This window comes from Bythopirellula polymerisocia, from assembly GCF_007860015.1.
GTDB lineage: Bacteria > Planctomycetota > Planctomycetia > Pirellulales > Lacipirellulaceae > Bythopirellula > Bythopirellula polymerisocia.
The window spans coordinates 1-57,671 of the sequence record NZ_SJPS01000013.1 but is presented as its reverse complement, the minus strand read 5'-3'; the positions used below and the strand labels follow the sequence as shown (position 1 = coordinate 57,671).

Below are 57,671 nucleotides of genomic sequence, written 5' to 3'. Positions count from 1 at the left end.
GGGCAAGAGAGCGATGCCAAAACAAGTGAAGCACTCGATCTGGCAAGTCTCGCCAAGTTCCCAGGCACCCTGGTGTATTACATGGGTGTGACAACGGCTCGTGATTGGTCGGCGGAGTTAATCTCCCACGGCAAGTCTGCAGAAACACCCGTGGCAATCGTGCGTCACTGCACATTCGCTGACCAGCAGGTATTAAAAACGACGCTTAGCGAACTCGGTGAATTCTTGAGTAGTCATAGACTTCGCCCCCCTGCGATCATCATCGTGGGGAATGTGGTGGCTTCCGCCACCAGTAGTCCTTGGTTCTCGGTGGCTCAGCAGCAATTGACTCGTCCACTTTTTGGAAAAACTGTGTTGATAACCAGACCAGAACATCAGTCCAACGACCTCGCCTCGAAATTCCATGAATTGGGAGCCATCTCACTTTGCCAGCCAGCGATCCACATAGCACCTCCCCAGGATTGGGAATCGATCGATAGAGCGATAGCTGAACTTGCATCCTTTAATTGGCTTGTGTTCTCCAGTGCCAACGGGGTGAAGTATTTTCTAGATCGCCTAATCGCATCTGGCCGTGACCTTCGGCAATTGGCTAGTTGTCAAATTGCAGCAATTGGCCCGGCCACAACTGCTGCCCTCCAGCAATATCATCTGCAGGCCGACTTGCAACCAGAAGAGTATCGAGCCGAAGCCCTTGCCGCGAAACTCGCTCCCTTATCGGCAGGCAAACATATTCTCCTCTTGAGGGCCAGCCGAGGTCGCGAAGTGCTGGCCGATACGCTCACCGCTGCTGGAACAAAGGTCTCTCAGGTGGTCGTTTACCAGAGTGAGGATGTCAAAGAACCATCCAGGCTCGTTTTGGAAAACCTGCGTGCCGGAAAGATCGACTGGATCACCGTCACCAGCTCGGCCATTGCTCGCTCGCTGGTACAGATGTTTGGCGAGGACCTGCGCAAGTCCCGACTCGCCGCTATTAGTCCCTTGACCGCTGAGGTACTAAGTGAAGCGGGGTTTCCCGCCACGGCAGTTGCCAGTGAGTACACAACTCAGGGATTGCTCGATGCAATTGTAAACCGTTTTCATTCTCCCTAGCCGGACCGCCATGCGGTCCGGGATCTTTGTGGCAGAATCCCGGCGGGCGTGGCCTACCGGTTAAACCTTGTCGATATTTCCACTTATTCAGCAGGTAGCCTTCCTTCTAATTAGCGAATGCCTGCGGCGTAACGTCAGACGTTTGCAGTAATGGGTACCAACGTCCGATGTATGCACCAGGGACACAGTGTTTCGCAAGGAGCGAAACCTCTGAGGCTAATTTATCACAGCAGGGAACGAGAGCATGCAACATGAAGGAAACCCCAAGGTACGGGCCACGATCTACTTGCCGCTCGACGTGTTGAACGAGGCACGCGATGCGGCAGTACATCTGGCCGGCTACCCGGCACGATTGACATTGACCCAACTGGCAGAAAACGCCCTACGGGCGGAGTTGCGGAGGCTCAAAGCTCTCTACAACGAAGGCCAGGATTTTCCCCGACGCGACGAAGAGCTTCGGGGTGGTCGACCGATCGCGGCCTGAGGAGGGGAACTAGCTATGAATGAACTGCCACTGGTTATGCTTAGTCCCAGACTACGGGAAGACGCGACGATTTCATCCTCTGCCAAGTTGACGGGCTACCTCAAACCAAACGAGGAAGCCACACAGCTACGCAAACGGTTACTCCAAATGATCCTCAACAATGAACAAAATCGTCGTACACCACCTCCAGCTTCCAATATTTGACTGACCCCTTTGATGATTAATTTGCTAAGCGAGTACTGGAGACACGGTGCCCGCTATCGAATTACGATAGCGGGCACCATCCTTTGTGCGCTTGTCGCAATCCCCTTGCAGGCGAGGGCCGATTTCTCGTCGGCCAACTTTGGGCGCATCTGGCAAGAAGAGATCGGGTCAAAAATACCCCAATCTCAGCAATCCATATCGAATCAAACACCGCTCGGCACACTCCCCTACCCTTCCACTATTCCAACGAACTCCGCTCAACCTCATCCCGCAGTAGTGCGAGTGGTTGTACCTGAGGGAGAAGCTACTTCCTTCGGCAGCGGAACGCTAGTCGATGTCCGCGAGAAGTTTGGGCTGGTGATTACTAACTGGCATGTGGTCAGAGATGCAAAGGGCCCCATCGAAGTAATATTTCCCAACGGCTTGACCTCCAAAGCCCGTGCGCTCAAGGTCGATCCCGATTGGGATTTGGCAGCCTTGGTGATCTGGCATCCCCAGGTTAAGCCAGTAAAGATCGCTGCCTCTGCACCGCAGCCTGGCGACCTTTTGACGATATGCGGGTACGGCCCCGGCATCTACCGTTCTGCCACCGGCCGCTGCACACAGTATTACTCCCCCCAAGCCAACATGCCCCAGCAGATGGTCGAACTCGATGTCGAAGCGAGGCAAGGGGACTCAGGTGGACCCATCTTTAATGATCGAGGTGAACTGGCAGGTGTCTTGTTCGGCGCCGGTCAGGGAACCACTCTTGGAAGTTTTGGCGGGCGTGTCGAGTCATTTCTGGCGACGTTGGCGCCAAATATTGGCGGGCAATCGGATGAAGCACTTGTGCAGGCTCGAACTCAAAACACGAATCCTGATTCCAAGGTAGCGACAACACAGACTACTGAATCAACCTTGGCATCTTCCGAAGACGACTGGCAATCAAGCAGTGCTCAGTTAGCTGAATTGCGCTCTGAGCAGCAACAGGATTCTCAGCAACTCACGCCACCGGAGTTTACCGAGTTGGATGAAGAGACACATGCTTGCCCAGATGTCACAGACCCAGACTTCCCTGCGAACGATCCCTACGTCGCAACCGAGCAGCCCTTGTTCGAGCAAGTAAAAACCGCTTTGGCAGCGATAGGAATCGTGGCTCTCGCCGTCATGGTCCTCAAGGCCGCGGGTTGAGTAGTCTAGCCGCTGACATACCTGTCAGCAACTCACTCCGTTGGATCACATTGCTTACTGAATCAGTAATCTACTGATATAGAAGCAATAGACTCCCAAGAGCAGTAGCCCTTCGGCCCGGATGATTTGACGACCAGACCAGAGAAGCGGGAACAAGAGGACTGTTATCCCTAGCATCCACCAAGCGTCGGTTGAGACCAACTGCGGATCGACCGGAAGCGGTGCGGCCAATGAACTGAAACCCAAGACGCCCAAAATATTAAAAAGATTCGAGCCGATGACATTTCCCACGGCTACGTCGCTTCTTCCACGGACACTAGAAATCACAGAAGCCACTACCTCAGGAAGACCTGTGCCGGCGGAGACGATGGTCAAACCGATAACCCGCTCGGACCAGCCCAAAAGACGGGCGAGTTGCACTGCTCCGTTGACTGTCACATTGGCGCCGATTCCCAAGAAGGCAACACCTGCTGTCAACAGAGCAAGGCAAATCCAAACGCGGGGCCGCTCAGCTACAGGGGTCAACTCGGTAACTTCCGCTTTTAATTTCGCTGCTTCTTCCGACGAAACTTGCCGTCTCACCAGGCGAACTAGATAGGCTGTGAAGCCGACATAGAAGGTAATGAATAACAAACCATCTAGGCGACTGATTTTGCCGTCATGTTCAAGGACGACTCCCAAAAACGTAACGAGCAAGAGAACGGGATACTCCAGCCGGATCGTATTGCCTATGATTGCAATCGGACGAAACAAGGCACACAGACCCAGGATGACTGTGATATTGAAAATGTTCGAGCCGATAACGTTCGCTACTGCAATCTCTGAGCTGCCTTGGTAAGAAGCCATCGCGCTGACAGCCAACTCAGGAACCGAAGTCCCCGCCGCGACGACCGTCAATCCTATAACAGCTGGTGTAAGCTTCAACAGAGTCGCCAATCCTACAGCCCCGCGCAGCATCGTTTCGCCTCCCAATACAAGGAGCAAGACACCCAGCAATATGAGTCCACAAGGTATAAGCATCTACTGGCGAGCCTACTTCTGCGGTCAGAGTTCGTTGCGTCGTTTAAGCTGGAGCATTCATGGGCACACTTTCACTAATCGCCCTGGTTCAGGTAGTGATCGAACCAGGAGAGCGTTTCTCCTACAATTTGGTCTCGAGTTGCGTCCGTTACAAGTCCATGACCTGCTTCGGGGAAGATGATCAATTTGTGCTTCACCCCCTTTTTCTGAAAGGCGTCGTCAATCCACTCGCCGTGTTTAGCGGGAACGAGTTTGTCCTTGCCTCCCATCATCACTAGAGAAGGTGCATCGTCCTCGGTGACGTTGACCAGAGGTGAATACCTTCCTGCTATGTCGAGAGGTAGGTTGAGGGCTGGGAATCCCCGATATGCCGGCAACGACTCAGGTGCATCCCACACGGCCACGCGTAAATCGGTCGGGGGCACGAGAGCAACAACTGCGGCAACACGACTGGAGACCCGGCCTAGCTCCTCCTTGGCCTCAGAGTCGCCATCGTCGCCTGTTGTGCCTAAAATCAGCGATAGGTGCCCTCCGGCACTCATTCCCATTACTCCTAATCGGTCCGCTTCGATGTCGAATCGAGCAGCGTTCAGACGGACAAATCGCACTGCCCGCTGCACATCCAAAACAGCTTCGGGAATGGTATACCGCGGACTGCTACCATGGCGGACTGCTATCATGGTATAACCTTCGTCGAGATAAGGTTGAAATAGGTGCCGCATCTGTTCAGGTGGGGACCATTTTGAATACCAGCCACCACTGACCATGAACAGGATTGCCGCTCGATTTGCTTCCACTTCAGGACGGAACACATCCATCGTCAAAGCCAGGCCATCCTTATGGCCATAGACTACATCTGCTTCGATCACCACAGGTGAAATCGACTGCGCGATTGCGGCGGTGCTGGAAAGAAGCATCGAGAGTGGTAATATCCAACAAGAAAGCTGTGTCTTGTTCATATTGAGAATCCAATGTTTAGAAGGCATGCATGCCAGAAAAATTCAGTTGCAGCGAGTGAATATGCACGACGATTAGTATCGAGAATAACAAGAAAGTACACCGCTTGGGAGAAGAACTCCAGGGTTAGTGGAGCATACCTTACAAGACGAGGTTGTCCTGTTTAATCCTGCCGCTGATCCACTACCACCCTATACACAGAAGAAATGGTGCAAATAAGATTGCTTTAATTAATTCTTATGGGTGCACACTGGGTAAAGAAAGACAAACTACTCTATCTGGGCCAGAAAAGGCCCGAGAAAAATTCCCCGATGGTTTGTAGGGGAAAACAGAAGCGACGCCGACGGGGCTCGAACCCGCAACCTCTGGATCGACAGTCCAGTGCTCTAACCAATTGAGCTACGGCGCCGTGGTTATTTGCCAGAATGCCTGTTCCTACCCAGTCTTGAGACGGTATAGAAAGCGTTTTCCGGCAATTCAGACTCGGAAATATAGCTGTTAAGGCACAAACTGACAAGGGGGCCAGGATCGTCTTCGGTGGGTGCTTATGAGCCGACTCCTAAAGCCGAATAGACACTATTTCCCTGGAAGTTGCCAGATTGCGCTATCCGCAGTTGCGTGGGACTGTCGCGCCTCTTCAATGCGATGGGCCAAGGCCAATGCGGCCAGGTCATCGGGGAATTCATTTCGGAGCTTGGCTGACAGGTCACCCGCCAAGGTAAGATTTTTTTGCTCCAATGCGCTAAGCACTTCGTGATATCGATCGCAATGGGCTTGCCAGTTTTCAGGAACATCTCGAACGAGTTCGAACAGTTCCAAGGGTTGCTCGATGTTGACAACCTTCACACAGGCCAACCTGCGAGTGATATGTGCATTCGATAATGCAGTCCGGGTTGAGCCAGTTATCAAGCAGTCAGTTCCCAGGTATTTGGTTGCTCCTTGGACTCGGCTGGCGATATTGACGGTGTCTCCCAACGGGCCGTATTTGAATTTCTGCTTTGAGCCCGTGTTTCCCACTCGAGCAATACCTGAGTTAATGCCGATGCCGAGACAGACTGGTGATGGGAGTTCCTTTTGCCAACGATTATTGATCTCCGGAAGTGAGGCGATCATTTTCATGGCTGCCTGGCACGCTAGATCAGCGTGATCCGATTGGGCAATAGGTGCTCCCCACATCGCCATGATTTCATCACCTAGGAAGTCGACCAAAACACCATCGCATTCAAGTACGCACTCTGAGAGTGTCCCCATGACATCTTGGATCCAGGCCATAGTCCGCGCTGGCCCCAGTTGCTCGCTGATTCGGCTGAATCCTCGGATGTCGGCAAAGAGTACCGTAATGTTCGCGTCGCGCCCATCGAGTAGTTGCGGATCTTCTTCCATCTGAGCAGCAAGCTGCGGGGTGAAAAACTGTTCGAATTGGACTCGCGCGGCCATCGCCGCCTTTTCTTCCTTCACTCTCGCAAGACCAGCGGCGATACCACTGGCCAGGACTTCTACGAGTTTGGCTTCGAAAGGACTAATCTCTGGTATTTCATTGACCGATCCACCGCCACGACGATCTCCATAGAGAACTCCCAAGACACGTCCATCTCCATCGAGGATCGGAGCAGCCACCAGTGCGAGAACATTCTGCAGGCTCTTAGCCGTGTCAGGCACATTAGCCGGCACATGACGAAAAGTGCGTCTTTCTTGGAGCACGCGCGCAAGCAGCGTCTGACTGGGGACCCAAGTGTCTTCGCTTTGTCCTTCAATGACCGAATGGAGGGCCGCCACATTCCAGCGATTCTGTGTGTCGCATTCGATCATTGCTGCTGCGTCGAGCCCGACGATCTTAACAAGGGCTTTGGCAGCGAGAACCGGGAAATCACGTGAGTTGGCCGCACTTTGAAAAACCCCCAATACAGTTTCCAGCCACCGCAGCAACAAGCGCTCGTCCATGGTGTCGATATTCAGCCGGCCTAGCCCACTCTCTACCGACTTTGGTCCGGGGGGCATCGTCGCTTCTGGCAGCGGTTGGAGATCCAGGTCTTCTTCGAGAGGCGGTTCTACCCGCACGGCGTACGAACTGAACTGGGCCAATAGTGGAGGCGAGGTGATCGTCTTCTCGCCAGGTGTTAGCATCTTCTCCCGCGACAATCTTACGGGTTGAGATCGGCTAAGGTTGGTCACCTCAATCTCATTCTCATTCAAGGCCACCAGAGCGAGATGCGAGCGAGAAATGTCGACATCGTCAAACGGTGCCAAAACGATGCGGGCATATCCCGTGCGATCGATTCGTCGACGCGGGGCCGGCTCCCCGGATCGCTGCCTGCCGATTTCTAATCGTGTATCCAAAGGAGTGGCGAAGACCCGTTGATGACGATGGTAGAACAAGACGGAGAGAGTTAGCTTCTCTGGGTTGGCCATCTCTTGATCGGGCGTAGGTCGCAATGATGATTCAGGCATACGCCGGCTTGGGCATAAAACTATGGGTCATTCCAGGAAGTGGCTGATTTCTCTGCCTCTCCTATGGTAATCCAAGTGGCTCTGCGATCCTACAGCACTGCTGAGCCAATCAGGGCATTCATCGGAAAATACGGTGATTGGGGGGCCTCTTTGGGTACGTCTACACTGGGCATCCTACTCATGAATAAGAAGTAATGGTGTAATGACTAAACGTGGTTAGTTGGTCGGTGGGTCCCAACCAGGATTCCGATCGCTGCAATGAGGAGTGAAACTGCGGCAGGTTCCGGAACCAACTTTGACCAAGTCACAGTCACACGCAAATGTTGGGTGTGTGGAGCAGTGGTATGTCCCATCGTCGTGAACGTGGATGGAATTGCAGTATCTGTGTCAACTGCCAATACCTCTGAGCCAGCAATGTAGTTGTTGCCCAATCCGACCCAGCTAGACAGCACATCGGCGCGTAAAGAGGAACTGCCGAATATCAGATCGACGGCACCGAGATTAAGACCCCCACCTGCAGGAAGGGGACGCGGGAACGCTGCTTCGACAGTCACATAGTTGCCATTCAGATTAAATGCCCCGTTGGAATCCGAATAGAACACGTCGTAAGGCTCTGCTGGAAACTGGGAAAAGTCTCTGTTCGCAGGCGAAAGTGCGTTACCCAACTTTATAGTCATTTGAGGGCTATTAAATGCAAAGGTGAAAGGAAGTATTGGACCACTGGCCTCCCAAAAACGGACAGCGGTTAGACCCGGCGTGCTGATAATTGCAGCGCGAGATAGTTCGGCAGAGGTAACTAGGCCGAAGAGCGAAACTGTCAGCGAAAGAATTATGCGTTTCGAGAGACAAGTTAAAGATCGTGTAGTAGTCATGTTATGGTTCCTAATAGTGTGTAAAAGCAAGCAGAATAAGGTAAGGTAGAAGCCCCTCACTGCACGATTCCAGCAGTGAGGGGTTAATGGTTGCCTAATAGACTTCCTGAAGAACTAACGACGGCGAGTCGCTAGTCCACACAGGCTCACGAGCATCAAGAGACAGGTGCTCGGCTCAGGGACTACGGTGTAGAGTTCAAAGGCCAGATCCTTTGAGAATCGGCCAATGCCACCAAAATTTGTACCTGCGATTGGTCCGGGACCATCCAAGCCGTCTGCATAGTGAGTGTCAATAAAATTATTTTGCAACACTAGAGTGGGCATGTTGGGCATCGTCGGATCATTGATCTCAATCTGCACGTTGGACTCCACCGCATCGTCCTGAAAGTGCCATACTTTGGTTGGGTAATTGGGATCAACGATTGGCTGCATGTCTTGCTCACCAGGAGCAACATTTGGCGAGGCAAGCAGGTTCTGGACTGTATAGTCGCGGTTGTGCCATCCCCACTGGGTGTTTGGCGCAGTGGCCAGGTTTGGCGCATCAATCAAGGCGACGATTTTCAACCAATAGATCGCGTCTTGTTTTTCAGGGAATGGCTTGGCCAATTCGGCATTGTACTTATAGGTGTCCTCGGGGAGTCCGAACGTGACCTGCTTTTCAGTATATGTCCCTGAACCGGGAGAAAGTGCGGCCGCGAGATCCACAATCTGACTCGATAGAACGTTGCCTGGACGACTGTACGGCAGCACGGTTCCATTCGGTCCTGGTTGGCCTGCTGGTACATCGTCCTCGAAGGCAATGAGAAACTTCTTTACAGGCTGATTGGGGTTTTGAAAGTTGTTCAGATATGAACCCCACCAGGAAATATGGACGACCGGCGAATTGAAGTTGTCCGCAAAGTCGTCAGCCATGGAGACACCCCTATAGAGCAAAGGACCTCCTGGATTGGGAGGTACAGGAGAATTCAACCAGGCCGTGCTGAGTTCATCGTGACCATTGTAAATATCGGGAGTTCCATCTGCTCTAACTCCGACTTGCGTGCCGATCATTGGGTTTTGTTGAAACTTCAGTAACTGGCCGGGTAATGGGTCGGCTTGAGCAACTGTGTTCAACAGGGCCGCCACTGTGCAAAGCGTAAGTAGAAATCCACATGAGTAAAGTGAACGTTGGAAATACATAAGATCTTCTCCAGAAATAGTTTGTTAATTAAAAATTACAATCGATCAACGGAATTAAGTTCTTCGTCGCACAAGCATGCCCCCCAATCCGATTGCTGCCAGGGCGCAAGTTCCTGGTTCGGGAATTAGGTCGTACTTTCCTGCGATTCGATCGACGCGGAGACCGGTCGGTCCGCCGGCGTTGGTCAAGCGGAATTCCAGCGAATTGAGTCCCGTTTGAAACCCAGCCGTAACCATGAAGGGCACGAGGCTGGTGAAACCAGCACTCACGTTCGGATTGAGCGTGCCATTTAGGTAAATGTCGTTGCTCCAGTCGTCTGTGCCCCACAAACCACCGAGCATGGCTGTGCTTAGATTTGCATTTGCCGGGAGATTGAAAGTCGTACGATAGATGTAATTCCCGGCAGGACCTTGGCTGTTAGCACGGGGGCCAATCCAGCGCGAATTGGCGTTGTTTGGTACCCAAGGAGGAAAGGGAAAAGCCGAGTCCGTGACAGTTACAGGCGTGAACACGGGGCTAGGTATAAGAACAGCGTTGTAGTGAATGTCTGACACACCGCCGGCACCCCAGGCATTGCCGCTGCCGTCGACACCCGTATTAAACAAACCGGTAATCGGCACCGCCGAGGCAGTGGTTGAGATTGCGAGTAGAAAAATCGCACAGAAGGTAGCTAAAAAATTTCGCATGAGACACTCCTCGAAGTTTGGTAAAGGTGGTTACGGACAGGGTAAAAAAAGATGGAACACTTGAAACAGCTAGTAGCTTCTTTTACAGGAATCTCGTCCTTCGTGACGCCATCTTCCTTGGCGTCTGGCTGAGCGGTGAGCAGATGCGTCACTGCCGACGGGCATCCTGCCATCGCGGTGGTGGCGGATTCTTTCGAAGTTGATCGCGTCATCAAAACTTGCGAAAAAGCTATTTTCAATTTCTTGGATTTCGAGCGTAGACATGTTCAGGTTTCCTTGGGTAAACGAGTTGTGAGCAGAAGTTGCATTAAGAAACGCGAGAGGCATTAACTCTGCGGGAAGGACCTGCCCGTACTTTGATCCGCGCTAGCGTCGTGCGGCAAATCTCAAACCAGGTATGGTCGGCAGGCTTACTTAGATAACCGGCAGCTCCAGCAGCGCGAGCCTTGCGTTCTTCGTCGGCTGAGTAGTGGTTACTAACAAGATAGAAGGGAACTGCCGGACGCACGGATTTAATCAGACGCAACAGTTCGATGCCTGACATATCAGCAAGTTGCATGTTCGAAAACCAGAGACTTACATGCTTGCCAGACGCGATTTGAAGGGCTTGATGGCCGTCGTCGGCATGATGCCAAACCAGTTCCGCCTCGAGTGCTTCAATTGAAAGTTTTCGATAGTCCTTGGATTCACTATCGACGACCAGAAGGTCAATATGGTTTACAGTGGGTGGAGACATCATTAGCACCTGCCTTTCGGGTAAAGATCTGCAAGTGTCCTTCACTCGCGATTACGTGGTGAGATAAAGCAAGTGTTGCGCCAAACGTTGGGGCGAATAAAGAAAACTCACTCTAAGGTGAGAGAAACTTGCAATTTGGACAGGAATGTTTTTGAGAGTTTATGATCGGCAGCGATTTGCGTTGGACTCCATCGTCCGGTATCAACACAATGTCGTCCGACACTGAAATAGTCCAAAAGTTGCAGAAGTGTCCGAAATCGGACGAAGGGCCTTTAATTCTCAGAAGCTATGAGTCCTAGAGCTGGCTTGAGAACGGAGATTATCTGTGGTGAATAATCGGTTCTTTGTCGTAGGCGGCTAACCAGAAAGTCCCAGTCTGACCATTTTCCGCAGGAGAGCCTGTCGAGAAATACTTAATAGGCGTGCAGCAGCACTCTTGTTGTGGTAGGTGTGCTCGAGAGTTAGCACAATATGTTGCCGCTCGAGATCGGCAAGGCTTGTCCAGGTTTGTTGGGCTGGTTGAGGGAAACCAGTAACTTCAGGGTAACGGAAGCGATCGACTAGGCTTGAACTCTTGAAATTTGAAGCATCAGGTGCTCCAAGTTCGACCCTTCCCCCTGCAGAATTCGATAGCACGGTCATGAAGACTTCTTCAGTGATCCACTCTCCATCGGTTTCTACGGCCGCCTGCTCGAGGACATTCTTTAACTCGCGGACATTCCCAGGCCAATTGTACGACTGCAATAATTGAAGGGCTGCTGGAGTAAGTTTCTGGCGAGGGTGCCCCTCAGCTGCTAATTCGTCGAGAAACTTGGGAACAAGCGTGGCAATGTCTTCGGTTCGTTCACAGAGTGGAGTGGTGCGTATCGTCACCACGCAAAGTCGATAGTAAAGGTCCTCTCGGAATTGACCAGCGAGCATTTCACGCTTCAAATCTCGATTTGTGGCTGCAAGGATTCGTACATTGACGGGTATTGCCTGATGGCTGCCCACAGGTACGACCGAGCGTTCTTGAATTACTCGCAGAAGTTTCGCTTGCAACGGAAGAGGAAGTTCACCGATCTCATCGAGAAAAATAGTACCTTTGTCCGCCGCTCGAAAACAGCCAAGAGATCCTTGATCTGCGCTGGTGAAAGCACCTTTAACATGCCCAAACAGTTGACTGGACATCAATTCGCCAGTCATCGACGCGCAGTCGACAGGAATAAACAAGTTCTTGGCGCGAGGGCTTGCCTCGTGGATTTGCCGAGCTACCAACTCTTTGCCGGTGCCACTGGCACCGGTGATAAGGACTGTTGAACTGTACGGTGCTATATGCGAGATAGCGGTGAGGAGATTTCGAGTGGCAAAAGACTCGCCAACGATCTCTGGGCCAGCGAAATGACGCAGATGTGTTAGAGAAGTCATTTCATTAGCCCCCCTGCCGTCTCGAAATTACCTCCAGCATATACTGTTGGAAGTTAGGGATATCGAATAGCGAGCAACAACTAGGCGTTGGGATTGTAATCAATCCAATATGCTAATTGCAATCTGATTTCCATGAATTCTCTGAGAATCCATGAATTAATTACGAAGCAATGTAAGGAAACAGGTAGGCCGAATACACTTATCCCATCCGCGATTGGTGTGCCCAGAGCCCCAGAGCAGGGTTGCTAATGTAGAAAACCGATTCACCCTCAATGGTCTGCATGCCATCGGTCATTTCACTGACCGGATAGCGGCTAGATTGTTCGGCCAGATCGCCAAATTCGTAGCCGACGCCCTCTATCTCCTCGCGGCTAAGTTCGCCTGGGCAATAGGTCACTTTGAACCGTCCCTCCGAAGAACCATGGATCAAATGGGCGGCGGCAGAAAGATTCTCACGCAAGTCCTCGTTTGCTTCAACAAACTTCAAAACCTCAGGAGTCGTCCGATACCCGTACTTGCGAATCAGCAAGTCAATCTGAGGATCCTCGCCAAAAGTGCGGACTGATGGTGCAAGTACTATAAGTTCCCCACCATCGGCAATCGCCATACGGGTGCGATAAATCGCCTTGTTACCCAGCCACGTACTGTGGAATTCGTCGGGGTCGAGATACACGACAACTTTCTTGAGTGGCTCTGCCACCATCTCGAAGTTTACCTCCAACGACAATTCACTTGCCCTTTCGAAGCATTCAACGTCGTCGCCGATATAGAGTCCGCGTACCACCAGTTGCCGCTGATCGTTGTAGCCCACCACTGTCAGCACATAGAGAAGCGGCAGGTGTTGGCAAAAGTGATCTTGAGCGTAGTTGAGGATCTTGCGTAGGGGATTATCCGCACGACCTAGGATGCGCTCGATGCCATAGACGGCACCGATGTAGTGACTCTCATTGATGCCACGCATTCCACCGGTGCCAACAAACAGGTTCTTGTTGTAGTTGGCCATGCCAATGACTTCATGGGGAACAACCTGTCCCAGCGAGAGTATCAGATCGTGATTTCCCTGACTAATAAGTTGGTTCAATTGGCAAGGCCATGGCTCAGAGTAGATTCCGTCGGTAGCCTCGGTCACGTATTCGGCGGGGACCGTGCCGATAGTCTCCACGTCGGTACGCCAATTGTGATAGCGAAATAATTCGTCAGGCACCCCGGGGAACATCTTTTCTTTTTGCCAGGCAGGCATCTCGAAATGCGTTCCCAAAGCGGGGAGTACATCGACCAGTGAGTCTCCATAGTATTCATGGGAAAGACAGGTTAGGAGCCCAGCCCGACTATTAAACCGAGTGAAATCCGGAGGGACGGCAATCACACGCTTCCGAGGGCCAAGGAGGTCATAGATCTCGAATAAAGCGGAGCGGATTTCCGCGTCTGAGAGTTCAGTCGTGGCTGAGCCAGTGCAGAAATACAGCATCGTTAGGCAGGTAGTGATTGGGTTGAATTCTAAGGAAATAATAGTGAGCGAAGGGCGTTGCTGTTATCATACTCGAATTCCTGCGGAGGGGGATGGTGACTCAAGATATTGCCTGTTGCCACATCCTTGCGGATAATAGCCACATGAGTGCGCCGCCCACCCCCCCCTCCACTCACCGTGAACCTCATTTGCTCAAGTTTGGGCTGAAGAAACTATTTCTGATCGTTACACTTGCGAGTCTATTCTGCGCACTGATGGTGTTGACCCACGGACCATGGCCGTTAGTGATCTTCTTTTTAGCACTGCTTACTTTGGCCCATGTGTTGGGCAACATGATCGGTACTCGCTTGCGCGACACCTCCCACGAGATAAGGCTCTGGAGGGCCACAGATCCGCGGCAATCCCCTGATAGCCCGCTCGCTACTCCCCAGCCGTACGAGCTTGCCAAGCTTTCACTCCCAGAAGAAACCAATCTCGCAGGCTTCGGGCGGATTGTGAGTGGCTTTCGCTGGTTTCTGCTGTCGGGCTTTTCAGTAGGAGCCTTGCTGGGTGGTACCCTCTTGGCAGTCACGATCGGCAACCGCATCGGTTGGGCCGGCTGGGTTGTGGGAACAGTCTCAAGCGCCGTCCTGGGAACCTGGGTAGCATTCTTGGGAGTGAGTTTTACCGCAATCGCCCGCGATGCCCTGCGACAGGCGCATGGCAAGAAATAAGAAAAAACGATAGCGATTTCTGTCGTGTTCTAACTTTCGTGGAAAGTAGATGTCGCTAGAATAAGGGATACGCCCCGGTAGCTCAGCTGGATAGAGCATGGGATTTCTAATCCCAGGGTCGCAGGTTCGAGTCCTGCTCGGGGTGCTTGAGTAGAAATGTAAAAAAGTCGGGCCGACAAGATTCGAACTTGCGACCTTTTGACCCCCAGACGCAATTGCCGACAAGATTTTTTTGGTGTTTTCTCCGGGATTTAAGCACTTTATCGCTTCATTGAATACAGTGCAAGGCGTCTCATTCAATTGCATTGTTTCTCGATGATTTCGGGTATATTCGAAATACGGGTTAGCGCAAACGGGTAGTATACCCGCTTGCGTTTCTGGTTGTCCACCATCTGTTCGGAGTGAATCCAGATACCAACGGCGGCGTCAGTATCCATCAGAACTCAAGGAATTCTCTCCTGATACAATCACCGCTCAATACACAACCTCAAACCATGCATCAAAAAACATCACAACCATGTTCGTCCTTTCCCTGCCATTAAGTTTTCCCGGGCCGTGGGTTAACTGGATTCCCATACCCCCGATTCTACTAGGCTGCGGGTTGTTTTGTGACGATAGTCGAACATTCGTTCCAGCTTGCGGCGAACGAACCATCCCCCTAACCAGTCGCCCAGCGGCCACAATGGGACCTGATATTCCACCTCATCCCGCAGCAAGGTTCCCTCTCCATCGTCGAGGATATGATGCCGATGATACCACCAAGCGAACGGCCCTGACTCTTGCCGATCAGCAAACAGGTGGGGTGGTTCGTACTCGGTGTGGATTGCTACCCAACTAACGGGAATTGGTCCGACGCTCCCTCGCAACACCACCCGACTGCCAACAAGGAGAGAGCCAGGACTCTCGCTCACCTGCATCTTTTCCCATGGCGGGATCAAACTCCGCAATGCTTCGGTGCTTTCGTGAAAGCGAAACACTTGCTCTGGGGAAGCATTGATCCGAGACTCCCAGCGAAAGTGACTCAGGCTCGCTGCATTGGGTCGCCGCTCGCTCTTGTGAGCCCGGGCTGCGTCCAACAGAATCAGGCCAAACGGAACCCACCACACGAGATCGTTGGTCAGGATGGTCAGTCCAAAGAGCGGGGGAAATATTCCACGCCATAAGGCCCCCAGGAATCCGATTGGACCAAAGATTTTCCCTAGCAACCCGACGAGCACTATTGGCCAGTGACGCCGTGGGTTCCCCGCGGCAATCAGATAGCCGATTCCATAGACCCCAACGATCATCCCCACGCACTGCCAAATCTCAGGATAATTGACTCGCTCGATGCTGGTAAGATCAAACAGCAAATGTGGAAAAGCAATCGTGAGCGCGCCCCACACGAGATTATAAAATCCCGCAGCACAGAGCCAGTAGCTTGCCCACACGGGGGCACCATCGTCGTTTATGCAAGTTGGCATGAAGATTTCCAAGGATCAGGCAAATTATGCTCTCTCGACGAAGGGAAGCTAGGTCATCGGGCTGAAGTTACCCCATTCTACTCAAGTTTGCATGGACGACGTCGCTGACTTGGAGAATGCGTTGCCAGATTGCCGAGTCATACTTTTCGAAATTTGGCCTGACTAGCTACGACACTGCAACTTGGCCTTCCACGACCTCCAGTTTGTGATGAAGAAACATCAATTTTAAGTTACCACTTTACTTGTTCTATTCAAACTAGAGAGCTCCTGGTTTGTGGGGCTCGTAAGACTGGAGAGGCAGCAGCGACAAACCAAAGGGCGCAGCCTCACCCCCAGGTTCACGCCTCTAACATTCACTGGGAGTGTTGACGGACTGGTAAGACCGACTAGGACACGAGCAAGCAGAGCAGAGCGGTCGCATAGCCGGCAAAGTTGCCGATGGCGTATCCTATCAGGGCCATCAGAATGCTGGCCGGAACCAGACTCTCTTGATGGTGCGTGGCCACGATCGATGCCGAAGCAGCACCCCCAATATTTGCCGCACTGGCGATCGCGGCCGTATGGACATCGACCCTCAGCAGCTTGGCCCCCAGCAGGCAGAAGGCTCCGTGGATGAAGATCCAGATCGTGGCCCCAACGAGAAACGGCAGAGTTTGACCTGCTGCATTGGCCAGATTTGTCTGGGCACCCATCCGCGCGACGAACAGATAGACCAGGGCCATTGCAAGTTCGTGGCTGCCAGGGATCTTGCTCAGCCGCGTGAACGACAGTCCAATTCCTAAAGCGGTGATGAGTAGAATTTTCCAGGCAGATGCACTCAAGTAAGGGTCGATAGTCGGCAGACGTTGGGCGACCAATTCCGCAATCCAGCTAGCGAATAACGCAACCGTCAGGAGCCCAAGGATGTCAGGGGTGGTGGGGGCAGTCGTATAGTTAGTCTCAGCTCGAGCGGCGGCAGTCATCTTGGCGACCCGATCCTCATCGACTCCGGTAAAGGCGGCAAAACGTTCGGCAAAGAGTTTCGATCCGAGCAGAATGGGGAGCCAGAACAGATAGATCACCGAGTCACCGATCACAGCGAGCCCGACATCGGTCCCGCTGGCATCGATCATTTGGCTGACAGCGGCCATATTGCCAGTGCCGCCGATCCAGCTTCCCGCGAGAGTGCCAAAGGCCTTCCAGGCGTCCGGTCCCAGCCAAGGTTTGACGGCTAAGAACCCGATCGGCGCCCCAACCATCACTCCGAGGGTGCCAAAGAGCATTACACCCACACCCCTGCCCAGCACGCGAATCGCCCCACGCACATTCACTTTGAGCAACAACAGCACCAACATCATCGGCAGCACAAGCAAGCCAATAATTTCGTAAACGGGGGACTTCGTCGGCAATATTCCTTGGGTGGCCAAAAGGACGGGGGTCAGATAGATAAAGATCAGCGGGGGCAGGTACTGAAACAGCCGGCTCTGCGTCGCCTTCTCCAACCAGAAGAAGAACGCACATACGCCAACCAGCATGGCCAGCACCCCCTCCGTGCTGGTGATTGAAAGCGAGATTTCCATCAAGCAGCCACCTAGGGTTTCAGGCCAATTGGTCACTTGTGGTAAACTTCTCGGGGAAGTTGCCGGGAGGGCTGGCAAAGATGAGAGGTTAAGCGGTCAGTCGATTGGCAAGTGCCGCCAAGACATGAACAGGCCGCTTTTGGGGGGGCTTACTTCCCAGGGAGTTTTTCCAATTCAAAATGCAGACCTTGCGTCGTCTCGTTGATTGTTTGCTCAAACGGAGTTGTCTTCTTGGACATATACTTTCGGGGAATCAAAGGCTCTCCGCTTTGATAGGACTTCAGTACCGTAAAGCACACCTTGTAGGTGCCGGGATAGACGCCATCATCCGGTTTCAGTGTTGTCATGCGGAAGGACCCGTCAGGTTGGATGTATCCATAGGCGCCTTTGCGTACCTCGCTATCGGAGGTCTTCGCGTAGGACGCCGGTTCGAAACGAATCATGGAGACTTCACCCTGTGGGATACCTCCATCATTAAAACCCACTGTTCCAGTGACTTGAACCCTGCCAGAATTGTCGCAACCCACTAGCAGCAAACAGGTAAGAAAACTCCCCACTGCCGCCCCACGGGAAAAAAGCATGGAAAATGCAGGCGGCCATTTTGTGATAGGAAGCATATACTTTTCTCAGGAAACGGGGTTATCAATTGGTGCCTTTCAATCGACATCTTCAGAATTTACTCCCGCATGGATCTGACTCCAAGATCCTAAAGCAATTTAGGATGGATCTATGCGAGGGTTTCGCAATGGCGATCATCTCACATCACCGACGACTTCTCCATCTATACTGGCGATCAGCTTGTCCCAAACCGTTCCCCAGTCCCCATAGGGCCCGCTGGTTTCGATTGTGTCGTTGATCCAGTGGACACTTCCATCGGCAAAGGCCATCAAAACACCTCCAAAATGCAGGCTTCGGGTGGTTGCCTGGGCACCGAATCCTCCGACCCAGCAGGGCATGCATTCAGTTTGCATGATTTCTGCATCGGCCGGACTGCAGCCCATGATGTCGTCTGCGTTTACATTGCACACGTTGGGCCCGTTGGCATCCCCCGTAGAGCCATACCAGACAATCAGGCTTGAACCTGCTCCTCCCAAGGCCCAGACACCGCGTCGGTCTGATTGACTAACTCCGGATCGGACTTCTCCCAGCATGATCGTATTGCTCGTTCCGTCGGTGATCTGGCCAAGCTTCGCAGAAACGTTGGGCCCAATCACTCCTCGTATCCTCGGGTTCTGCCATCCTAAGGACTCTTCGCCCCAGATTGCATTTTCACGATCCTTAGATCCAATGATTGGTCCATTCCCTACATTGGCCGCATAATTGCCCCGTGCCCAGTTGGTCCCCATGGGGCGTCTGGGAGTCGATGTATCGCTAAGAGTTTCACTACTAAACGGATCCGCCGGGCAGAGCATTGATGCGATCTGTGTCCCGCGTGCCAGTTTGTTTTGATCTGCTGAAATATATTCGGAGAAGTCAAAGGAATCGTAGAGTCCCTGTTGTTCCATCTGTGGCAGAATGGAGATCAGCCAGTTCTTGCCGATCTTATTCGTCTGCGACGGTTCTTCACCTTCTTCGAACTCCATCCCTATGGGGAGGATCTTGCGGTTTGATTCGTAATTCAGAACCGCCAAGGCCAACTGTCGAAGATTACTCTGGCACTGGGTCCGGCGAGCCGACTCGCGGGCGGCCTGTACTGCGGGGAGCAGCAAGGCAACTAGGACTCCGATGATCGCGATTACCACCAAGAGCTCTACAAGTGTGAAACCACCTGCTAGTTGTCGGATTTTCTTCTTGTCCGTGTACCCATTCATGAGTTTTAGTCCTATGCAAATGATTGGGCACGATTGCTGACGCCACATGGAAGTGGCAATCGCAGGAGCCGTCATATTTTCGGTAGCCGATTGACGACGTTGCGTGCATGTTGCATCTCCCACGCACTGCGAAGGCAATTCACGCCAACGACAATGCATACAACAACGCACGCTCTTCAGTGTCCACGGATTCTGGTGCGGGATGCTCGCTCAATCTGAATGAGGCAGAGCATAGTCATGAAGCACCGCGCATCCTAAGTATGTGGACTGATAATGTCAAGCCGTTGATAACTGTTAACTGTAGGGCCAGAGATATGAAATGTCCGCAAACTGGCGGAACGATGTATCCTGTATGCCCCAACAGCAGGCAGCTTCCTTCGTAACCGTAATCGTGTCGATCAGGTCATGAATCCCTTCAGGACAGGTTTGCCAAATCCCGGTGATGTTTGGCCTTGGCCGGGTCCCGGAGTAGATACAAACCGGCAAGGCGACTGTGTGTTTCTTCTAGCTCATAGCCCATGGAGAGACAGGTTTCAAAGGCGGCGATAGCTTCCTCGGCGTGACCGGCGTAGTGCAGCGCCGCGCCAAGGTGGAAGTGGGCTGCAGGAAAGTGATGGATCAATTCCACAGCACTTCTCGCATGTTTCACCGCAGTTTTGAGCTGATCAAGCTCAAGATACACTTGTGCCAGGCCGTCATGGGCTATCGGATTGGTCTTACTTGCAGCCAGGGAATTCTGAAATACTGACTCCGCTTCCTCCCAGGCACTTGCCTGCAAAAACAGGGCGCCAACCCGGTTCAGAAAGTGAAGATTTTCCGATGCTTGCTCCGCCAACTCACAGGCGATGCGTAGAGCCTCCCCGGTTTCGCCTTCCTGCAATGCAATTTTTGCCAACATAAACTGAACCTCGGGTAACTGCCGGGCTTCTTCCGGGATATGTGCCAGTGTGTCCTTGCATTCAGGCCAGCAATCGACACGCTGGTAGCACGACGCCAGTTGAATCGCATGGCTGGATTCTCCAGGGTAGTCGGTGACGAGAGAATTCCAATGCTCGATGGCTTGTGGTACGCGATTGCTGTCGGTGAGCGCTATCGCAAGATAAATCCGATTGTTCTTGGACACCCTGGTAGCGATCTGCTGCAAGTCACCACTCGGGGCATAATTATGTCCCATGTCACTCAGGAGTTGTAAAGCGTCGGCATTGTCACGAGGGTTAGAAGCAACATTTTCGATAGGCTGGCCAGCGCTACTCTGTTCCGATTCCCACGTTTTGATGCGTTTGGATGGAACCTGTTCTGCAAATATCTCGTGCCAGGGACGTCCATCCATGTCATTTCCAACGGCCATGCCAAGCATTGTCAGAATTGTCGGTGTTACATCCAAGACCGTCGCACCAGTAAGCTGGGTGCCACGAAGAATTCCCGGCCCTTTTGCACAAGCGATCCCAAAGCCGTACTGGGGTAGGTCGTGTGACTGTGAGGAAACAAAGCCCGATTGATGAATTCCCCGCGGCGAACCGTGGTCACTTACAAGCAGAACCGTTGTATCGGTGCCAGCAAATGACAAAAGTGCTTCTAACATCATATCAAGGAATTGGTAACAACCGACTAGTATGTTCCTGTCGATTGCATCCCCCGGCGGATCAGCATCCGAGTGCTTCTCGAAGAAGGGACCAAAGCACCTGGAAAAGTCTTCGATCGCAGAGTAATAGACTGCCTGAAAGTCCCAGTGTTGCTGGACGATTTGGTGGCAGGCGGCCGCATGTACCGAGGATGTGCGAGCCATTAGGCGAACGAGATCGTGAATTCGCTGGTCATTTTTCCATTCGATCTGTTCGAGTTGGGGAACGAACGGAAGAATCGCATCCATCTGAACGTCTGACGGGCGAACGCACAGCGGGCCAATCTCTTGCTCAAGCGAAGAAGGATGAAACGTCTGTGGAGCAAACGACAATTCTTCATTTGCGTCCCGTAGAGAATTGACAAAGCGATCTGAAACAACGGTGCCGCGAATCGGTTCGGCAGGGTGGCTGGAAGGCCAGCCCACAACTCGGGAGGTCATGCCAACCTGACACAGGATGTTCCAGACTGCTTTGCAGGAACGACTCGTACTTGAAGCCGGTCTGAGACCCGTGTGGTCTGCTGTGGGTTCCACGAGACCACAGATCCCGTGCTTATCCGCTCGCTTGCCTGTGGCGATAGAAGTCCAGAGCATCGGGGACAAGGCTGGCTGAATCGTTGCCAGATTCCCGCTGGCGCCGTCTGCGATCAGTTTGGCTAGCGCCGGCATCAATCCGCCATCAACCAGTGGGCGGAGCATCTGCCAGTCTGCCGCTTCCCATCCGACCAGCAAGACTTTATGCGCAATGCGTCTGCTCACAGAACCGGATTTCCAAGTATTGGGGATGCAATCATTGTCACATTCCCTTGTCTCGGGATTCGAGCGATCCTGGCTCTGGCATTCAAGTGCGTCGGCGTCGCTTCAGGGCAAGGGCCCCCCCGCCGGCCGCCAAGAGTGCCAAAGACGTCGGCTCGGGGACACTACTATTTGCCGCGGTAAGGAGTGGCCCCGTGTAGTTTCTTTGCCAAATGAGGAAGTCTCTGCCGTCACTGTCGCCGTCAAGGTCGCCATCGCTTCCCCCGTTGACACTGTAATCAGTCATCCACTTGCTGAGATCGTTGCCGTCCACATCGCCGTCGTCGTCGAAATCTCCCGGCACGAAAGAACCCACGTCACCTGCCAGGATGGCGGTGTCTGGATCCGTTTCGTAGGCCCAGTCAAAAATGGTGGCCGTCAGAGGAGGTATCGGGGCTCCTGACCCGGGATAATTCACAGGAGATGTTTGCATGCGAACCCACCCGTAGTGCGTCGAACCACCGATGTCCAGCCTGATGCCGGCAAACTGAGGATAGTTCTCTGTGTCGACGGCACCGAAATTCAAGTAATTTGCCGCTACAATCCCATATCCGGTCGAAGTGGTTACTGCTCCAGGACCGATCGAATCTCCCAATTCGAACGAGCGCACATAGTAATTGCTGCCTTTGTCCGTATTCGAAAGCTCTTCCGAATAGCCTACCCCCTGGAACCGAATTGCTGCGGGATCGTACCCGGCAATTTGATAACGGATCCTGAAGTCGTCGGTTCCATTGCTATCCATGTCAATGTAATAGTCACCTGATAGGTTTTGTTGTAAGTCAATCAAAGTGACGGCAATATCGGGATTGACATCTCGGTATATCACCAATGCCTGAGCGGTCTCTCCGTGGGCAAACGCACCCAGCCCTGCCGCAGTCGTGTAACAAGTCAGTCTTTTCGCGAATTGTTTCGTGCTGCTAGACTTCCGCTGACGCTTCGACGTTTTCTCTCTTGCTGATTTCATGTGTCTTCCCAATATCTAAATGGTTGTAACAATCGCAAAGGAAATCGCCGGTCAGGAGGCATGCTACCGGCTAAACATTACCTCTAAGTTCTTCTGATCCCAAATGGCGAAGGAGGATTTGTAGTAAAGGACTGCCGTCGTAGGTTTCATGTATGTATCTTAATGAAGTTTGAGCAATATACAACTCTTTTCCTTGGTTTGAGGCGTTACAGCTGCTAACAGTCCCCGGGTGTCCCGGAAGGAGCTGACAGATTCCCAAGCTCAAGCCGCCTCTGTCTTACCGGGGACGCTGTTGATACTAGTCACAGTTTTCCGCTTCCCATGTTGACCATCTCCATAAAAGGTTTGCCGCCATCCCAGGTCAAGTGAATTTCTAGGGAGTCAGTCGGCTCGGAGATTTCCACCTCCAGTCCAGAAGTGAGAAAACTCGCGTACTTCTTGGGGGCGCACCAGCGTACCGCAGTCTGGCTGAGAATCTCGTTCGAAACGATTTCAACGCGATGCTTTCCTGGAATAGCCCCATCCCCAACTTCAAAGCAGGTAAGTTTATAGTGTCCCTCTTCGTCTATCGTCCCCATCGAGGGCCGCGCCCCGTCGGGAACAAACTTGATATTGCCTCCCGCAAGAGGCTTGTCGTCAATCAACACCTGTCCGGAGACGACAACGCGTTGGGGTCGTCCGTCGCTGCAACCCACGACCGTCCAGCCGAGAAGTAGAGCCAGTGCGAGCGAGAGCTTGTGGTGGAATCGGTGTCTCTCGTGCCAAATTCCTATCTGTGTCTTCGGAGGTTGATCGGAGTTGCAGCTGCACATGGGATACCGCTATGAGTTACTGGTGAGGACTTCTTCCCCCGCGCGAGTCGAAAGAGCTCGATACAGCTCCAGGTCGATATTCTCGCTCATGAAATCGGTGTGTCCGTCGCCGAAGACGAAGTTCCCTCCGCCAGGATGATTGCTAATAAAAGCACCGTTGGCCAGCGGGGTATAGGTGGTCTTCATGGCCCTGGTCGTGCCAAGTCCCGGCGGAGTGTTCAGTGGGTTCTCCGTGTTCCGCAATGAGGAGACATGGCGAAGGCCCTGACTCCATATGTTGTAGGTGTCATACTCGCGGAGGTGCCCGTTGGTTGTCTCCCCTGCAATGAAAGTCTTGCTCAAGCCGTCGACAACTTCTCGAAGAGCAAAAGTCCGCTTGTACATGAAGAGTCCATTATTCTCGATCTTTGCCTGCGGGAGGATCCCATAAGCAGGTCCGTTGGAGCCCATGCAGAGTGCGTAACTTCCGGTTCCCAGCCCTTCGATGTCTTGGTATTCGACTCCTTCGATTTGGGGTTCCGCTAGGTCGCTGGGACACACGTAAACTGGGGGGCGAGTTCGGAGGAATTCGAGGCCAGCCAAATTTCTTTTCCAGTTTTCCGTACCGGAACCAACCATTAGAATGCCTTCACCCTGTAAATCGAATAACCGAGAGCCGGCCTGTAACTCGATATAGGGCAGGATCACAGCAAAGCCACTCAGTTCACTTTGGTTTGGTTCAGCAGACTCGGCAGGGCAATAGGGCTCCGGACGGTAACCGACATCGCAACCGAGTCGGCCGGGGGGGATATGACCATTAGTGGATTCATAAGTGAGGACTGCCAGGCCGATTTGCCTCAAGTTGTTGGTGCACTGGGAACGGCGAGCCGCTTCGCGAGCCGCTTGAATAGCGGGCAGAAGTAAGGCTACAAGAACCCCAATAATTGCTATCACGACCAAGAGTTCTACCAACGTAAACGCCCGCTCAGGAACGCGACCGAAAAGCTTCGTGTGCTGTGCTTTCATATGACGACCTTATTATCGATTGTTGGAAGTATATATCATCGATTTTGCAAATCCGGCATGCCCTAGTTTCCGCTCTGTTGGGGCCGCTTTCTGTGGGCAACTTCCTCGCGAGCCTTCTGCAGTACACTCTCGAGCGTAACTGGTAGTCCGTTGAGACGCTTGCTTTCATCGGCCGCCTCCATAAAAGCGAATATCTCGAGGGTTTCTTCCGCAGCAACCGGAGGTTGTTGGGTTTGGAAAAACGTCGCGATCTCTAGCACTAAAGGCTCGTACCCGTCGAATCCCACAAAATGCTCCACACGCTTGCTTCCGTAGAGTGTTGCCCCGTAGGCATGCGGTCCGGTGCGAGTACCGCGAAAGGTGCCGATTCGGCCGTCCTTCCAAACACCGACGACCAGTTCTGTCCCATCGCTTTGAACACGAATCACACTCTCGCAACCGGTTCCCATGATTGCAATGAGCGTCTCCACGCCGTGGACACCATACCAGAATAAGTCGGCGTGATGGGGCTCCAACTCGCACGGACTGTAAGCCGCGCACCCTAGTATGTCTCCCACGTTGCCCTTCGCACGTGCATTCAGCACGGCGGGGCCATAACGCAAGGCCGATGCGGAGAAACAAGGAGTACCGGATTCTTCCGCCACTTGCAGAATCTCCACCACATCGGCGAGGGACGCCGCGAGCGGCTTGTCGATGAAAACCGGTTTCTTGGATGCGAAGACCTTCCGAGCCTGGCCTAGATGTGGCCGGCCGTCAACGCTTTCGAGCAGCACAGCGTCAACGCGGTCCAGGAGCTCATCGATCGAGTCGACCACCTCGATTCCCATTCCCTTGAGTTGCTTAACGTAATTGTCCACATTGTCGCGACTCTCAGGAAGATCGTTGCTTCCCCCAGGATAAGCTACCGTCACGCGCACGCTCGCGAGCGGGCCGGATGCTTCGACGGCATTCAGAATCTTTGCAAACTCAGGCGCATGGGACGTGTCACACCCGATAATGCCCAATCGAATATTGTCAATGCCTTGGGCAAAACAAAGATTGGAGAATAGGGCTGTTGTGAACAAGGTCACCAGCCAGAGGACCAAGGGTACGAGTAAAAGCCCGTCTCTGCTTCTCCGGATTTGCAGAAGGGCTGAGGTGGAATTCATCAGTCACGTACTCCGGAGGTCAGGCTCGGGCCGTGCGGAAGAGCAGTCTGCCGCGAAGCACAAATTCACTTACCAGCAGCGCAAATGGTAGTAAGGTACAACACGGTTCTGGTACCACGAGCACTCCAGCAGCAAGATTCTGGCCGTACTGCTGTTGCCACACAACCAAATCGGAGATGTTGACGGAACCACTGCCATTGGCATCTCCCTGGCTGAGCGATCCTCCACTGGCAATTCCGACTCCTTGCTGCCAGATGAGAAAATCCCTACCGTCCACATCGCCATCCTCATCAAAATCCGCAGAGAAGACGGGGGCGGGAGCCTCATCGTAGTAATCAATCAAGGGCTGAAAATCGATTCCAGAGATCTGCGCTGCATAAGTCGACTCGATTTCCTCCGCCAGAGACATCATGGCGTCGAAATCCTCGAAAGTGTTGCCGGGACCGATCTCCGCAACATTAAGAGCTACTCGCACGTCGGCGTTGAAATTGGCGACCTCCCAGGCGACACCCGATTGGATACTCGCCAACGTGCTTCGTTCATAGGCCATCATGGAGATTCCATCCAAGGAGGTGGCAATGTCGTCGAACCATTGATTTCGCTCTCCTCGGGTCCAGTCAATGCTCGTTGTGCTATCGTACCAGACCGGGAGATCCGCATAGATCTTCACTTCCGGGTATCCACTGCTATCCAGAAGTGTCCGGACCGAAGCATACGTATCACGCAATAGATACAGTAGATTTCGTTTGTCGGTCGCTGTTCCATTCTTCCAGGCATTCGAACCATGAGGCTCGATGTCGAGATGCACTCCGTCAAACTTTTCGCGCGGATCCGTGCGCGTGTTGTTGAAGTTGATCAGCGACGTCTGAACGAGATTCGAGACACTCACCGGGCTGTAGGAAATGAGGCCGAACAGCACTTGAGAATCAATGCCCACGTCGTCCAGGTCGGCATTCCAACGAGCCATCGTGGCTGGATCGTTCGAGGGTACACTTCCAACGCTAGTGTAGATTCGATCAAAGCCCCATGCCCCAAAGTTAGCGATCAACTCGCTCTCTTTGGCAGGATTACCGAGCACATTGGCTGCACCGTACGGATGGGCAGGACTACTCCACATCCAGGCCGATCGCTGATTCTGCGCAGCTAGAGGAGTGCAGAGCCCCACAATGGATGAGAACCAAACCAATAAAACGCGGGCTTGAATTAAGCAAACGCAAAATTTATGCACGGACGGTCGACGGTCATCGAAAGTGATCTCGGTCGCCATGTAGTTTCACTCATCTTTTTTGAGAACTGGCTATGCTCATAAGCACCCAATCCAACAACTGGTTTTACTCGATACCGATTGTTATGGAGTAAATTCTCCAGGACTGCGCGCGGAATCAATTATAATGCAACTAGTAAGCGATGCTAACAAACTTTGTGATCAAAAGCAATTGATGAGTATGCCGAAACTCACATCTCCATAACAATCACTGCCTGCTTCGGTTGGTTTTTTCCAACAATTCGTGCAGAGTTTCATCCTGGGTTCTGCAATGCTGCCAAGTTGGCATGTTCGCGCGCCTTGACCGGGTCCCGCTCATTTTGGGCATAGAGTTCGGCTAGCCACTTGTGGGCGATCCGCATCCTCGGCGCCTGGGCCACGCTGGTTTCCAGAGCCTGGATCGCTTCTCTGGCCATACCGCATTCGGCCAGCGCAATACCCAGATTGCAATGAGCGCGGGGGAAATGATGCATCAGTCCGACCGCGCGGAGGGCGTAGTCTACCGCCTCGGTAAACTCCTGACGCTCGATGGCGACGCTCGCAAGCCCGTTCAGCGCAACCGGAGCTTCGTCATCGGCATCGAGTGCTTTTTGAAACTCGTGCTGGGCATCACTCCACTTAGAAAGCTGGAGGTATGCCTGCCCCAATGCGCAGGGTAGGGATTTCAAGTCCGGAGAGAGTTTTCGAGCACGTTCCAACCAGTCCAACGCCTCCTGCGGTTTTCGGAGATGCAGATTCAAGTGGGCGAGCATCATCAGCGGGCCCGTTTCTTCCGGCGTTTCCTTAACCAATTTGTTGAGAATCTCATCGCACTGCTGAAGTCGTCCTAATTGCATGTAGCAGCGGGCCAACTCCAACTGATACGCAACATGGTCTGCAGAATCGGTGGTGGAGTCGCTGATGAGTTCTTGCCACAGTGGAATAGCCTTTTCGATGCGTTGACTATCGGAAAGCGCTGATGCCAGATTCCTTTTCAAATCAATGGTGGTGTTCCGGATGGTTTCTTGGACGTCCCCGGTGGGGGCATCAATGTATCCCAAATACACGAGTTGCTGAATTGCTGCGGCTGCTGCCACAGGATCCTCCCGGCGATCTTCACTGTGCATGCCGCTTTCACCGTCCACCTCGTCCCAACTTGGAATGCGTGATGGACAGACTTCCTGGTCAAAGATTTCCAACCACGGGCGGCCGTCCATATCCTCACCTATGGACTGCCCGAGCAGCGTCAGTATCGTCGGCGTCACATCCAAGAGGCTAGCGCCATAAATGGTTTCATTTTGTTTGATTCCCGGCCCACAGGCGCACACCACGCCGTACGGTCGATGCCAACTAACGGGGTCTTTGAAGCCGTCGGTGTCTTGCCGACCGCTGCCGCTATGAAACCCGTGATCGCTGACGAGAATGACCGTTGTATCTTTTCCGGCGTAGGACAGCAAAGATTCCAGCATCATATCGTGGAATCGATAACAACCGATCATTACCTCTTTGTAAATCTCGGCGTCGCTTTCGGAGATGCCTTCCATGGCAGGGGGATGGTAAGGCATGAAATGGTGGCCAAACTGGTCTATGGCGTCGTAGTACACCGCCATGAAGTCCCAAGGTTCTTTGACCATCAGCGCACAGGATGCCGCGTGGATACTGGACGTACGGGCGAGAAGTGAAGCGAGTCTGCCCAGACGATTGTCCTTGGTCGTGTCGATTTCCGCAGCACGGGGAACGAATGGCAGTATGGCTTGGGCGTCAAGATCCTCTGGATTGACCTTCAAGTTGACTAGCGGCTTCAAAAGACGTTCAGGATGACAGACGCCTTGCGGAAGAGAACGGGAAGGCTCTCCCTTTACCGGTGAAACAAAGTAGTCGGTGACTACGGTCCCGCGGATCGGCTCCGCCGGGTGGCTCGCAAACCATCCTACGACATTGCTTGTCAACTGGTTCTGAGAAAGGATGTTCCAAATTGCCTTGGTATTACGACTGGTGCTAGTAACCGGACGGATTCCGCTGCCGTCCGGCATGGGCTCGGCGAACCCGCAGATTCCATGCTTATCGGCTCGCTTGCCGGTCGCAATAGAGTTCCACAACATGGGAGATAGGATGGGGCGAATGGTCGCCAGTTTACCACTAGTGCCTTCTGCGATCAGTCTGGCGAGGGTCGGCATATAGCCCTGGTCGAGGAGAGGGCGGATCATGACCCAGTCAGCTGCATCCCATCCAACAAGCAGCACCTTCTTCGCCAGTGGTTTCGTCATTCACCTTACTCAACTGACCTTTTATTAGCCTACCAACAAAAAAGTACGAGGCCAGGATGATACGTCCTGACCTCGTATATTGTTGTCTTCACAGACTCACCGTACCTATGCGATTCAGGCTGAGCGTCGACGCAGCGCCAAGGCTCCAGCGCCAGCAGCCAGTAACGCCAGCGAGGTGGGCTCGGGGATCGCCCCTGCTGCAATCGCGGTGTCCGGCGTAGTCTCATAGGCCCAATCGAAGATCGTACCCGTCAGGGTAGTTTCTCCGCCAACCTTTTCTGTCTTGATCCGAACCCAGCCATAGTGCGAACTGCCACCAATATCCAGAAGGATTCCCGCGTACTGGGGATCAGTTGGGTTTCCAAAATTCGTCGCGTTCGACGAGGCAATGCCAAATCCGTTTGAAGTGGTTACCGCGCCCGGTCCGATCGAATCTCCTGACTCAAACGAGCGCAAGTAGTAAGCACTGCCTTTACTCGTATTCGTGAGTTCATCAGAATCGCCATATCCCTGAAACCGAATACCGGCTGGCGCATAACCCGGCTGGAACCGAAATCTAAAGTCCGGGACCGTGTCTCCGTCCATATCGTAGTAGCCACCGGTGGGGTTAGTCGCATTCACCACAATGTCCGGGACATCGGCATAGACGACTGTTGCTTCGGCGGTTTCACCACAAGCAAACGCCCCGAGACCTGCCGCCGCCGAATAAGCAGTCAGCCTTTTGGTGACAGCCTGCATGCAGAGCTTGTTAGATACTTTGTTGTTCTTTTTCACGAGACGCTCCTTAAGGATTGAGAATAGGATTGTTGTCTAGCGCTCTTGATGATCCGGTAATCCACCGACCCTACAATGCCTTGGACATCCATCGAAGCCCAGCTGTAATGACCGTTTGCTGCACTTATGGTCTTAGATCATCTTAATGAAGAAAGTAAGGAATGCAACGAGATTCCGGTCTTTTTGACCAAGTTGCCCGATTCCGACGACCTCGAGGTGATCGTGCTCCCACCACCAATCGAGCTAAGACACTCACACTAAAGCAGTTAGATTATTAAACTACTCCTTTAACCCATGTCCTTTGTTTGGCAGATATTGGCAATAAAGGCCAATCGACATTGTGGTCGACAGCACGGGCATGCATGTTTATGGCGAAGGCGAATGGAAGACACGCACTTACGGCAAGCCGAAGCGTTGAAGCTGCCGCAAGTGATGCTTCTAACTTGAATGCCCCTGACATCCAACGATCTCTTCCTAGACCCTAAATACATTAGGGCTCTAGAAATCAAGGCGCTTATGCAGCGTGCTACCGCGGGACAGGAGTTCGCGCGAGGGGGCATGTGGGCATTATGCGGAAGGGTAAAGCGTTGGCACATCTGGTTTGCTGGCGTGGTGAGGTCATTCTGAGAGAGTTCTGTTTGCGTCCGTTTCTAGCAACCTCTGCAATTAGCGTTGACGTCTCTTGTGCGGGTTACAGCATCCGGGTTGCGTGCAGAAAACACGCCCAGATTAGGAACAAATGGCGTGATTGAAGCGGGGTTCGCTAGCCAGGGCTTGGTTGTTGTCGATTCGGTAGCGCAACTACGGAGGTTGCCACCACCTCCATCAGTTTGAGGAGAGGTTAAGCCGCAGCGGATGGTCCACCCGCTGGCCCGTACCGCCATTCGCTTTCTGAGCATCAGCCACTCGCCTATTCCAACAATCGCGCCCAACGTAGGCATGGCCAGCGGCGGGCAGAAGTGCCCGTATAAAATGATGAGGGCCCCCACATGTTTTCTACGACTTGATCTAGGAGCCAATCGCCAAATAACGTGCCGAGTACTGTCCAAACGACCGCCTCGCCGGCGATTACAACGGCAACGGCATTGTTGATGCCGCTGACTACACCGTGTGGCTTGCGGCACTTGGCGGCACCGAATTGCTGAACGATCCGACGCCTGGCACTGTTGATGACAGCGACTACGACTACTGGAAAGCGAACTTCGGTTCCTCGCTGGCAAGCTCGACAATCGAGCAATCAACCGTCCCTGAGCCTGGGACCGTCTCGCTGTTGCCGATGTCGGTAATTGCACTATCTATTCGCACTTTTTGCACTCTGCAACGACCGTTGTTATAATCTCAGGCGCCTTTAATAGTATTTCAATCGAGCTGTGATGTTTGCGTTGTCGAACTTTCGCCACGTGACAGCTTGGTTAGATGTGTGATGTGGGGGACAAATAATGTCTTGTTGTCGGTTTGCCTGCCTGCAGTTGTCATTTCTTCTGTTTCTATCGACTAATTGTGCGGTTGCACAAGTCTGGGATGCCAACGGCGCGTCGCCGCCGGACGGAGACTTTGGCGTGGCCAACAATTGGAATCCCAACCAAGTTCCAACGTCGGGCGACACCGCCACGTTCAACCTTGCCGAAACTTATCAAGTTGAGTTCACAGCGAATGATGGGAGGAGTGGCCAATTGAATGTCTTCGCTGGTGACGTGACTTTTGTCAGCGACAACGACACACCGTGGAGCTATACGATCACCGGCAGGAATCAAGACGTCGATGTATCGGACGCGAGTCTTACACTCGGCGCTTTCAAAGCACCACTCAATTTGCTCGTCTTTGATGATGTGAGAGTGGTGCAGAATGGCGTGTTGAACGTGGAGTTTGGCAGTCTCTTGGACGTGGCTGGCAATGTTGGGATCGGCGGAAATAGCGGCACGTTAAGCAAACTGACCGTCGACGGAGCTGGTACAAGTATTAACTTTGCGGAGAGAGTCAACCTGGGCGCTTCTGGCGCAACCGGTACTCTGACATTTCAGAATAGTACCACAGGCAATGTGATCGCTGGTGTATTGAACATTGCAAGTTCGCTCGCCAACAATGTTACTGGGAATGTGGAGATTCTCTCCGGTTCGGAATTGCAGACGTCAAGCATCGAAGTGGCGGCGCCCGTATTAATTGGAGGCTCGAACCTGATCGGTGATCTTCTAGTTGATGGTCCTGGATCGGCGCTAACGATGACTGGTGCCTCGACACTTAAGATTGGCAAAGCCGGCGCCAATCACTTGGCGACCGTCACCGTGTCCGATAGAGCCGAGTTCAATTCGGGCACAGGTGCGATCACGATCGGCGATATGAGCACGCTCGACATTCAGGGCGGCACGTTTAATGCCAATGGACCACTCTCGATGTCCGCCGGCAGCACGCTTACGTTCAACGGCGATCAACTCAACGCGGCCGCAGGGCTTGATAATTCTGCCGCTGGCACGCTCAATCACTTCGATGGCACACTGACAGTGACTGGCGGAATGTTTCTACCTAACGCGGGCGGTCCAACCGACAGTTATGTGATTGAGGGCCCCAGTGCCAGCGAGATGCCACACCTGGTTATCGGTGCCGGCGCGAGCGCTCCGATTGGCGACGATCTCATTATTGGTGACTTCTTGACCCAAGGTGAGCTGACCATTGAGGCCGGGGGAAGCGTAACCAATGTCACCGGTCTCCTCGGTGATAGCTCAGGCTCCTACGGTACAGCGATGGTGACCGGCAATGGTTCGACCTGGACAAATTCGAATGGCATAGTTGTTGGCAGTGGCGGCCAAGGCACCTTGAACGTAGAGGCGGGAGGAGACGTGATTTCCAACGGCTCCAGTCTTATCGGTAACTCCCCAAGCTCAATTGGCATGGCGACAGTGACTGGCGACGGCTCAACATGGAACACTTCGATTGATTTGCGTGTTGGCCATAATGGTCAAGGTACGCTCAACGTTGAAGAAGAGGGACAGGTTTCCAACGTTGCGGGAATAATCGGCAACCTGACAGGTTCCATCGGAATGGTGAATGTGACTGGCGATGGTTCGACATGGACCAATTCGGGAAACTTAACTGTTGGCAATATTGGCAACGGCACACTAAACGTAGAGGCGGGGGGGGGACGTTTCTAGCAACTTGAGCTTTATTGGCAGCGTAGCAGGTTCCGTCGGCATGGTGACGGTGAATGGCGACGGTTCGACCTGGACCAGCTCGGGCATTTTGTATGTGGGCCACGAAGGCGAAGGCACGCTGAATGTCGAGGCGGGTGGGCAAGTTACCAGCCACTTCGAGGGAATTGTGGGCAATCTATCTGACAGCGTCGGCACCGTAACCGTCTCAGGAACCGACGAGGCGGATAATCCTTCGACCTGGACCAATTCGAGTGACTTAATCGTCGGCAAGGCTGGTCAAGGGACCTTGAACGTGGAAGATGGCGGGCTGGTTTCCAACGTCTTTGGATTTATCGGTTTTGACCAGGATTCCATGGGCACCGTAACGGTGACTGGTGAAGGTTCGACTTGGACGACCTCGAATTTCATTTCGGTTGGCGTCGTGGGTCACGCTACGCTGAACATTGAAGCAGGGGGACAGGTCTCCAATGACACTGGGTCAATCGGAGGGGATCCCGGCTCCACGGGAATAGCGACAGTGACAGGGGAAGGTTCGACCTGGACCAACACAAGCAACTTGTATGTCGGAAATTCTGGCGAAGGCACGTTGAACATCGAAGCGGGGGGACAGGTTTCTAGTACTACAGGAGTCATAGGAAACTCTTCGACTGGATTGGGGGGCGTGACCGTCCGAGGTACCGATGGCTCTGGCACTCCATCCCGCTGGACGGTTGGCGGCGGCTTGACTGTTGGTAACGCTGGTTCGGGAGGTTTATTCGTTCGAGATGGAGCGGAAGTTCAGAGCGGCGAAACTCATGTCGGTGTGAGCGGGAATGGCAATGTTTTGATAAACGACGCGAATTGGACCATCGCTACGAACTTGTACGTTGGTGACTTTGGTGTGGGTAGTGTGAATGTTCAAAATGGTGGCCAACTCTCCAGCGAGTTTGGCTTCATTGCCGACGGAGCCAGTCCCATTTCTACAGTAACGGTCGCACAGGCAAATGAATCGGGAACTCCTGCCACGTTCACAACCTCTCAAGACCTCGTGGTCGGCGGCAACAATACGACTGCGGGAGGAAACGGCCGGCTGAACGTCGGACTAGGCGGAGTCGTTAACGTGGGCAACCGTTTACGCTTGTGGGATAGCGGCACCGTGAATCTCAACGGGGGCACGATCAATCTGGCGGAGCTTGATTCTGTGTTCGTCAATGTTTTCGGGACATTCAACTTCTCGCACGGAAAACTCAACTTCACAACCGATCAAACAATCGACACCGGTGGCACCCTCGAAACGGCGCTTGGCGGTTCGCTGACTATCGGCTTTGCCCAGCATTTGGGAGTCGAAGGCGTAGCCACTATCTTGAAACCAGTTGCGATCGACGGCGGTACCCTGTCGGTCGGCGAAGTGGTCAATCCCCAACTCATCGACCTGCAGCGAGGCACCCTCAACATTAACAACCAACCGGTGGCCATTGAGCCAGGCGGCCCGTTTGGCAATACGTTGAATCTGCAGGAAGAAACGACGATCAATGCTGCACTGGGGGTCACAAATCATGGCGTTGTCAAAGGGAACGGTACTCTTGGTGGCCCATTCACAAATGCTGCCGACGGTGAAGTTCAGGGATTGGCTGGTAACAACCTACAATTCACTGGCAGTGGCAACTCCAATAGCGGCCAACTCACACTCTCCGGAGGTCAGGTCCATTTCACGCAAGACTTCACCAACAATGCCACCGGTCTGGTCATCGGAAATGGCACACTCCGCGGCGATGGTGAGACCAGCAACGATGGCAACATGGCATTCAGCGCCACGGCAAATGTCATTGGCGATGTTGTGAACAACGCGTCCGGCACAATTATCTCAGCTGGTGGAGCTACCACGTTCTATGACGATGTGGTGAACAATGGCGAAATTCGTACTTACACCAACAGCTTTACCGTCTACTTTGGCTCGTACAGCGGCAGTGGCGATACCGGCTCTGGCACCGTCATTATGGAAGGCGACCTCAAACCGGGAAGTAGCCCTGGCATCATGTCGTTCGGCGGAGATTTGGAATTTGGCCCGGCAGCGACCTTGGAAATCGAACTTGGCGGCCTGCTTGCTGGGGATGACTTCGACCATATCACGGTTGCCGATGACATCACACTTAATGGACTCCTCGACGTTTCTATAATCAACGGCTTCACGCACTCTGCCGGTGACACGTTTGAGATCATCACTGCCGCGAGTGTGCTGGATACCTTCGACACTGTGAGTCTGCCGCCCCTGCCAGGGGACCTGCACTGGTTTGTTAACTACGGCGCCACGTCCGTCGAATTGGTGACAACATTTGCCGGCGACTTTGATTTCGATGGCGATGTCGATGGCCGCGACTTTTTAGTTTGGCAGCAAAGCCCAGCAGTCGGCAGCCTGACCGATTGGCAAAGCAACTACGGAGCTACGACTGGCACACTGGGCGCCACTTCGGCGGCAGTTCCTGAGCCGTCGTCACTCCTGCTCATGGCCCTCCTTCTGGTGACATTGTCTCTACGCAGAAAGGCTGCGTAGCAATTGGTTTGGCCTCGGGATCTGATACACCCGCGAGCTTCAAAAACGTCTAGGAGTTTCTTGGACTATTATTCGACCGATTGCACGCGGCGGCGTAGTGGCCCGCTCGAAGAAATGCCACCTTGCTATATTCCGAAAGTCGAGACACCGATCGCAATTCGAAATCATCCTAACTGGCGGCGGATGCATCAGTTTCAGTAAATTGGGCAGATTGCCAACTCGCACACTTGGCCATTTTCTCGATTAAAATGGGGTCATCTGTGCAGCTAGCGTAAGTTGCCTGACCTCATCACAGAGCGACAGGAGGTTCAGCAGGAGGCCAATTATGGCCATCGGCTGGTGGAACCTGGGACGGATGCAAGTGCCGACGGCCTGGAGCCGTCACCATGTCCATCAGCTTTGAATCCGTCGCCGCCAAGTATCTCACCTCCAAGAAGCTCTCCTCAGGCACCTGCAAGGAGTATCGGGGCACAGTCACCAAGTGGACCGCCTGGGGCAAAGGAGTCGACGTCGATGAGATTGGCAGGGTTCATCTCCGAGACTTCCTCGACTGGGTCCACGAGAAGGCCGCGGCAGACGGCGGATCGAACGCCGGACGCACGGCGAACAAGTCGCGCGAGAACATGAGGGCGATCCTGTCGTGGGCCTGGGAGCAGGATTTTCTGGAGAAGCTTCCGCGGTTTCCAATGCCGAAACCGCAGCGTGACGTCGCCGGAAGGCACTACCTCACGAAGGCGGACTTGAATGCGCTCTACTTCGCCACATACGAACTGGAACGCCCAAGAGGATGGAAGCAGTCGCTAACGGTCGGCCACTACTGGAGAGCGGCCTTGGTCGTGTTCTTCAACTACGGCGTCGACACCGGGACGGTCTTCCATACCGCCGCGTTCCATGAGCCCATCCTGTGGCGGCACATCTTCTGGCGACCCGAACCGCCGAACGGTCAAGGAAAAGAGTCTCGCTACGGCTGGCTGTACTACCGTCGGGTGAAGACGAAAAAGCAGTTCTATCGACCGATGAACCGGGTCGTGAAGGTGCACCTCAAGAGCCTCCAGTCCGAAGGAGTCGAACTGGACGAGCCGGTGTTCGATTGCGGCACTTCGCGCCCGAACGCGCAATTCCAACGGCTCTGCGCCTTGGCCGGGGTCAAGCCGAAGCAGGATGTGGAAACGGGCGAGGAGAAGCTTTGGGTTTTAAAAGATCTTCGAAAAACCTGCGCGACCTACTACGATGAGCACATGCCTGAGTCTTCCATCGAGATCCTCGGGCACTCGGTAGGCGGAGTAACCTACCGGCACTATGCCCACCGTGATCCGCTGGCGTTCAAAGCGATCATGTCGCTGCCCCAACCGACGGCGTTTACCGCGCTAGTGCATGGGTTCGATGGCGAGTGCCCGTGCTGCCGGCGGAGGTTCCACCAAGCTTAGAATCCAGCCAAAGCGACGCCTCCCGTACTAGCTGCGGAGGCGTTGCCGGCGGTTCCCTCGAAAGATCGGTGTTGAGATTGGCGGCTCGGCGAGGTTCTGCCATATTCTGGTAAGCGCTACGACTCGTGCCAGCTCCGAAAAAGATCCGCATTTGAGTCGGGAACTTCCCAAGAAATCCAAGACCCTCGGAGGTCACACCATGACTCTGCGTGTGGAAGATTCAAGTCAAGCCATTGATCGCGTTATTCAGCAGTTGGATGCGGGAACAAAGGGACTACCTGAGGAAGCCATCCTTCAGGCCAGGATGAACCGCGACGCCATCATCCCACGACTCATCGAAGCGATTCAGACTGCTGCAGAAAGGGCTGAGTCGGGCAATCTCCCAGAAGGAAATGCGCACTTTTTTGCCTTGTTTCTGTTGACCGAATTTCATGCCAAGGAAGCACTTCCGGCAATTATCGGAGCCCTGTCTCTGCCGGGCGAACTCCCCTTCGATCTCTTTGGTGATGCTGTCACGGAAAGCCTGCCTCGAGTCCTCGCGGATCTCGCTAGCGACGATCCGGAGGCAATCGCTGACCTGATTCGGAATCAGGCCGTGAACGAATATGTGCGGGGAGCAGCCGCCTGCACGTACCTGCATTTTGTTCGTGACGGCCGACTAACTCGCGATGAGGCTATCGACCGCCTGCGGCGCTACCTGCGCGAGGCAATCGACAACAAAGACGTCGAGATCATCTACGGCCTCGTCGATGCGCTGGCCGACTACTCGCCGCAAGAAGTATTTGACGATATTGAGAACGCCTTTGAACTCGGTCTCGTCGATGACGAAATTGTTGATCTCGAAGACGTAAGGCGGAGCATTTCTGAAGGTGAATCAGGATTTCTCAAAGCGCTCTCGTACTGTGGGCCGACCGGGATTCATGACACTGTAGAAGAGCTAAAAGGCTGGTCTGCTTTTTCGGATGAAGTCGCCTCTGAGTCAGAAACAGAGATTTTCGAAGACGAATGGCTTCGCGAACCGCCCCTCATTGCTCAGGAGCCGGAGCACACCACCTTCCACAATGATGGGAATCGGATTGGACGCAACGCTCCATGCCCTTGCGGGAGCGGTCGAAAGTACAAGAAGTGTTGCGGCCGACGTTAGCCGTCATTTCTCAAGGTTCTCGCGACCCTCTTCGTCGGAAATCCCTGCTTCGGCGTCGAGCTTGGCGAGACTGGCGGCAAACTCGCGTATGCCATTCCGAACCTCGTCACTAGCGTCGACGAGGTCTTCGTCCGTGAGAACACGGTCGCAATAGGCGCGACAAACCCCCAACCACGGGTGTGAGTCGGCATAGTGGCGATAGAGATCACGCGACGCTCCCTCGTGGAAGATGTGAATGCTATCGTTGACCTCGAACGGCGACAAAGAGCCGTTCTCCATTTCCTCAATCGCCGCGGCGATCTTAAGTAGCTCTTGCCGAAGCTCACGCTCCCACGCGATACCCGCCAGTTGCCGGACCTTTCTCTTATCCGCTTTCGTCAAGTCGCCGCTCACCCGCTAATCCTCACGCACATGTGCGATGCGTTCACCCCCGTACAATAAGATCATGATCTTCAAGTGTCCACTCTCTGCCAAGACATCTTGGGAATCAGAATCTGATTTTCTGCCTATGCTAGAGCGTGGACCGAGAAAATAATGTGGCAAGTCGAGATTTCCGTAAATGCTGGCGGTGCCCTCTCTGACCAGACATCTCAGCAACTTCGCGGCGGGCGCAACTCCAGTCGGATGGTCCACCCGACAGGAGTTCGGAGGATTCGGAACTTACAGCGGTCGAGACACCTCGGCAGTTAGTGTTGGTCGGTCCCAGGTGTTATGCTAGGGAATGGCAAAAACGAACGAGACTCCGTTGGGAAACGTGGCCGGCAGACCACCTAGAGCTGACGCAGCAACTAAAGTGTATGGCACTTATGATTTCCATCCAGATCTTTGCAATAATGGTCTTTGGCGTCCGAAGATTCGACGGTAAATCGACTTGCGTCAACTGGTGCCAATAGACCAACAGTTTCTCGGAATGAGACGCTTGGGTGGTTCGGCCCGGTCGGAAGAACTCTTAACGGTCCTTCTTCGCATTCTTCGTCGAGAAAAATCCAAGCATTTTGCCAGTGATTGACTGGCAAAACAGGCGTTGACATACTGTATTGAGCTCAAACCACTCATTTCGCCCGTTGCAGAGCCGTGGTGCCTTGCCGAACCGATTGGCTTGAATCGAGAAGCGTCAATGTCTTGTCGGACATGCTTCCAGGATCAGCTGCCAGTCCTCTTCGCGGACAGATTCTTCGAGTTGAACGGTGGGCTTGTTCCTGGCCGTCGTGGCGACGGATGTTCGGCGATTCGCAGGTATTTGTGTGAGCGACGTTACGCAAATCTTGTCGGCCATCGACCAGGGTGATCCCCAGGCTTCCGCACAGCTCCTGCCCCTAGTCTACGAAGAATTGCGTCGGCTGGCCGCTCAGAGAATGGCCCAGGAAAAGCCGGGGCAAACGCTGCAGGCCACATCGCTAGTGCATGAGGCCTACATTCGGCTAGTCAACCAAAATGAGTGCCAGCACTGGGAAAGTCGGGGACATTTCTTCGCCGCGGCAGCTGAAGCAATGCGCCGGATTCTGATTGACTCGGCCCGCTCAAAGGGCAGGCAAAAGCGCAACGGTGACCGCCTCCGATTCGACATCGATGCCCTTGAGGTAGCCGTCCAGGCTTCTCCGGACCAACTCCTGGCGATTGACGACGCCATGGAAAAACTCGAAAGAGAAGCCCCCGACGTTTTAGAATTGGTGAAGTTGCGCTATTTTGCGGGCCTGAATATCGAGCAGGCCGCTGCTTCTCTCGGGATTTCGCCTGCAACGGCTTACCGACACTGGAATTTCGCCCGCGCTTGGCTGCACACAGAACTCGTCGGGCAAGACAATTCCTAGTCTGCCGAAAATTCTCAACATTTTTTTCCGGCCGATGAGAAAACTCGCCGAAAAAGACGCATTGATTTATAGAGCCGATTAGTCGGCGGAGTACGCACTATGAACACCCAAACCAACTCTGCCCGTGCCATCTTTCTCGACGCGATCGAGCAGGACAACCGCACAGACTTCCTCAGGCAAGCATGTGAGGGAAATCCGGACTTGCGAGCGCAGGTTGAACGACTGCTCCGGTCTCACGATTTGCTCGGCACGTTTCACGATAATCCCCAGACGGGCGTGGCAACTGTCGAATCGCCAATCACAGAAAGGGCGGGCGACACAATAGGCCCCTACAAACTGCGCGAATTGCTCGCCGAAGGGGGGATGGGGAGCGTATTCGTGGCCGAACAAGAGCAGCCCGTACGTCGCAAGGTGGCGCTCAAGGTCATCAAGCCCGGCATGGACAGTCGCCAGGTGCTGGGGCGCTTCGAAGCCGAGCGGCAGGTCCTGGCCCTGATGGATCATCCCAACATTGCCAAGGTACTCGACGCTGGCACGACAGAGAACGGTCGTCCCTACTTTGTGATGGAACTGGTTCGCGGCGTCCCGATCACTGAGTTTTGCGACCAGCGGCAGCTCACCTCGCGGCAACGGCTTGAATTGTTCATCCCGGTCTGCCGCGCCATCCAACATGCCCATCAAAAGGGCATCATCCACCGCGACATCAAGCCTTCGAACATCCTGGTCACCTTGCACGACGACCAAGCCGTGCCGGTGGTGATTGACTTTGGCATCGCCAAGGCCATCAACCAGCAGCTGACACAGCACACCATCTACACGGCATTCAATCAACTCATCGGCTCCCCATTATACATGAGCCCTGAGCAGGCGGAGATGAATGCCCTTGATGTCGATACCCGTAGCGATATTTATTCCCTGGGGGTGCTCCTCTATGAACTCCTGACGGGCAGCACGCCGTTTGAGAGCGAAACCTTCCGCCGCGAGAGTTTTGACGAGATGCGGAGGATTATCCGGGAGGTCGATCCCCCTCGACCCAGCCAGCGAGTCAGCACACTCAGCGCCGAGAATGCCTCGACTGTGTCCGAGCAACGTGGAGTTGACCGGCGTCAACTCGACCGTGCTTTGCGGGGTGACCTCGACTGGATCGTGATGAAGGCCCTGGAGAAGGACCGCAACCGCCGCTACGAATCGGCGAGTTCGCTGGCCGCCGATGTGCAGCGGTATCTCGATGGTGAGCCGGTGAAGGCGCGACCGCCGCGGCTGTTCGTTGGGGTCCGTACGTGGTGTCGTCGACACCCCAGAACAATCTGGGCTGCCGCTTCTTTCTTGGTGGCTGCATCTGTCGTCGCAGCGATTAGCATATTGATGATCGCACAGGCTTATCGGCGAGAATTTGCCCAACGACAGATGGCGGAGGCTAGCGAACGCCATGCACAGGCCAATGCCCGCCGTGCTGAGGCAATCTCCAATTTCCTGGTGAAGATGCTTGAGAGTCCGCGTCCCACGCACGACGGCCGAACCGTCACCGTGATGGAAATACTCACGCGAGCTGAGCGAGACGTCAATCAACAATTGCGGGATGAGCCGGAGACCCAGGCTGCTCTGCTAGATGCAATCGGCAGATCGCGACTAGCCCTTGGATTGTTGCTCGACGCGATTGGACCGTTAACAAAAGCCTACGAACTTCGCACGGCAGAACTTGGCCCCTATCACCCGGAAGCCCTAGATAGCCTTGTGTTCCTCGCACGTGCGTACCGAAACGTCGATCAGACTAGCGCCATCCGACTATTGGAAAAGGGATTGGCACTTCAGCGAAGAGTGCTCGGAGTCATGGAGCCGAGAACTATTGGCACGATGGAAGCGCTTGCCGAAACTTACGCAACCATGGATCGCGGTGAGGAGGCTATCAAAATACTCGCTGAAGTCGCAAATGCGCGCCGAGATTTACTCGGCCCAGATCACCCGGATACGATTAAGTCACTGGCGAATCTCGCCATTGCCAAATGCGATTCCAGGATTTGGACGAATTATGGCGACGATGCTGACTTCTTTACTTATGCAAGGAGCGGCGGCTTCCCGAAAGAACTGCTTCCATCCTTGGAGCGTGCAGTGACTCTGAAGCGAGAGGAATTCGGCGACGGACATCCGGAAACACTCAACTTCAAAAGGCTATTGGCCTTAGCCTACTGTGGTACAGGGCGCTGCGCCGACGCGATCACGATTTTGCAGGACTGCTTGATCGAATACCAGGCGAGATACGGCAGAGATTACCCAGCGTCTGTGATGTACACGTGGTATCTCCGGAGTGCAATAAAAGCCAAAGTCCTTGCCGATCGCGATGCTGGCAAGCTCGCGGAAGCCGAGCAATTCGCTGCCGACAACATCGCCGAGAGCCTAAAAAATGGTCGCTATGTGGTCGTCATCAACCTCTTGGAATTTGTACCGGTCAGTCAAGTGGATGATGTGATCGCGTACGCGCTGGCCGACGATTACCGCCGGCTACCAACGGGAATAGACACACTGGTCATGGGCCAGCTGAGACTTCTCGACCGAGATGCAGCAGCCGCCCTCCCCGTGATTGACTCTGCCATCGCTCGCGACCGCCGTTTTTTTTTCTACAACACACGCGGGTTGGCACTCTTGGAACTTGGCAAATTGGAAGAAGCCAAGACGGCGTTTCAACGCGTGTTGACCGCCCAACTGCGCGACGACGGGACTTTAGATGAGACAGCAGAGCGAACAGACAAGAGATTTGATTTAGGTCAGAGAACGGGCACGTTCGAACATCTCAAGGCCGCCTACTTTCTCGACTTGATTTCCGAGGAGAAATTTATTGAGGCGGTTCGCAGCGATGAGCGATTCGCGAGTGAGTCCCATTATTGCATCGGCTGGCGAAAAGAGATCCAAGGCGATGATGCGGCGGCTAGGGCCGCATACCGTCGCTGTATTGAAGTCGCGGAAGGCCTGCCGGAATACTCTACAGTGCCTTTTCAAGCCCGTTATCGATTGAGCAAACGCATTTCAAAAGAAAGCAACGATTGAAAACCCGGCCGGTGAGGCCCTCGCAGCGAACGAAAACTCTCACCGGCCTTAGACAAACCCTAGCGGTCGCGGTGCGCGCCCACAGGGCTGTGTCGATTAAATTGAATTTAACACAAGACTATTCGTCTAACGCATAAATAAGGACCTAAACATGTTACGAACCGTCCCGCCCTCTAACCGCTGCGTCCACCCGAAGGAGGATAAAAGTCTGATCTGTAAGGATGCTATGGCAAACGAAGACCCTCACCGGCCTCAAGCACTGCCATTTGCAGGAGAGGTTGTCGACACATGCAACATGGACGCATGGTGCTAATGACTCTAAGTGGCTGTAGTGGCTTAGATCAGTCGAGTGTGTTCGTGCGCCAAATCGCTTCGGCCGCGCTCTTCCGAAACGTCCTGAACCCCAATTAGCGAATGTTTGAAGTCCTCGGAGAAATTCTTATGTACTTGCTTCCAAAAAAAACATCTTTTCTTACTTCCTTTTTGGCACTAGCGGTGGCCGTGTTCACTGCGTATTACGCCCGAGCCGGCGTTATAGTTCAGTACGCAGCCGACACGGATATTGCGAATAACGACGATTTCACGGGCCCATTTAACTCTTTCGTCAATTATGTTTCGTTTCTCAACTTTGCCGGCTTTGAGCACGACTATGTGTGGGCCGTTCAGCCATCGGGAGGCACTACCGAATACGCGTTCAACATCAGTGCCAACTTTTCTACGGTACCGGCAGAAGCAATTTATTTGGAACTCGGATTCGGTGTCGGCGAAAATTTTGTCTCCGCAGCAAGCGTCTTTTCCGACCTGGATTTTGATGCGCCCCTACCTGGAATTCCAGCACCCTCGTCCGACAAAGTTTGGGCCACGGTCAATCATCAAGCCCATCGGATTCAATACTCAGATGGGTTGGCGGACGACGTCATCTATGGGATCGCAGAGTTCTCAATTGACGTACCGGACCTCCCAGTGTCGGTTAACGATTTTTACACCTCCAGTCAATTGCCTGCCAACCTTCCTGCAGGAGGTGGAGTATTTACGTTGCGTACTCGAATAGGACTAGCCATTCCCGAACCCAGTGGCGCAGCGCTGAGTGTGTTGGCCCTGGCGAGTATCACAATGATGATTGGCCTGCGTAAGGCAACGAAATTACGGTAGCGGCCGTTGTGCGATCGCCGATCGAAGGCGTCGGCGTTCCGAGTATTATTTGCATCTTGTTCAAGGCGCTAATCATAACTCGTTTTTTTTTCGAATCCTTATTAGAGATTCCGATTTAGACAAACAAAAAAAACCGGCCGGTGAGACCCTCGCAGCGAACGAAAACCCTCACCGGCCTGAGACAAACCCCAGCGGTCGCGGTATGCGCCCCCCAGGGCCTGCTTGTTTTCATTGTAACGCGAATGCAATCCACAAGATCCGTCAATCCCAATCACAAAGGACCTACAAAAGGTTTGGAAATCTTCCCAGCATCGCCGACCACTCGGCCGGACACCGCCCTGACCTCGATTTTGTCTTCGACGCCGCTTTCGAATGTCTCCTACAGTGTAAGTCCCGGCGTCTTGTCGAAACCGCAACCAACGAAACCAATATGAATCCCGCTCTTTATCGATTGCTGCTCGTCGCATTCGCATTCCAAACACTTTTCATCTGTGAGGTGGACTTCGCCCTGGCCGGACCGCCAGTTAAGCTCAATGGACCGTTGGTCGCCGGCGGAAACGTCTCAGAACACGTTTCAATCTTCAGTCCTGATGGCAGCCGCGTATTCTACGTGGCCGATCAGGATACCCTAGGGGTGCCGGAGCTCTTCAGCGTGCCCAGCGGCGGCGGTGCGCCCGTAAAACTCAACATTCCACTCGCGTCAGGGGTCGCGGCAGACTTTTTAGTAAATCCTGACAGCCCACACGTTTACTATCGGGATAAAAAAACGATTGGAAGTGCCGGAATCTTCTCGGTACCGATCGTCGGTGGCCCATCCGTGAATCTTAGTGGTTCTCTCGAAACATTAAATACTATGGGCAATCCATGCGATGGATATCTGTCCGCGCCTGACCAATGCACTTTCTTCGCCGAAAGCTATCCGCAAGGCATACTCCTGAGCCCCGACGGGAGACTTCTCATTTACGCAACGAACAACATCTATAGCGTTTCGACTACAGGTGGAATCCCGACGCTAGTCGCTAGCGGGGCTACGAGACAAGCTGCAATCACCGCGGACGGCAGTCGGATCGTCTATCAACAGTATAGTGGTAATGGACAGCAACTGCATAGTGTGCCAATTGGCGGAGGGTTGTCGGTACATCTGAATATCGGTAGTGGAGTTGGTGGGACTACTTTAAGCTCGGATGGTAGCAGCATTATTTATGGGGCACCCCTGGAATCAGGATGGGCGATTCTCAGTGTCCCTACAGCTGGCGGCACATCCGTACAGCTTAATGGTCCTTACGTAGCGAGTGGAACAAATTATTATCGCGATTTTCAGATGCAGTTCAGTGCTGATGGCGACCGCGTTGTCTATCGAGTGGACCAAGATACCCTCGGGCGTTATGAACTCTATAGCGTCCCGAGCTCGGGCGGGACTCCGATCAAGCTCAATGGACCGCTCAAGTCGGGATCAGTAGGCCCATTCTTTTTTCCAAGTTTTTTTGCACTCAGCCCGGACGGTTCCCGAGTACTATATACGGCCGCCCAGGACAAGGTCGGTGTATCCGACTTGTACATTGTGCCTATTGCGGGCGGAACGCCGCTGAAACTCAATGCTCCCTTGGGTGTTGGCGGCCGCGTTGACAGGATTGTGTTCACGCCCGACAGCAAGCGTGTCGTCTACCTGGTGCAGCACGAAGCAGGTGCAGCACTCGAACTTTGGAGCGTCCCGAGCACCGGGGGCACGCCGGTGAGACTCAACGGACCTTTGGTCGCGGGAGGGAACGTCGCGGCAGGTTACACAGGGTCGTTTGGCGTGAGCCCCGATAGTAGCCGCTATGTCTACGGCGCCGACCAAGAAATAAATGATTTCAACGAGTTGTATATTGTTCCCACGAGTGGCGGCGCACCGGTAAAGCTCTCTGAAGGGTTGGAAGTTAATTACTTCAATACGGAATTCAGTCCGGATGGAGGTCGCGTTCTATTCGAAACCGTGCAGAAGACGGGCGTTCCCAGGGAAATATATTCCCGTGTCGTGCGCGAGCATTGGAACGCGGGAGATGGGATTTGGGACACAGCCGCCAACTGGATTTACGGCGAGCTGCCCGACGAAGTCATGCAGGTAACGATCACCGGTTCGGCCAACGTCACCGCCACCGGCAACCCGACCGCGCGGACTGTCAATGAGCTATGCCTCGGCGGCGGTGCGGGCTCCTCGACCCTGACGCTCGCAACCAATGCGGCGCTCACGGCGATAAACGGCGTCGCAATTGAGTCGAACGGCATCTTGGCAGGCAGCGGCTCGATTGTCGGCAGCGTAGTCAATACAGGGATCATCTCTCCCGGCGAGTCACCCGGCACGCTGATCATCGACGGCGACTATACGCAGCACGCCGCTGGGCAATTGCAGATCGAACTGGCCAGTGCAGCCAGCTTCGACAAGTTGGTCGTCGCAGGAGACGCTTCTCTCGCCGGAACGCTCGCCGTTTCACTGGCTGGCGGGTTTGTGCCGGCATCGGACCAAACCTTCGACATTCTTGATTGGGGCACTCTGGCGGGCACGTTTCACACGTTGTTGCTGCCTGCACTCAGTGGGCAACTCACCTGGAACACCAGCCAACTCTATGTGTCCGGAGTACTTTCGGTGAACTCCGCCTTGCCGGGGGACTTCGATCTCGATGGCGACGTCGATGGACGCGACTTTTTGGCGTGGCAGCGTAATCCGGCTGCCGGAAGTCTGGCCATCTGGCAGTCAAATTACCCCAGTGCATCTCCCGGCGATTTTGATGTCGACGGCGACGTGGATGGCCGCAATTTCTTGGCGTGGCAACGCAGTCCTAGTATCGGAAACTTGGCCGACTGGCAGGCCAACTACAGTACAGGTTCTCAATTAGCGGGGAATGTCTCAGTACCCGAGCCAAGCACATTGGCCATCGTTGCGCTCGTAGTACTGCCTGTCATCTGTTGTCGGCGGCACACTTTACAACACCGTTTCTGCTTGAGTGTCTAAATCCTGAATCGCAAACTATTTAACCTAAAGGACCCAATCATGTTCCAAAAGCTTTTCAAACGTCGTCCGACTGGTCTCTCGCGTCGCGCTCACGCCGGTTATCAAGATACCTACTCCAATCGCTCGCGGCGCCTCAGCCTAGAATCGCTCGAATCGCGCCAGATGCTTTCACATTCGCCAATTGAATTCAACCCGCCGGGGCAAAGTGGGAATGGCGAGGATGATGGTGCCCACGCATTGCCGCACGGAGTGACAGTCTCGCAGCAGACACACTGGATCAACGGCGAGCCGTTCACAGTCGTTACAACTTTCATCGCGCCGGAGGCCGGCGCCGACGGGGGCACGAATGCTGGCGCGACCGCAGGTGCTCTCCACCCGCTCTCCAGCTTGCCCCAACTACACAGCAATCCGAGCGCCACGGTGAAGCTCTACCTCGATTTCGATGGCGACGTTGAGCCCAATTGGGGTAGCGGAGTGACGACTCCGGTGTTTGATTTTGATGGCGATCCCACCACGTTCAGCGACTCCGAACTTCAGAGCATCCTTGTCGCCTGGAGCAAGGTAGCTGAGGACTATGCGCCGTTCAATATCGACGTTACGACGGTCGAGCCGCTGGAGCTGGCGGACGGAGTCCCTGAAAGTGCGGCCAACGGCATCGCCCAGCGGATCGCCATTGGTGGTGTGGGAGATGGCTGGGGAGGAGGGACGGGCGTTGCCGCGATCGATTCGTTCACCAACTCCGCCGCTAACACGGCATTCGTCTCCTTGAATGCGGGCCCCGTTTGGGTCGGTGAGATCGCATCGCATGAGGCTGGGCACGCCTTCGGGCTCCTGCACCAGAGCGACTACGACCAGAACGGCGTGAAGGTGAATGAATACGCGGTTGGCACGGCCACGTGGGCGCCCATCATGGGGACCGTATATCGGTCGGTGACGACCTGGCACAATGGCACGAACAGTGCCGGACCGACGGCGTTCCAAGACGACATGGCAGTGCTCGCCCGCAGCGCGAACGGTTTCGGTTTTCGCGCTGATGACCACGGCGACTCGCTCGCTACCGCGACCGCCATGAGCTACGACGGCCTCACGTTCAGCGGAGCGGGCCTCATCGGTTCGAATAGCGATGTCGATGTGTGGTCATTGTCGATATCGACTGCCGATACCTATCGATTCAAGGTCGATCCTGCCGAGATCGGACCAAACCTCGATGCCGTGTTGGAAGTGTGGGACGCGGCCGGTTCCATCATTGCGATGGCAAGCCCCGCACTAAGCCAGGCCGCCGAACTGGCCCTGCCGCTATTGCCGGGCAATTATTTTGCGGCCGTGACAAAGACGGCCGCCTACGGCTGGCTGGGGGCCTACACGGTGAGCGTTGTCGCGCCGCCTGCAGGCGTCACAACCTCGCCGACGGAAACTCTGCTGGTTCCCGAGCGCGGTGCGGCGTCGTTCACGGTCTCGCTCGACACGCAGCCGACTGCCGATGTCATTGTCCCACTTTCCGTGAGCGATCCCGGTCAGGCGACACTGTCTACTGCGAGCCTGACGTTTACATCGGCCAATTGGAACGTGCCTCAAACGGTGTCGGTCAGTGGCGTCGACGACGACGCGATTGACGGGGACGTGTCGTTCAGCGTGACTGTTGGCGCCGTTTCGAGCACTGACACTGAGTATAGCGGTCTCGATCCGGCGGACGTGGCCGCGGTTAGCACTGACCATGGCTACGGAGGATTTCTTTACTGGACCGACCGTGACAGCGACTTGATCCAGCGATCGCCGCTCACGGGCGGTCCCACCGAGACGCTCGTCGATATTAAGGCGTTAGGGGGGATAAGTGGCGAAACTCAGCTGCGCGGTCTGGCGGTCGATCAAGCGGGCGGCAGAATGTACTGGGCCGATCAGTCGACCGGACTTATCCAGCGGGCCAATCTCAATGGGTCGAACGTGGAGACGGTGCTATCGGGCTTTGCTGGTGGGGCGCTCATGGGGATTGAGGTGGATTCTGTGGACGGAAAGCTGTACTGGGCCGACTCGAGTACCCAGAAAATCCAGCGCGCCAATCTCGACGGCAGCGGGGTTCAGGATCTTGTCACACAACAATCAGCCCTGAACCTCGCGCTGGATAGGGCCGCCGGCAAGATGTATTGGGGCGACACAAATCAAGGCGTGATCCGCCGAGCGAACTTGGACGGGACGGGCGTTGAGGTCGTTTGGACCGGATCGGGGACCGCAAACCCACGCGGCATTTCTCTCGACCCAACCGCAGGCAAGTTGTTCTGGTACGACTTCAGTGTCCGGCAGATTCTCCGCGCCAACCTCGATGGCACCGGCGTGGAGACGGTTATCGATCTGCCCGAACTCTCGCAGTCCAGCGTCCTGTGGACCAATGTGGATTCACGCGCAGGGAAGCTCTATTGGGCCGATCATGGAGCCGGCACGATTTACCGCTGCAACCTTGATGGATCGCAATTGACCAAGATTGTGAATGGGTTACGCAGCCCGCAGGAGACGTCGATCGTGGCGCCGAGCCTCACAGTGGTGCCAAGCACTGGATTACTTACCAGCGAGAGCGGCGATTTCGCCACGTTCCAGGTTGTTCTCACCACGCCCCCCAAGTCCAACGTCACGATACCGATCAGCAGCTCCAATTCATTGGAAGGGAATACCACGGTCTCGAACCTCGTCTTCACACCTGCCAACTGGTCGGTACGGCAGACAGTCACGATCGTGGGAGTAGACGATACAGTTGGAGATGGCAACCAACCCTACACGATCGTCCTCGGTCCGGCCGTTAGTGCGGATCCCGACTACGCTGTCATCGACCCAGCCGACGTATCTGTCACCAACATCGACAACGAAGTCAAGTTCCGTGTTGCGAACGACGCTTCGCCGGACCTCACGTATTTGTATGCCGGCGATGGGACTCCCCGCGGCACAGACTCACTGGACTCAGCGGACAGCGCACCGCGCGGAATCGCCAGCACGTCAGCGGGTGATAAATCTTGGGTGATCGACGCCAATCGACATGTCTACGTCTACGACGGCAGTGGTGCGCTGTTGGGCTCCTGGGCAGCCGGGACCCTGGCCAACAACGCTCAGCCCGAAGGCATCGCTTCCGACGGAACGGATGTCTGGATCGTCGACAACCGCAGCGACACTGTGTTTCGCTATGCGGGGGCCGCCAATAGGCTCTCGGGCACTCAAACTGCGGCCAGTAGCTTCAAGCTCAACAGCGGCAACACAACTCCCAAGGACATCGTGACCGATGGACAGAGTCTATGGGTCGTCAATGATGCGACGACGGACAAGGTCTTCAAGTATGCTCTCACCGGCGGACTACTTGGAAGTTGGACGATCGATGCGGCGAATAAAACTCCCACCGGAATCACGCTGGATCCCTCTGGTCCGAGCGACATCTGGATTGTCGATAGCGCAAGCGATCAGGTCTATCAATATGGTAATGCGGCCTCACGCACCTCGGGCAGCCAGGCGGCCGCGGCGACTTTCGCGCTCGCTTCCGGCAATGCCAATCCGCAAGGGATCAGTTCCGTCGTTGGATCGACCACGAGCACTGCGGCGGCCGATTTGACGCTCAGCAGTTCGGCCGTGAGCACGAGTGTCGAAGGGGATTTGGTGACCTTTAATCTCTCCGTGACGAACAACGGGCCGCAAAGCGCGACAAATGTCGTGCTGACGGACACGCTGGACGGCAATTGGGTCTACAACTCGGCATCGGTCAGTCAAGGGACGATCCAGCAGTCGGGCGGCGTGGTGACTATCAATGTCGGCGACTTGGCTGTCGGCCAGACTGTCACCGCAACGGTGTCGACGCAAGCGCTCGAGCCTGGCAACGCAACGAATTCCGCGGCGGTGACGGCCAGCACTCTGGACGGAGACCTGAGCAATAATGCGGCGGTGAACACCGTTTCGGTAGCGTCCGCGCCGATCGTGGTCACCGGGCCGGTCACTCTGAGCGGAAAAAAACTAAGCAACGTGACGGCCGCTACCTTCACCCACGCCAGTGGGGTCCACCCTGCAAACTACTACAGGGCCACGATCAATTGGGGCGATGGCACAACATCGAACGGCAGTATTTCGCAATCAGGCACGACGTACTCGGTGAAAGGGTCCCATACGTATTCTTCGAACGGAAACCATACCGTTTCGACAACGGTGACCAGAGTCAGCGGAAGCGCAGCGCCGCTCGACAGCGATAATCTCGTTCAGGCAGTTGTAGCTCCGCCAGTCTCTGTCGAAAAACTCAGCAGTGTCGCAGCACTGACAAATAACATCTCGCTGATGCCGACGACATCCACCAAACTGGCCGAGAGCAATCAGCTGATCGACACTACGGTCTCACCTTCGACTAGGAGCCATACCTCTGGCCCGTTGTTGACCACCGCGTCATCCCACCAGTTTTCGAGAAAAGCGGTGGACCGTGTCTTGGCGGACTTCCACGTGAGGGACTCGTTGGATGATGGGCTGTACTTGATGCTTGCCACGGAGCGGTCGCTGGCACTGAAGTTCTAGCGTTTCCACCGAGATCGAATGGCTGAGAGTGGGAAGGAAATCGCCGTCAGCGACCCGCTCGTTGGCGGCGGAGTTTGGCAAGAAGGGCATCCTTCCTGTGCGACTGGCGAGAGTGCGCGCTGGGCTTCTCTCTTTACCCACTTGCCCAGCTGGTTACGACAGCGCGTTGCGCGTACAAGTCGAACCGTCCTTGGAGGCATGTCAGCAACCCCTCAATCTGCCTTCGGTGAGTTTCCCCTCTGCGAGTTTCAGTGCATCCTTCGTGCTGGCGGTTGCATCAACTGCGGTGGCCTAGGTTTTCGGCGAACTGCTGGAGGTGTCTCCGCCGAGAGTAGACCTCAGCATCTTAAGCGGCTGGCTAACTCGCTGAAAGTGGTCCAACCGCCTTCAGTTCGAAGCGTCGTTACCTGACATCAGCGGTAGCCACCTAAAGCCCGAACCCCAGCTTATTCAACGTGGTGGAGGCGGGCGATTCCCGCGTGGAGGAGGTGGCGGACGCCTGCCATCGCCGCGAGGCCTTCGTTCATACGTTTCAACCGATGATCTGCCGTTCGGCTCGGTGTACTTGAACTTCCAAGTCTCCGCTGCGTCCGGCGAATAGGTGACCGTGCCCGTTTGGCCTTCCAAGCTGTACGTTAGCGTCGACTGCTGTCCAGTGGTCTCGAAATCTGTGATTGTCGCACCACGCAGCGGTTGAAGCGCTGGTCGAATAGGTGAATCTCGAGGCTGTGGTTCGATCTGGTCTCCCCGAATCGTAACGACTCCGCGCATACCTCCATTGATGTAAGGATACTTTTTCGTTGCGTGGTAATGATACCGACCCTGCTCATCAAGCTGACCATTGAATTCATCGAGTTGCCCGACTGGAGAGCCACCCGCTTCGGTCAGGCCATAGATCGGAAATCCGTCCAGAGCATAGGCAATGGGTTGCCCTTTTCCGACGATATCTTCCAGGTGGACGGGGGCAATGTGGTAGTGATAATCGTCGCCTCTTCCGCAGTGCCCTCCCCATTTATCTAGCTCGCCAGCCAGGAATGCATCTTCGCCCCGATTGTTCAGTGCATTGAAAATGGGAACCCCATTCACGGCGAGCGCGATCGCCCCGCGATAGAGGCTATTCTTCGCGGAGACGGGTTTGTCTGCCAGTTTTGGATTGAGCGGAATCTGCCAAGCGTTGTCGCCCATGTATGGCTGAGGCAGTGGAACCTGTTGCTGCCACGCGCGAATACCTACCATCATGTTGTGGTCCGGCAGCCCGTTGGATTCGACGTAAAGCATATCGGAATCCCAGCGCGTTTTGACATTCTTACAGTGCTCAAAGTGACGGGCAATGTCCGGTTTGTCTTTCATATCCGCCTTCTGGGGGTTGCCTGTCAGAACGTAAACCGACTTCTGGTAACCTTCGTTGGGATGGCGGTGCCACTCGTGCGCCGCCACGGGAGGTGTCACCAAGACTAAAAGAGCAAGGGTCGCTCCCGAATACGAAGTGTGATTCATTGGTAGTTCCGTCGTGTGTCACTTTGACAGGAGGATGGGAAACGTTTTAGGCGTACTTCCGTCAGGTGGAGAATCGACACGGAGTCGAAACAGCACCGTATTGTCAAGCTCAAGGTCGTCCGCCCAAATGAATTTTGCTCCTTCAAAATCGTGTTGATAAAAGGGGCGTTTAGGTCGAACCGTTTGCTCGGCATATTCTTTGGCAGCTTTCCAGGACCGATCGTCGAAATCAACTGCGAACCAGTGGTCCGGAATCTCCTCGTGAACTGCATGTGGATTGTCCGTGTCACCGTTGATCGGGCCATGCGAGACCGATTTTGCCTTCCAGTGCTTACCGGTCACCGTTCCGTCCGCCAACTTCAATATGAATCCACCGTCGCCAATCTGCGTATTGTTGTACTCCATGCCGGTCTTGGTGTCCGCGTTGTCCTTGGCCATCACGGCAATCGTCATCGGGTATTCGGGGAAAACGTCCACGGAGATCACGTTATGGGGCATGAACCGAATGGAGTCCACCGCAACCAGCTCACTATTGATGTAGAGCAAGAACCAGTTGTCTGCATAGACATTCAGCCGCTTTGTGTCCTCGATCTCTGGTTTTGCTCCACGACCTGGACGCTGTGGGCGAGGACCATCGCTGGTCCGCGGCCGCTGGGCCAAGGTGACGATCGTTGAACCGAATACAACCACTGCGACGGCGGCAAGTGCAAGGGCGCGATTACTCATTGTATTGTACTTATCAATTATCTGGCACGGTTTGGAGACTCTTGGATGCCTATTGCGTCGTAGTCTCACGCTATCATCTATTTCAATGACTTTTGATTTAACCCGACCGCTGGCAAGAAGTTTCGCGGAACTTGGCCAAATCGCCCAACTGAATAAGTGGTCATTTTACAAACTGCCGACATCTCAAGGAAGCGTGCACAACTTCTGTCCATTCGACTCTCCGGAACATGAAGTCGAACAATGTGCCCGCTGAACCAAAAAATGCGTTCGGATAATAGGAGCTTGTGCACACATCGCTGGATTCGGGGATCGGCCAACTCAGAGCGGTTGCATCATCCGATCGCAGATGCGATTCGGAGTTCGGCGCAGCGGTGGGTTTGACCGTTTGCAGCTTCCAGCAGCCAATTGCGTGGTCAAAGTGACTGCACTTGGCGGCTCGCGGATAATCGCACTGTGCCCCTGTGACAGAATGGGGGTGTCTTATCAGGGGAGGGCATTTCCGTTAACTCGCCTGCAGCGGGGCGAGGGGCACTATCGGCATGAGCCCTGGTCCCAGGAATAGCGAGTTGCCGTTTTCAGCGAAGAGGCCGCAGATTTTTGTTCCGATTGAAAATACTGTGAAGTCCCTCGCGAGAAACATGGAGCAATTTGTTATTGATTGCAGCTTTGTCGAGGTGTCGATATGGCGGATACAATTGCGAACATCGTGGTGTTCGGTGCGGTCACCTTGACACTTACGATCGGGGCTTGGAAGTGGAGACATAAGCCGTGGGGTGCTCTGGTCGCGTTCTGTCTCGGCCCTTTCTGGGGATTGGCTATTGCTGGGGTTATAATCTTCTTAGTTGGAGGTTCGAGACTAAGCGACGGTTACGCCCAAGGGGCAGTCCTTTTATTAGGCGGAATATACGGAGGATTCTCGCTTGCCCTCTTCTTCGCGTCCCTTCAATTCGTGATTCGCAAAAATTACGAAATCCGTCGAGACAGTGAACTTTGCAAAAAGGACAAGGTATCTGACACTTGGGTCATCGACCAACTAGTCGAAATCTATCCAGATGATGACCTCAGCAAAAGCGACGATGCATCTGACATCTCGCCCGACGCTACCAACGACAGACATCTCTAAGTTCCGGGGTTTGGCACGCCGACGCGTTTCCGGCAAGCTCCTCAACTAGCTCGGAGTTTCACATCGGTGCATCTAATCTCCGACGTCACCGGGGACGGCGGTTTGATTGTCCGTTCGTAAACGCCCCATGCCGCCCTCCGGTGCACGTCATGGTTATCCAACAATTTCAAGGTGCTCGAAAACAGACGCAACCGGTTAAAACGCAAAGATCAGGACCAATCCAAGGGCAACGCTTCCGAACGAGAGGCCTACGGCGCAGTAACGCATCTTGAACCGGTTGTATAGAAAGGCCCCGGTCGCCAAACCGAGCAGGCAAAGCACAATACCACTCAGTGGTCTAAAGGGATGGGTATAGTAGGGGCCAAACACGTCGGACTTTAACTCACCGGGAAACTGGTTCTCCACCAGCAAGACAACAAGGAAGAGAGGCAGCGAAAGCATAGCTCCACACCACAACATGAGGAGGTTAGGTACCAGGCTTAGCCCTCGCTCTGGGCTCACGCGCGCGGTCTCCGATTGTGCGCTCCCTGCACGACGCGTCTTGGCGTCCAGAACGGCCCAGGTTATGAGGGACAATACCGGGCCAACAACCAGAATGGGAACGACTACCGCGGGTTCTTGCAGCGCGAAACCCATGCTGAACAACGCTGCGATGAAAAGCGCGACGCACGAGACAACCAGACCAAGTGCGGTGGCGAGGACAGCAGGTGCGACCGCGACTATCAGGTCCCGCAAGGGAGTCCTTAACATGGCGAATTCACTTGCATTCTGCAGCGTATCCTGTGTAGAAAAACGAGCAACTCCGTCGGATAACTTGTTATTCGACACAAAAAGTGTCGATAAGCACAACCAAACATTGTAGCGAAATCGCGCAATTACTGCCAACTGACGACACCCGCCTTCGGTGGGCACTTGGGTGAAAAAAACGCAGGTCTCATAGTCTTACGCATCTTGGCACCTTCACCCAAGTTCCGGGGTTTGGCACGCTGCCGCGACTAGCCGTAAACAGTTTCTTGCGGCGGTCAGATTCCCCGCTGAACTTACGTGTAAGCCTCTATGTGGAGTGATTGAACTAGATGCGTCGGTCCTAAGCACGCCAGACTATCCTGAAAAACCGGATTTCACCTACTGCTGAGTGAGATTGCAGAAAGAAGTGTGACGAGCGTAGAATGGCGGGACTCATTTTTCTCCACGATGTGGAAAGACTTATGCGCATCATACTTGCGTCACTAGCCGGAATGCTTATTGGGGGCGCGTCATGTTCCCTCGTCGTGTCGCACAAAGGTCCTGTCTTTCACTGGGAGATGGCGGGTATGGCAATGGTCATTATTTGCGGAGTCTTCGGAGGAATCACAGGAGGGCTAAGTGCCTATCTTTGCTCTGCGTCTAAGGTGCCTATCATGCTCAGGGGATTCGTCGGTTTGTGCGGTGGGGCGGTGCTTGGCTTGGCAGTCGGTTTATTCTTTTCTGTTTCTTCGAGCGCTAACCATCCTAAAGCTCCAGAGGGTCTCGCTTTTTGGGTCGTTGCTGTGGTAGTAATTGCTGGAGGCTTAGCGGGCTTATTTGGAAGTCTGTTGGCGAAGACGAGCAATTCCGCATAGGAACAGTGCCTTATCCACCGGTCCCCCAATGTTTTTATGCCAAAAAGGCGCAACTCGCACAGATTATCTCCACCTCAGCTATCCTGCGGAGACGTGCACAACCTCCGCTAGAAACGGACGTTAGGCGATTGACGGGAGCAGCGGGTCATCCTGCTGCTGTATGCCGTAAGTTGCTATCGCAGACAAATAGAAACGACGACGGTAGAACTTTATTCATTGCCTTCATCGTCTTCTTCGGAATGAATCTCGTGCAATTGATAATGTTTTCCAGCAGCATCCCTGTAGATGTCATCGGCCAGTTTTTCCAACACGAGTTTCTCGCTTTGCCCGCGATGACTCTTTTGCAGTTTCGCTACTATGGCAATAGCAAGGGTCTGAAGGCCGACCACAATAGCCACAACTGCCAGAGCTCGAAAATAACCTTCTGCTTCGATCTCGCCCCAAATCGCTACAACAATCTGGAGAGCAAGTACTCCAACACACATGCAGAAAACTCGCTGAACCCATTTGTGCCTTTCCTCAAGCTGATCTAGGGTGAGCAGGAAGGCATAGGCAAAGGAAATCGCTGCAACGGTAAATGTAACCGTTGTCTTCCAATACGCATCACTGTCGATTTCCGTCCAGAGGCCGATTATCACAAGGATAGCGGAAGCAATCGATAGGCCGATCCCCGTTAGACCAAGCTGCACACGCCTTTTCTTTTCGATGAACGCAGCGCAAGACATCGAACAGATACTTGCTGCAGACACTGTAAAGCACGTAGCGAGAATCTTCTCTTGGAGCTCACCAAACTCACCACTCAGCACTGAGATGATCGCGACGACTGCCGTGAGCCCCAGGAACCCCAGGAAAACCTTCAAGAAGAAACTCTTGATGGCAGCGTAATCCATGTTGTTCCTCCTGAAATGTCGCTAGTGTAACAAGGAGTGCTAACTGCCCGTTGAAAAAGTCCCTTTCCCCCGGTCTTCCCTTGCAGTCCGGTTGGCGCTAGATTTGGTGGATTGAACTGGGTTTGATTTGTTTCGAGGAGGATAACGATGGCATTGGGGCGCCGCGAGAA

44 protein-coding genes and 2 tRNA genes (1 of these 46 running past the window's edge) are annotated in these 57,671 nt (G+C 54.2%); 18 read left to right on the top strand and 28 right to left on the bottom strand.

Translation table 11 applies throughout. The features are described 5' to 3' along the window. From cobA to Pla144_RS23095, 4 genes are all read left to right on the top strand, one after another. Positions 1–1,089, top strand: the 3' portion of a protein-coding gene (gene cobA, locus Pla144_RS23110; protein WP_146453073.1) for a uroporphyrinogen-III C-methyltransferase. Its footprint begins 459 nt before the window's first position; the window shows 1,089 of its 1,548 coding nt (coding positions 460–1,548); its start codon lies off the left edge, out of view; its stop codon occupies positions 1,087–1,089. Positions 1,090–1,333: 244 nt separating this feature from the next. After that, on the top strand, positions 1,334–1,573 hold the full coding sequence (locus Pla144_RS23105) for a hypothetical protein (RefSeq protein WP_146453072.1): 240 nt from the start codon (positions 1,334–1,336) through the stop codon (positions 1,571–1,573). Positions 1,574–1,588: 15 nt separating this feature from the next. Further along, entirely contained in the window at positions 1,589–1,777 is a 189-nt protein-coding gene (locus Pla144_RS23100) for a hypothetical protein (protein WP_146453071.1), read from the top strand. A gap of 12 nt (positions 1,778–1,789) precedes the next feature. After that, complete coding sequence (locus Pla144_RS23095; protein ID WP_146453070.1) at positions 1,790–2,947, top strand: S1 family peptidase; 1,158 nt, start codon at positions 1,790–1,792, stop codon at positions 2,945–2,947. A 54-nt stretch (positions 2,948–3,001) separates the two neighbouring features. On the opposite strand, the gene Pla144_RS23090 is transcribed toward Pla144_RS23095, so the two are convergent. The 10 genes from Pla144_RS23090 to Pla144_RS23045 form a co-directional block, all read right to left on the bottom strand. Continuing rightward, on the bottom strand, positions 3,002–3,967 hold the full coding sequence (locus Pla144_RS23090; RefSeq protein WP_146453069.1) for a calcium/sodium antiporter: 966 nt from the start codon (positions 3,965–3,967) through the stop codon (positions 3,002–3,004). 74 nt (positions 3,968–4,041) lie between these two features. Next, positions 4,042–4,926: an alpha/beta hydrolase family protein gene (locus tag Pla144_RS23085; protein ID WP_197530959.1), complete on the bottom strand. Its 885-nt coding sequence runs from the start codon at positions 4,924–4,926 to the stop codon at positions 4,042–4,044. Positions 4,927–5,259: 333 nt separating this feature from the next. Then, positions 5,260–5,333: transfer RNA gene (locus Pla144_RS23080), tRNA-Asp, on the bottom strand. Between the two features lie 167 nt (positions 5,334–5,500). Next, positions 5,501–7,372: an adenylate/guanylate cyclase domain-containing protein gene (locus Pla144_RS23075; RefSeq protein WP_146453067.1), complete on the bottom strand. Its 1,872-nt coding sequence runs from the start codon at positions 7,370–7,372 to the stop codon at positions 5,501–5,503. Positions 7,373–7,578: 206 nt separating this feature from the next. Further along, the gene (locus Pla144_RS23070; protein WP_146453066.1) at positions 7,579–8,244 is read right to left on the bottom strand and encodes a hypothetical protein; all 666 of its coding nucleotides are present in this window, start codon (positions 8,242–8,244) and stop codon (positions 7,579–7,581) included. A gap of 114 nt (positions 8,245–8,358) precedes the next feature. Beyond that, positions 8,359–9,423 carry a PEP-CTERM sorting domain-containing protein gene (locus Pla144_RS23065; protein WP_146453065.1) on the bottom strand — a complete coding sequence of 355 codons (1,065 nt, stop codon included), beginning with the start codon at positions 9,421–9,423 and terminating at the stop codon, positions 8,359–8,361. 54 nt (positions 9,424–9,477) lie between these two features. Beyond that, positions 9,478–10,110, bottom strand: coding sequence for a hypothetical protein (locus Pla144_RS23060; protein WP_146453064.1), 633 nt, complete (start codon positions 10,108–10,110; stop codon positions 9,478–9,480). Positions 10,111–10,417: 307 nt separating this feature from the next. After that, positions 10,418–10,849 carry a response regulator gene (locus Pla144_RS23055; RefSeq protein WP_146453063.1) on the bottom strand — a complete coding sequence of 144 codons (432 nt, stop codon included), beginning with the start codon at positions 10,847–10,849 and terminating at the stop codon, positions 10,418–10,420. 354 nt (positions 10,850–11,203) lie between these two features. After that, entirely contained in the window at positions 11,204–12,253 is a 1,050-nt protein-coding gene (locus tag Pla144_RS23050; RefSeq protein ID WP_146453062.1) for a sigma-54 interaction domain-containing protein, read from the bottom strand. Positions 12,254–12,452: 199 nt separating this feature from the next. Then, positions 12,453–13,721: a lactate racemase domain-containing protein gene (locus Pla144_RS23045; RefSeq protein WP_146453061.1), complete on the bottom strand. Its 1,269-nt coding sequence runs from the start codon at positions 13,719–13,721 to the stop codon at positions 12,453–12,455. 143 nt (positions 13,722–13,864) lie between these two features. Between Pla144_RS23045 and Pla144_RS23040 the strand changes: the two genes are divergently transcribed. Together Pla144_RS23040 and Pla144_RS23035 are read left to right on the top strand one after the other, a co-directional pair. Next, complete coding sequence (locus tag Pla144_RS23040) at positions 13,865–14,434, top strand: hypothetical protein (RefSeq protein ID WP_146453060.1); 570 nt, start codon at positions 13,865–13,867, stop codon at positions 14,432–14,434. 71 nt (positions 14,435–14,505) lie between these two features. Then, positions 14,506–14,579, top strand: a tRNA-Arg gene (locus Pla144_RS23035). A gap of 415 nt (positions 14,580–14,994) precedes the next feature. Here the strand turns inward: Pla144_RS23035 and Pla144_RS24885 are convergent. The 13 genes from Pla144_RS24885 to Pla144_RS22965 all read right to left on the bottom strand — a co-directional run bounded on the left by Pla144_RS24885 (position 14,995) and on the right by Pla144_RS22965 (position 31,130). Then, positions 14,995–15,894 (bottom strand): SRPBCC family protein, encoded by a 900-nt coding sequence (locus Pla144_RS24885; protein ID WP_197530958.1) that lies wholly within the window; start codon positions 15,892–15,894, stop codon positions 14,995–14,997. A 386-nt stretch (positions 15,895–16,280) separates the two neighbouring features. Next, on the bottom strand, positions 16,281–17,489 hold the full coding sequence (locus Pla144_RS23020) for a DUF819 family protein (protein WP_231936524.1): 1,209 nt from the start codon (positions 17,487–17,489) through the stop codon (positions 16,281–16,283). A gap of 113 nt (positions 17,490–17,602) precedes the next feature. After that, positions 17,603–18,070, bottom strand: a complete 468-nt coding sequence (locus Pla144_RS23015) for a hypothetical protein (RefSeq protein ID WP_146453058.1) — start codon at positions 18,068–18,070, stop codon at positions 17,603–17,605. 135 nt (positions 18,071–18,205) lie between these two features. Then, positions 18,206–19,264: a DUF1559 domain-containing protein gene (locus tag Pla144_RS23010; RefSeq protein ID WP_197530957.1), complete on the bottom strand. Its 1,059-nt coding sequence runs from the start codon at positions 19,262–19,264 to the stop codon at positions 18,206–18,208. Between the two features lie 415 nt (positions 19,265–19,679). Beyond that, a complete protein-coding gene (locus Pla144_RS23005) occupies positions 19,680–21,644 on the bottom strand; it encodes an alkaline phosphatase family protein (RefSeq protein WP_146453056.1) in 1,965 nt (654 codons plus the stop codon). An 82-nt stretch (positions 21,645–21,726) separates the two neighbouring features. After that, positions 21,727–22,644: a PEP-CTERM sorting domain-containing protein gene (locus Pla144_RS23000; protein ID WP_146453055.1), complete on the bottom strand. Its 918-nt coding sequence runs from the start codon at positions 22,642–22,644 to the stop codon at positions 21,727–21,729. Between the two features lie 302 nt (positions 22,645–22,946). Further along, a complete protein-coding gene (locus tag Pla144_RS22995; RefSeq protein ID WP_146453054.1) occupies positions 22,947–23,456 on the bottom strand; it encodes a hypothetical protein in 510 nt (169 codons plus the stop codon). A 9-nt stretch (positions 23,457–23,465) separates the two neighbouring features. After that, positions 23,466–24,461, bottom strand: coding sequence for a DUF1559 domain-containing protein (locus tag Pla144_RS22990; RefSeq protein WP_146453092.1), 996 nt, complete (start codon positions 24,459–24,461; stop codon positions 23,466–23,468). Between the two features lie 62 nt (positions 24,462–24,523). Continuing rightward, a complete protein-coding gene (locus Pla144_RS22985) occupies positions 24,524–25,609 on the bottom strand; it encodes a Gfo/Idh/MocA family protein (protein ID WP_146453053.1) in 1,086 nt (361 codons plus the stop codon). Between the two features lie 19 nt (positions 25,610–25,628). Beyond that, positions 25,629–26,876: a hypothetical protein gene (locus Pla144_RS22980; RefSeq protein WP_197530956.1), complete on the bottom strand. Its 1,248-nt coding sequence runs from the start codon at positions 26,874–26,876 to the stop codon at positions 25,629–25,631. 251 nt (positions 26,877–27,127) lie between these two features. Then, on the bottom strand, positions 27,128–29,119 hold the full coding sequence (locus Pla144_RS22975) for an alkaline phosphatase family protein (protein ID WP_146453051.1): 1,992 nt from the start codon (positions 29,117–29,119) through the stop codon (positions 27,128–27,130). Between the two features lie 114 nt (positions 29,120–29,233). After that, positions 29,234–29,893 carry a PEP-CTERM sorting domain-containing protein gene (locus Pla144_RS22970; RefSeq protein WP_146453050.1) on the bottom strand — a complete coding sequence of 220 codons (660 nt, stop codon included), beginning with the start codon at positions 29,891–29,893 and terminating at the stop codon, positions 29,234–29,236. 910 nt (positions 29,894–30,803) lie between these two features. After that, the gene (locus Pla144_RS22965) at positions 30,804–31,130 is read right to left on the bottom strand and encodes a hypothetical protein (RefSeq protein WP_146453049.1); all 327 of its coding nucleotides are present in this window, start codon (positions 31,128–31,130) and stop codon (positions 30,804–30,806) included. Positions 31,131–31,332: 202 nt separating this feature from the next. Here Pla144_RS22965 and Pla144_RS22960 point away from each other — a divergent pair, with 202 nt between their 5' ends. From Pla144_RS22960 to Pla144_RS22945, 4 genes are all read left to right on the top strand, one after another. Further along, positions 31,333–33,039 (top strand): hypothetical protein, encoded by a 1,707-nt coding sequence (locus tag Pla144_RS22960; protein WP_146453048.1) that lies wholly within the window; start codon positions 31,333–31,335, stop codon positions 33,037–33,039. A 4-nt stretch (positions 33,040–33,043) separates the two neighbouring features. Beyond that, the gene (locus Pla144_RS22955; RefSeq protein ID WP_146453047.1) at positions 33,044–35,569 is read left to right on the top strand and encodes a beta strand repeat-containing protein; all 2,526 of its coding nucleotides are present in this window, start codon (positions 33,044–33,046) and stop codon (positions 35,567–35,569) included. A gap of 386 nt (positions 35,570–35,955) precedes the next feature. Then, positions 35,956–36,996, top strand: a complete 1,041-nt coding sequence (locus tag Pla144_RS22950; RefSeq protein WP_146453046.1) for a tyrosine-type recombinase/integrase — start codon at positions 35,956–35,958, stop codon at positions 36,994–36,996. 199 nt (positions 36,997–37,195) lie between these two features. Then, positions 37,196–38,140 carry a DUF1186 domain-containing protein gene (locus Pla144_RS22945; protein ID WP_146453091.1) on the top strand — a complete coding sequence of 315 codons (945 nt, stop codon included), beginning with the start codon at positions 37,196–37,198 and terminating at the stop codon, positions 38,138–38,140. A 3-nt stretch (positions 38,141–38,143) separates the two neighbouring features. Here the strand turns inward: Pla144_RS22945 and Pla144_RS22940 are convergent, their stop codons facing one another. Beyond that, positions 38,144–38,533, bottom strand: a complete 390-nt coding sequence (locus Pla144_RS22940) for a hypothetical protein (protein WP_146453045.1) — start codon at positions 38,531–38,533, stop codon at positions 38,144–38,146. A gap of 794 nt (positions 38,534–39,327) precedes the next feature. Between Pla144_RS22940 and Pla144_RS22935 the strand changes: the two genes are divergently transcribed. The 6 genes from Pla144_RS22935 to Pla144_RS22910 all read left to right on the top strand — a co-directional run bounded on the left by Pla144_RS22935 (position 39,328) and on the right by Pla144_RS22910 (position 52,075). After that, a complete protein-coding gene (locus Pla144_RS22935) occupies positions 39,328–39,951 on the top strand; it encodes an ECF-type sigma factor (RefSeq protein ID WP_315851822.1) in 624 nt (207 codons plus the stop codon). Between the two features lie 99 nt (positions 39,952–40,050). Next, complete coding sequence (locus Pla144_RS22930; protein ID WP_146453044.1) at positions 40,051–42,993, top strand: protein kinase domain-containing protein; 2,943 nt, start codon at positions 40,051–40,053, stop codon at positions 42,991–42,993. Positions 42,994–43,434: 441 nt separating this feature from the next. Continuing rightward, entirely contained in the window at positions 43,435–44,145 is a 711-nt protein-coding gene (locus Pla144_RS22925; protein WP_146453043.1) for a hypothetical protein, read from the top strand. A 430-nt stretch (positions 44,146–44,575) separates the two neighbouring features. Further along, entirely contained in the window at positions 44,576–47,137 is a 2,562-nt protein-coding gene (locus Pla144_RS22920) for a PD40 domain-containing protein (protein ID WP_197530955.1), read from the top strand. Between the two features lie 39 nt (positions 47,138–47,176). Beyond that, positions 47,177–51,664 (top strand): DUF5050 domain-containing protein, encoded by a 4,488-nt coding sequence (locus tag Pla144_RS22915; RefSeq protein ID WP_146453041.1) that lies wholly within the window; start codon positions 47,177–47,179, stop codon positions 51,662–51,664. Positions 51,665–51,682: 18 nt separating this feature from the next. Then, complete coding sequence (locus Pla144_RS22910) at positions 51,683–52,075, top strand: hypothetical protein (RefSeq protein ID WP_146453040.1); 393 nt, start codon at positions 51,683–51,685, stop codon at positions 52,073–52,075. 39 nt (positions 52,076–52,114) lie between these two features. Here Pla144_RS22910 and Pla144_RS22905 read toward each other — a convergent pair whose 3' ends face one another. Both Pla144_RS22905 and Pla144_RS22900 read right to left on the bottom strand, forming a co-directional pair. Next, positions 52,115–53,161: a YHYH protein gene (locus Pla144_RS22905; RefSeq protein ID WP_146453039.1), complete on the bottom strand. Its 1,047-nt coding sequence runs from the start codon at positions 53,159–53,161 to the stop codon at positions 52,115–52,117. 18 nt (positions 53,162–53,179) lie between these two features. Next, positions 53,180–53,887, bottom strand: a complete 708-nt coding sequence (locus tag Pla144_RS22900; RefSeq protein ID WP_197530954.1) for a hypothetical protein — start codon at positions 53,885–53,887, stop codon at positions 53,180–53,182. A gap of 682 nt (positions 53,888–54,569) precedes the next feature. On the opposite strand from Pla144_RS22900, the gene Pla144_RS22895 reads away from it, so the two are divergent. Next, positions 54,570–55,010, top strand: a complete 441-nt coding sequence (locus tag Pla144_RS22895) for a hypothetical protein (protein ID WP_146453038.1) — start codon at positions 54,570–54,572, stop codon at positions 55,008–55,010. A gap of 195 nt (positions 55,011–55,205) precedes the next feature. Here Pla144_RS22895 and Pla144_RS22890 read toward each other — a convergent pair whose 3' ends face one another. Beyond that, positions 55,206–55,760, bottom strand: coding sequence for a hypothetical protein (locus tag Pla144_RS22890; protein WP_146453037.1), 555 nt, complete (start codon positions 55,758–55,760; stop codon positions 55,206–55,208). A 458-nt stretch (positions 55,761–56,218) separates the two neighbouring features. On the opposite strand from Pla144_RS22890, the gene Pla144_RS22885 reads away from it, so the two are divergent. Continuing rightward, positions 56,219–56,611 carry a hypothetical protein gene (locus Pla144_RS22885; protein WP_231936522.1) on the top strand — a complete coding sequence of 131 codons (393 nt, stop codon included), beginning with the start codon at positions 56,219–56,221 and terminating at the stop codon, positions 56,609–56,611. Between the two features lie 209 nt (positions 56,612–56,820). On the opposite strand, the gene Pla144_RS22880 is transcribed toward Pla144_RS22885, so the two are convergent. After that, on the bottom strand, positions 56,821–57,501 hold the full coding sequence (locus tag Pla144_RS22880; RefSeq protein WP_146453035.1) for a hypothetical protein: 681 nt from the start codon (positions 57,499–57,501) through the stop codon (positions 56,821–56,823). Positions 57,502–57,671: the final 170 nt, after the last annotated feature.

Coding starts and splice junctions, on each gene's coding strand:
- Pla144_RS23090 (WP_146453069.1), bottom strand. CDS start 3,967: ATGCTTATACCTTGTGGACTCATATTGCTGGGTGTCTTGCTCCTTGTA.
- Pla144_RS24885 (WP_197530958.1), bottom strand. CDS start 15,894: ATGCCAACTTGCATAAACGACGATGGTGCCCCCGTGTGGGCAAGCTAC.
- Pla144_RS23045 (WP_146453061.1), bottom strand. CDS start 13,721: ATGCTGTATTTCTGCACTGGCTCAGCCACGACTGAACTCTCAGACGCG.
- Pla144_RS23100 (WP_146453071.1), top strand. CDS start 1,589: ATGAATGAACTGCCACTGGTTATGCTTAGTCCCAGACTACGGGAAGAC.
- Pla144_RS22905 (WP_146453039.1), bottom strand. CDS start 53,161: ATGAATCACACTTCGTATTCGGGAGCGACCCTTGCTCTTTTAGTCTTG.
- Pla144_RS23075 (WP_146453067.1), bottom strand. CDS start 7,372: ATGCCTGAATCATCATTGCGACCTACGCCCGATCAAGAGATGGCCAAC.
- Pla144_RS23070 (WP_146453066.1), bottom strand. CDS start 8,244: ATGACTACTACACGATCTTTAACTTGTCTCTCGAAACGCATAATTCTT.
- Pla144_RS22960 (WP_146453048.1), top strand. CDS start 31,333: ATGTCTTGTTGTCGGTTTGCCTGCCTGCAGTTGTCATTTCTTCTGTTT.
- Pla144_RS22910 (WP_146453040.1), top strand. CDS start 51,683: ATGGCTGAGAGTGGGAAGGAAATCGCCGTCAGCGACCCGCTCGTTGGC.
- Pla144_RS22900 (WP_197530954.1), bottom strand. CDS start 53,887: ATGAGTAATCGCGCCCTTGCACTTGCCGCCGTCGCAGTGGTTGTATTC.
- Pla144_RS22975 (WP_146453051.1), bottom strand. CDS start 29,119: ATGACGAAACCACTGGCGAAGAAGGTGCTGCTTGTTGGATGGGATGCA.
- Pla144_RS23050 (WP_146453062.1), bottom strand. CDS start 12,253: ATGACTTCTCTAACACATCTGCGTCATTTCGCTGGCCCAGAGATCGTT.
- Pla144_RS22895 (WP_146453038.1), top strand. CDS start 54,570: ATGGCGGATACAATTGCGAACATCGTGGTGTTCGGTGCGGTCACCTTG.
- Pla144_RS23015 (WP_146453058.1), bottom strand. CDS start 18,070: ATGCTTCCTATCACAAAATGGCCGCCTGCATTTTCCATGCTTTTTTCC.
- Pla144_RS22950 (WP_146453046.1), top strand. CDS start 35,956: ATGTCCATCAGCTTTGAATCCGTCGCCGCCAAGTATCTCACCTCCAAG.
- Pla144_RS23095 (WP_146453070.1), top strand. CDS start 1,790: ATGATTAATTTGCTAAGCGAGTACTGGAGACACGGTGCCCGCTATCGA.
- Pla144_RS23055 (WP_146453063.1), bottom strand. CDS start 10,849: ATGATGTCTCCACCCACTGTAAACCATATTGACCTTCTGGTCGTCGAT.
- Pla144_RS23085 (WP_197530959.1), bottom strand. CDS start 4,926: ATGAACAAGACACAGCTTTCTTGTTGGATATTACCACTCTCGATGCTT.
- Pla144_RS22925 (WP_146453043.1), top strand. CDS start 43,435: ATGTACTTGCTTCCAAAAAAAACATCTTTTCTTACTTCCTTTTTGGCA.
- Pla144_RS22945 (WP_146453091.1), top strand. CDS start 37,196: ATGACTCTGCGTGTGGAAGATTCAAGTCAAGCCATTGATCGCGTTATT.
- Pla144_RS22990 (WP_146453092.1), bottom strand. CDS start 24,461: ATGAAAGCACAGCACACGAAGCTTTTCGGTCGCGTTCCTGAGCGGGCG.
- Pla144_RS22985 (WP_146453053.1), bottom strand. CDS start 25,609: ATGAATTCCACCTCAGCCCTTCTGCAAATCCGGAGAAGCAGAGACGGG.
- Pla144_RS23065 (WP_146453065.1), bottom strand. CDS start 9,423: ATGTATTTCCAACGTTCACTTTACTCATGTGGATTTCTACTTACGCTT.
- Pla144_RS22920 (WP_197530955.1), top strand. CDS start 44,576: ATGAATCCCGCTCTTTATCGATTGCTGCTCGTCGCATTCGCATTCCAA.
- Pla144_RS22995 (WP_146453054.1), bottom strand. CDS start 23,456: ATGTGCAGCTGCAACTCCGATCAACCTCCGAAGACACAGATAGGAATT.
- Pla144_RS22880 (WP_146453035.1), bottom strand. CDS start 57,501: ATGGATTACGCTGCCATCAAGAGTTTCTTCTTGAAGGTTTTCCTGGGG.
- Pla144_RS23105 (WP_146453072.1), top strand. CDS start 1,334: ATGCAACATGAAGGAAACCCCAAGGTACGGGCCACGATCTACTTGCCG.
- Pla144_RS22980 (WP_197530956.1), bottom strand. CDS start 26,876: ATGGCGACCGAGATCACTTTCGATGACCGTCGACCGTCCGTGCATAAA.
- Pla144_RS22915 (WP_146453041.1), top strand. CDS start 47,177: ATGTTCCAAAAGCTTTTCAAACGTCGTCCGACTGGTCTCTCGCGTCGC.
- Pla144_RS23010 (WP_197530957.1), bottom strand. CDS start 19,264: ATGAATGGGTACACGGACAAGAAGAAAATCCGACAACTAGCAGGTGGT.
- Pla144_RS22930 (WP_146453044.1), top strand. CDS start 40,051: ATGAACACCCAAACCAACTCTGCCCGTGCCATCTTTCTCGACGCGATC.
- Pla144_RS23040 (WP_146453060.1), top strand. CDS start 13,865: ATGAGTGCGCCGCCCACCCCCCCCTCCACTCACCGTGAACCTCATTTG.
- Pla144_RS23060 (WP_146453064.1), bottom strand. CDS start 10,110: ATGCGAAATTTTTTAGCTACCTTCTGTGCGATTTTTCTACTCGCAATC.
- Pla144_RS23000 (WP_146453055.1), bottom strand. CDS start 22,644: ATGAAATCAGCAAGAGAGAAAACGTCGAAGCGTCAGCGGAAGTCTAGC.
- Pla144_RS22885 (WP_231936522.1), top strand. CDS start 56,219: ATGCGCATCATACTTGCGTCACTAGCCGGAATGCTTATTGGGGGCGCG.
- Pla144_RS22890 (WP_146453037.1), bottom strand. CDS start 55,760: ATGTTAAGGACTCCCTTGCGGGACCTGATAGTCGCGGTCGCACCTGCT.